We start from the raw sequence: 56,649 nt of genomic DNA, 5'->3' as shown, positions 1-56,649 counted from the left end.
GGATGAAGGCCGCCATGCTGAGCGCGGCGACGATGCCGATGACGAGGCCGTTGCGCGCGAAGGCGCCCGAAAGTGCATGCGGCCAGGCATAGGCTGCGTAGGACTCGGCGCGCACGACCGCCAGCGTCTTTGGGACGTTGACGTTGAACTCGTGCGGCGGCGAGAACTGGCAGTCGACATAGCAGGCGCCACAGGAATGGCATAGGTTTGCGAGATAGTTGAGGTCGCCGTCCGAGAACGCACGGCGCATCTCCATGGCGGGAAACACCGCGCAGAGCCCCTCGCAGTAGCGGCAGGAATTGCAGACCGTCATCAGACGGTCGGCCTCGTCCAAAATTCTAGTTCCGTGCATGTTTCGCCGCTTCCCGTCCTGCGATCCGTCCGAACACGCTGCCGATCGTCATGCCCATGCCGGCGGCATAACCCTTGCCGAGCACGTTGCCGGCCATGATCTCGCCAGCCGCGAACATGTTGGCCGACGGCTTGCCGTCCGCCATCAGCATCCGCGCCTCCTTGGTGACGCGGGTGCCGAGATAGGTGAAGGTGATGCCGGGCCGCACCGGATAGGCGAGATAAGGCGGCGTCTCGATTTTGCGCGCCCAATGCGTCTTTTGCGGCGAGATGCCCTCGGTGCGGCAGTCGTCGAGAATGGTGTGGTCGAAGGTGCCGGGCCGCACCGCCGCGTTGAACTCGGTGACGGTCTTTTCCAGCGCGGCTGGATCGAGCTGCAGCTTGCCGGCAAGCTCGGCCACCGTCTGCCCGGCGATCGGCGGGAACAGCGTCGGCATGAACGAGGTGACCACGGTCGAATCAAAAATGATGTAGGCGATCTGGTCGGGCTGCGCCGCGACCAGCCGGCCCCAGATCGCGTAGCGCTTCGGCCAGATGTCCTCGCCCTCGTCGTAGAACCGCTGCGAATGCTTGTTGACGACGATGCCGAACACGACCGAGTCGTGGCGCGTGATGATGCCGCCGTCGAATTTCGGCGCACGGGCATCGATCGCCACCGCGTGGCACTGGGTGGGATCGCCGACCTCCTGCACGCCCTTGTCGAGCAGCATCTTCAGGATCGAGCCGCGATTATAGGGCGTACCGCGGATCAGGAAATTGTCGGCAGCCTCGCCCCAATATTGCTTGAGCCATTCGATGTTGGCCTCGAAACCGCCGGCCGCGGCGACCAGTGACGTCGCGCGGATCTCGGTCTCGCCCTTGACGGGCCGCTCGAGGCGCGCGGCGAGGAACATGCCGTCCTCGATCACGAGCTCGGTGACTTCGGCATCATATTCGACGTCGACGCCCAGCCGCTGGGCGGTCAGATACAGCGCATTCAGCATCGCGCGCCCGCCACCGAGGAAGAACGAGTTGGTGCGGCCGAGACTCAGCGTGCCGCCGAGCGAGGGCTGCCAGCGCACGCCCTGCTCCACGATCCAGTTCAGGATATCCTTGGACTCGCGGATCATGTGGCGGGCGAGCATCTCGTCGGTCTGTCCGCCGGTGACACGCAGCAGATCCTCCCAGAATTCCTCCTCGGTATACGGACCTGTGAGAATTTCGGTCGCCGCGTCATGAGCGCAGCGCATGTTGCGGGTGTGGCGGGGGTTGCCGCCGCGATAGAACTTTGGCGCGCCTTCGAGCACGAGGACGGAGGCGCCGCCACGCCGCGCAGCGATCGCCGCGCACAGCGCCGCATTGCCACCGCCGATCACCAGCACGTCGTATTTGCTGCTCATGCCGTGTACCCGGAGCGACGAAGTTAGAGACATTCTGCCCGACGGCAGCCTCGCCCACTCCGGACCGCCATTGCGCACCTTTGTATACAAGGATATACAGTAAGGGAGCAAGCGGCATCTCTGCATGGGCAGGATGCGCCTCGAGGGACCATGGCCAGACGCCCGGCAAAGACAGGCGGCTCGATCGCGCGCGGCGGCGGCGTGGCGCTCGGCGAAGCCGTGTTCCGTTCGCTCTGCGAGGCGCTGCAAGCCGGTAGCTACCGCGCCGGCGATCGCCTGCGCGAGGAGGAGGTCGCCCAGCGACTGAAGGTCAGCCGCACGCCGGTGCGGGAGGCGCTCGGCCGGCTCGCCGCGCGTGGTTTCGTCGAGCCGGCCGGCGGCCGCGGCGTGATCGTGCGCAACCTCGACATTTCAGAAGTGGTCGAGCTTTACGCCATGCGCGAGATCATGGAAGGCGCGGCCGCGCGCCTGGCCGCCGAGCATGCCTCGACGACGGAGATCGATGCACTCAGGGATATCGAACAGTCTTTTGTTGAATCCTCCGCGACCGACGCGGCCGAGATGGCGCGGCTCAACCGCGCCTTCCACGAAGCCGTCTGCCGCGCCGCGCGCAACCGCTATCTCGACAACGCCTCCCACGAATTGCAGGACTGGATCGCGCTGCTCGGTCCCACCACCTTCACGGTGACGGGACGCCCATCGACCAGCCACAGCGAGCACCAAATCATCATCGAGGCCATCGCCGCGCGCGACGGCGACAAGGCCGAGCAGCTCGCGCGCGCGCATATCCGCGAGGCGTTACGCTGCCGGCTCAAGCTGTTGCAGAAGCAGTAGAACGCAACGCTCAGGCGATCAAGTCTGCGGCAACCGCGTTCGACACGTCCCGCACATCACCCGGCTTGAGCCGCACCTGCAGTCCGCGCTGACCGCCATTGACATACACATACTCGTGCGCGAGCGCGATCTGCTCGATCACGACGGGCACCGGTTTCCGCTGCCCGAACGGACTGATGCCGCCGACCTTGAAGCCGGTGAGGCGCTCGGCCTCCGGCGGCTTCATCATTTGCGCGGACTTGCCGCCGACAGCAGCGGCGAGCTTCTTCATCGACACTTCCTGGTCGGACGGAACGATGATGCAGACCGGCTTGCCGTCGACCAGGGCTATCAGCGTCTTCAACACGCGCGCGGGATCCTCAGCCAGGGCAGCCGCCGCCTGGAGGCCGATGCTCTCGGCGTCGGGATCGTAGTCGTAAGCGTGAACGGTGAAGGCGACACCGGCGGCTGTGAGCGCGCGTGTGGCGGGGGTGACTTTCGACATGGATTACGTTTACCACCGTCGTTGCGAGCGGCGAAGCCGGCGCTGTTGGTGATCATGCATTGATGCAGGTGTTTTGACCGACGCCGCAAGTCGTTTCGGCAAGACCGAAAATTCCTCAAGCCTTTCAACCCCTCGCCTACTGTGCATGGGGTTGTTTTTCGCGAATTGCTACTCCGCCGCGTCCCGCATCTCCGCGCGCTCGGCTCTCGCCGCGCAGAACTTGAACTCCGGGATCTTGCCGAACGGATCGAGCGCCGGATTGGTCAGCAGGTTCGCCGCCGCCTCCGCGTAGCAGAACGGCATGAACACCATGTTCTCGGGCACGTCGCGGTCGGAGCGGACCTTGACCTCGACCGCGCCACGGCGGGTCTCCAGGCGAATGAAATCGCCGGGCGCCAGCTTCTTCCTGTGCATGTCCTTTGGCGACATGAACGCAACCGCCTCGGGCTCGATCTGGTCGAGCACCTGGGCGCGGCGCGTCATCGAGCCGGTGTGCCAGTGCTCGAGCACGCGGCCGGTCGAGAGCACCATCGGATATTCGTCGTCGGGGATCTCGTCCGGCGGGATGACGTGAGCCGGCACGATCTTGCCGCGCCCGCTCGCGGTCGGGAATCCGGTCGTGAAGATGATCTCGTTGCCCGGCTTGTCCGGATCGTCCGCCGGATAGGTCACGGCACCTTCGCGCACCAGCCGTTCCCAGCTGATGTTCTTGAGCGACGGCATGAGCTCTGCCATCTCGGTGTAGACATCGCCGGGGCCGGCATAATTCCACGGCAGGCCCATGCGCTTGCCGATCTCCTGGATGATCCAGAGATCCTGCCGCGCATCGCCCGGTGGCTTGATCACCTGGCGCGCGAGCTGCACGCGGCGATCGGTGTTGGTGAAGGAGCCTTCCTTCTCGGCAAAGGCCGAGGCCGGCAGGATGACGTCGGCGTGGAATGCGGTCTCGGTGACGAAGAGGTCCTGCACCACGAGGTGATCGAGCATGGCGAGCGCCTGGCGCGCATGCTGCAGATCGGGGTCGGACATCGCCGGATTCTCACCCTCGATATACATGCCCTTGATCTCGCCGGCGTGGATCGCATTCATGATCTCGACCACGGTCAGGCCGCGGACGGGATCGAGGTCTTGGCCCCACAGCTTCTCGAAGGCCCCGCGCAAATCGTCGCGACCGACCGGCTGATAGTCCGGCAGGAACATCGGGATCAGGCCGGCGTCGGACGCGCCCTGCACGTTGTTCTGTCCGCGCAGCGGATGCAGGCCGGTGCCGGGACGGCCGACCTGGCCGGTGATCAGCGCCAGCGCGATCAGGCAGCGCGCATTGTCGGTGCCGTGAACGTGCTGGCTGATGCCCATGCCCCAGAAGATGATCGACGATTTTGCGCGCGCATAGGTACGCGCCACCTCGCGCAGGGTTTGCGCCGGGACGCCGCAGATCGGCTCCATCTTCTCCGGCGTGAACTCCTTGATCTTCTCCTTGAGATCCTCGAAGCCTTCGGTGTAGCCGGCGATGTACTGATCGTCCGTCAGGCCTTCTGTGATGATCGTGTTGATCATCGCGTTCAGCATGGCGACGTCGGAGCCGGGCTTGAATTGCAGATGCTTGGTGGCATGACGCGACAGCGTCTGCCGGCGCGGATCCATCACGAACAGCTTGGCGCCATTCTGCTTGACCGCGTTCTTGATGAAGGTCGCGGCGACCGGATGATTCACGGTCGGATTGGCGCCGATCACGATGATGACCTCGGCGTCCATCGCCGCCGAGAACGGCGCCGACACCGCACCGGAGCTCAGGCCCTCGAACAGCGCGGCGACCGACGAGGCGTGGCACAGACGGGTGCAATGGTCGACATTGTTCGAACCGAAGCCGGTGCGTACCAGCTTCTGGAACAGATAGGCCTCCTCGTTCGAGCCCTTGGCCGAGCCGAAGCCCGCCAGCGCCTTCACGCCGTTGGTGTCGCGGATCTTGACCAGGCCCTTGGCGGCGATGTCGAGCGCTTCCTCCCAGCTCGCTTCACGGAAATGCGTGAAAGGATTGGCCGGATCGACCTGGTCGTTGGAATCCTTCTTCGCATTCGGCAGCCGCACCAGCGGCTTGGTCAGGCGATGCGGATGGTGGATGTAGTCGAAGCCGAAACGGCCCTTCACACAGAGACGATTGTGATTGGCGGGGCCGTCGCGGCCCTCGGCGTAGATCACCTTCTCGTCCTTGACCTCGTAGGTCACCTGGCAGCCGACGCCGCAGAACGGGCAGAGCGAATCCACCTTCTTGTCGGCATAGGTGACGCGCGTCTGCGCCTCGTCCAGCATCACGGCCGGCATCAGCGCGCCGGTCGGACAGGCCTGCACGCATTCGCCGCAGGCAACGCAGGTGGATTCGCCCATGGGATCGTCGAAGTCGAACACGATCTTCGAGCCATGACTGCGATAGGCCATGCCGATGACGTCGTTGACCTGCACCTCGCGGCAGGCGCGCACGCAGAGGCCGCACTGGATGCAGGCATCGAGATTGACGCGCATCGCCGGATGGCTGGCATCGGTCGCCCAGCGCTCGGCGGCAGGGAAGCGGCTCTCGGTGACGCCAGTGGTCTCGGCCCAGTGCCAGAATTTGGATTCCGGATCATGCGAGGTCTCGCGCGCCGGCTGGTCGGCGACGAGCAGCTCCATCACCATCTTTTGCGCCGCGACCGCACGGTGGCTTTCGGACTTCACCTTCATGCCGACCGACGGCGTGCGCTTGCAGGAGGCCGCAAGCACGCGCTCGCCCTCGATCTCCACCATGCAGGCGCGGCAATTGCCGTCGGGGCGATAGTCCGGCGCCGGCGAATAGCACAGATGGGGAATCTCCCGGCCCTGGCGTTTTGCGACTTGCCAGATCGTCTCGCCGGGACTGGCCTCGACCTGCTTGCCGTCAAGCTCGAACGTAATCTTCGTCATTCGGCCGCTTCCTTGAACTCGTCAGGGAAATATTTGATCACGGTGGCAAGCGGATTCGATGCCGCCTGTCCGAGCCCGCAGATCGAGGCATCACGCATCGCCTGGCTCAATTCCTCCAGCAAGGCGCGGTTCCAGACCGGCTGCTGCATCAGCAGCGCCGCCTTCTGGGTTCCGACGCGGCATGGCGTGCACTGGCCGCAGCTTTCGTCCTCGAAGAACTTCATCAGGTTCAGCGCCGCCGCCCGCACGCTGTCCTTCTGCGACAGGATCACGATCGCGGCCGAGCCGATGAAGCAGCCGTATTTCTCCAGCGTGCCGAAATCGAGCGGGATGTCGTCCATCGACGCCGGCAGGATGCCGCCGGACGCGCCGCCCGGCAGATAAGCATAGAACTGATGGCCGTCGGCCATGCCGCCGCAATATTCGTCGATCAACTCGCGCACGGTGATGCCTGCGGGCGCGAGCTTCATGCCCGGCGTCTTGACGCGGCCTGACACCGAGAAGCTGCGCAGGCCTTGACGCTCGTGCCGCCCATGGCCCTTCCACCAGTCAGCGCCCTTCTCGACGATGTCGCGCACCCACCACAGCGTCTCGATGTTGTTGATCAACGTCGGCAGTCCGAACAGGCCGACCTGAAACGGGTAAGGCGGCTTGTGCCGGGGCAGGCCGCGCTTGCCCTCGATGCTTTCCAGCAGCGAAGATTCCTCGCCGCAGATATAGGCACCGGCGCCGCGGCGCATGTGCAACGTCGGGCCGCCCGCGGGCAGCTTCGCGAGCTCGCGCTCGAGGATTTCGCGCGATGCCGGATATTCATCGCGCAGGTAGATGTAGACGTCGGAGGCCTGCACCACATGCGCGCCGATCAGCATGCCCTCGAGAAAGCGATGCGGATCGCTTTCGAGATAGACGCGATCCTTGAACGTGCCGGGCTCGCCCTCGTCGCCGTTGATCGCCATCAACCGCGGCCCGGGCTCGCCCAGCACCGCGCGCCATTTGCGCCCCGTCGGGAAGCCGGCGCCGCCGAGCCCGCGCAGCGAGGCGTCGTCGAGCGCCTTCAGCAGATCATCCTTCGACAGTTCGCCGGAGCGCACGCGATCGAGCAGCTTGTAGCCGCCGCCGGCGACATAGGCGTCGTAGTCGATATATTTGGGCAGATGCGCGTGGGTGTCGCCGGCCTTCGCGGCGGCCATCACATTTGCGACCGTCGCATGATCGACGAAGTTGTGGCCGACCTCGGCCGCCGGCGCGGTATCGCAGCGCCCGACGCAGGGCGCGCGGACGACACGGATGCCGGGACCCGACGCGCTCTGCAGATCCTCGAGCAGCTTCTCGCCGCCGAGCATCGCGCAAGTCAGCGAATCGCAGACGCGGATCGTCAGCGGCGCGATATCGGGCTCGCCTTCCTTCACGATATCGAAATGCGCGTAGAACGTCGCGGTCTCGAACACCTCGGCGAAGGCGAGATTCATCTCGTCGGCAAGCGCGGCAAGATGCGCGGCCGAGATCTGGTGATATTTGTCCTGGATCAGATGGAGATATTCGATCAGGAGATCGCGCCGCCGCGACCGGTCGCCGAGCAGCTGCTCGATCTCGTGCGCGGCGGTGGGATCGACCTGCCGCCCCTTGGGCGTGGCCTTGGCTCGCTTCCGTCCCTCGCCCGGATGCTCGAACGAGCGGACCTCATGCACGTCGTGGTTCATCGATGAGTCTCGTAAACCTTCTTTAGAACATGTCCAAGTCTAGCTTTTGGCATACCAGATGCCAAGCGAATTCATCCGTTCCGATAAGCATTTAAGGGGCATGCGGCCCAACAAGCCTCACGCCCCCCTACGCAAACTGATCGTGGAACCGGCTCAGGTCTTGTTCATGCACTCTTCGATGTAGAACCAGCGATCGTCGCCGGCGAGGCCCTTGGCTTTCACGTCGGCACGGCAGGACTTGAGCTTTGGCTTGTTGGCCGCCCACTTCGCCTTCATGTCCTTCAGCTTCTGCATGGTGAGCTTGATCTTGCCAGGCTTGGCCTCGGTCGTCGCGGCTGGTGCGGTGGTCGCAGGTGCCGCCGCGGTTTGCGCGGACGCGGCATGAAGGCTTGCGGCCAGCAGCATGGCGGCAAGGCAGATACGGGTGCGAAGCATAGGAATCCCCCTAGGTCCCATTCTCATTGATCAGCAAGGCGAACACCGCGGGAAGCTGGCGTCAGCCTCCCGCGGGTGGTGGGTTTGCGGTCAGAGGATTTTAACCGCGCTCTCGAGCGTCTTATACACGCCCCACGCCATGGGAACGCCGACGACGAGCCAGAAAATCGCAGCCTTGGCGTCGAGGCCGCCAGTGCCGATTCCGAACGAACCCGTCTGGACAACATTGGCGCCGGCGTTCGCCGCCTGCAACTTCGCGACCTCCGCCTCGCTCATGTACCATTTCGAAGCGACCGGCTTGATCAGGTAGTTGCAGATGATGCCCGCAATCAGCATCGCGCAGAGAATGTACATAGTCGTATTGTATAGCTGGTCACGCGGCACACCCGCCGCGAGCTGGAACTCGCGGATGTAGTTGACCACAACGGGGCCGATGATGCCCGCGGTGGACCACGCCGTCAGCAGCCGGCCGTGGATGGCGCCGACGAACTGGGTCCCGAACATATCGGCGAGATAGGCCGGCACGGTCGCGAAGCCCCCGCCATACATCGACAGGATGACGCCGAAGCCGAGCACGAACAGCAGCTTCGAGCCCATCGCCGCAAAGGTCGGCGCCAGCGCGTAGAGCACGATGCCGAGGATGAAGAACGTATAGTAGGTGTTCTTGCGGCCGATATAGTCCGACAGCGACGCCCAGAAGAAGCGACCGCCGATGTTAAACAATGACAGCAGGCCCGCGAAGCCCGCCGCGATGCCGGCGATGACCGTCTTCTGATCGACCGAGAGCTGACTAAAGGTGAGCTCCGGATGGCCGATCAGCTTTCCGGCGAAGATTTCCTGCAACATCGGAGAGGCCATGCCGATCACACCGATGCCGGCAGACACGTTCAAGCACAGCACCCACCAGATCAGCCAGAACTGCGGCGTCTTGTGCGCGTTGTCCAGGTGAACGTGATGCTCGGAGATCATCGTTTTCTTCTCGCTCGGCGGCGTCCAGCCCTCGGGCTTCCAGCCCGCCGGCGTCACGCGGTAGGCGAACGCGCCGATGGTCATGAAGAAGAAATAGACCACGCCCATGACGACGAAGGCCTGCCACACGCCGACCTCGGTCGATGTCTTGAAGTAGTTGATCAGGAGATTGGCAAACGGTGCGCCGATCATAGCGCCGCCGCCGAAGCCCATGATCGCCATGCCGGTCGCCATGCCGCGGCGATCGGGGAACCATTTGATCAGCGTCGACACCGGCGAGATGTAACCGAGACCAAGGCCGATGCCGCCGATCACGCCGGAGCCGAGCCACATGATCCAGAGCTGATGCAGATAGATGCCGATGGCGCCGAGAATGAGACCGCCGCACCAGCAGATCGCCGCGACGAAGCCGGCCTTGCGCGGACCGACCCGCTCGAGCCAGCCGCCCCAAACAGCGGCCGCAACGCCGAGCACGACGAAGAATAGGGTGAACATCCAGCCGAGGCTCGCGACCTTCCAGTCGCAAGTGGTGGTGAAGAGCTCCTGCCACAGCGACATGTCCGGACAGGCCTTCGGCGCGGTGATGCCGATCGCGCGCGAGAGCGGCAACCAGAACACCGAGAAGCCGTAAGCCATGCCGATGCACAAATGGATGCATAGCGCCGCAGGCGGCACCAGCCAGCGATTGAAGCCGGCCCTCGCAATCGTCCGCTCACGATCAAGAAAGCCGGCGCCAGCGCCTGAAATCGTTCCAGCGCTCTCAATAGTAGCCATACAGTCCTCCCCTAAGCCGCCCTTCTGAGCAGCCTGCCACTAAGATCCTGATCCTCAGCCATCCGCGGTGCAGCCAGCTGTCCCTGCTGCCCCCGCACAATCATCCGACGCGCACCAGGATCGTCACGCGCCTCCGAAAAGTTAACCCCTCGAGCGGGGCTCTATGCCCGATACGACGTGCAAGCTTTGTGTACGGCCCATTGATCCGCGTATCGCAGACAAGACTCAACCTCCGCGCCCCCACGGAGAAAGTCAATTTGGGCAGAAGCCATGATCGATGTCGATAGACAAAAGGTCGGTATCAACGCGGTAACGCGCTCAAGAACGCAGCGCACCATTGGCGCTGCCTATCGGACCATTCGTCTTTTCTATCAAGAACACGATGCGCGCGTCGTTGCGCTCGGTGATCTCCACCGTGTCGCCGGTCTCCCGAATCAGGTTCGGAATGTCAATCACCGACAGGGGATCCGTGCAGTGCACCTCGAGCTGATCGCCCGGCTGCAATGGTTTGAGTGCCTTGCGTGTCTTCAGGGCGGGCAGCGGGCATTTCAGCCCGGTGAGATCGAGCGTGGTTCTGGTCATGGGCGCAACATGGCGGGGCCGGTCCGTGGCGTCAACGCAACCGGTCAGAGCAGATCGGCATAGGACAGGAAACCTACGCCCTGCCCCGGCTCGACCTTCGTGATCTCCTCGCCGAGTTCGACAAGACCGTCGGTCTCGACCAGCGACGACAACAGCCCGGCGCCTTCGCGCGGGAACTTGACCGCCTCCAGCGCGCCGTCCTCCGCGCGCCGCAGGGAGACGCGAACATATTCGCGGCGGCCGATCTTCTTCTTGTAGGAGAACGACGCGCGCACCGGGATCGACAACAGCGGTTCCGGCAAACCACCCATCAGCGCCAGCGCCGTTGGCCGCACCACATGGACGAAGGTGACGAAACTGGCCACGGGATTGCCGGGCAGGCCGATCAGCGGCGTGCCGCCGATGATACCCATCGCCACGGGACGGCCGGGCTTGATCGCCATCCGCCACAACACCAGCGAGCCGACGCTCTCGACCGCCGCCTTGACGTGATCCTCCTCCCCGGTCGAGACACCGCCGGTGGTGAGGATCAGGTCATGCTTGCTTGCAACCTGCTTCAAGCCATTGGCGAGCGAAGCACGCTCGTCGCGCAGGATGCCGAGGTCGCTAACCTCGCAGCCGAGCCGGCGCAGCATCGCCATCAGCATGAAGCGGTTGGAATCGAACAGCTGCGAGGTCGCGCGCGGCTCGCCCGGCGAAGCCAGCTCGTCGCCGGTCGAGAACACCGCAACGCGGATGCGCCTGACGACGTCGACCCGCATCAGGCCCAACGCCGCGGCGAGCGCGACATGCTGTGGCCGCAGCCGTTGGCCGGCGCGCAGCGCGACGTGCCCTTCGGGAATGTCCTCGCCGGCGGGGCGCACATTGGCACCCGGCTTCAGCCCTGGCGGCAGCACGACCTTGCCGGCCTCATCGATCCGGACATCCTCCTGCATGAAGACGGTCCCGGCCTCCGGTGGCATCGGCGCGCCCGTGAAGATGCGCGCGGTGTGGCCGGGCTTGATGGCGGCCTGTGCAAGGCCGCCGGCCTGGATGCGGCCATCGACCGGCAAGGCGTGTTCTCCGCTTTGCGGAAGGTCCGCATTGCGCACGGCGTACCCGTCAACTGCCGAGTTCGTGAAGGGCGGCAGCGGTAGCGGCGCAGCGACGTCGCGCGCCAGAACCCGCCCATCGGCATCCACGAGCGCCACGGTTTCGAGATCGGCAATCGCGTTGACGCGCGTCGTGATCAGACCAACGGCCTCGTCGACCGACATCATCGGTCCACCGAACGCAAAACAATCGTCCGACAATTGCGCCATGGTGCCTCGTCAGCGCAGCGCGGCGCTTTTCGCGACCGCTTCCTCGACCGGCATCGCCGCGGCCAGCAGCAATGCCGCGGCAGCCTCGATATCATCGAGATGGACGGTCGGCAGCCGCGATTCAATGGCGATGTCGGCCACGATCCCGAAAATTCCGGGATCGTCAGGAAACAGCAACGGCTTGCCATTTCCGGCGCGATGCACCTCGATCTTGCGATGCGGCTCGCGCTTGAAGCCTTCGACCACGACCAGATCGACCGCTGACAGCTTGCTCAACAGTTCCGGCAGCCGCGGCTCGGCTGCGCCGCGCAACTCGTGCATCAGCGCCCAACGGTTCGACGAGGCCACCAGCACCTCAGCCGCGCCGGCCTCGCGATGGCGCCAGGAATCCTTGCCGGGGACGTCGACGTCGAACTGGTGATGCGCATGCTTGATGACGGAGACGCGCAGGCCCTGCGCGCTGAAATGCGGGATCAGCCGCGTCAACAGCGTGGTCTTGCCCGCACCGCTCCAGCCTGCAAGGCCGATGACTTTCATAACCTCTCGATCTCCGCCAACGACGCACCTGCCGATGGAACCTCCGGCCTTTCCCCGTCATTGCGAGCGTAGCGAAGCAATCCCGACTGCCACCGCGGAAGACTCTGGATTGCTTCGCTGCGCTCGCAATGACGACAGGAGCCATTTCGCTTTCCGCCAGCATGCTTATATCGGCTTGACCCGAATGTCATGCTAACGTCGAGGCCATGATGAAGATCGACAAAGCCCCGATGCCCCTGATCCTCCCGAATCCCGGCGATCCGCGCTTGACCCAGAGCGTGACCGGCACGGACCAGTCCGGCGCCAGGGTCGAGATCAAGGTACCGATGGAGCGGCCGCTGACGCTCTACCTGAATTCGCAGGAGATCGTCACCATGATGACGATCGGCGACTATCCGGAATATCTGGCGCTGGGCTATTTGCTCAACCAGAACATGCTGAAATACAACGACGAGGTCACCGAGGTCGAATACGACGACGACCTCCAGGTGGTCGTGGTGCGCACCACACACCACACCAATTTCGAAGCCAAGCTGAAGAAGCGCACGCAGACCTCGGGCTGCGCGCAGGGCACCGCCTTCGGCGACCTGCTCGAAGCAGTCGAGAGCGTCGCGCTGCCGAAGGCCGAGCTGCGCACCTCCTGGCTCTACCAGATGACGCAGACTATCAACACCATGCCCTCGCTCTATCTGGAGGCCGGCGCGATCCATGGCTGCGTGCTGTGCAGGGAGGGCGAACCGCTCTGCTACACCGAGGACGTCGGCCGCCACAATGCCGTCGACAAGATCGCGGGCTGGATGTACCGCCACGGCGTCGATGCGTCCGACAAGATCCTCTACACAACGGGACGGCTCACCTCGGAGATGGTGATCAAGACGGTGCGAATGGGGATTCCGATCCTGGTGTCGCGCTCCGGCTTCACCGCCTGGGGCGTCGACCTCGCAAGACAAGTCGGGCTGACACTCGTCGGTCGCACCCGCGGCAAGCGCTTCATCGCGCTCGCGGGCGAGGAGCGCATCGTCTACGACCAGAACCTCGCTTACGTCGAGGAAGAATCCGCAAAGCACAAGCGCAAGGGTGAAGGTGGTGACGACTGATCTTCCTCCGACGCAAGGCGTCCTGCTCGCCGGTGGCTTGGCGCGGCGCATGGGCGGCGGCGACAAGCCGATGCGGACCATCGGCGGCCGTACCATCCTGGAGCGCGTGATTGCGCGCCTTGCCCCCCAATGCAGCGGACTGATCCTCAACGCCAATGGCGATCCCGCACGCTTCGTCGCGTTCGGCTTGCAGGTCGTCCCCGATGAGGTACCCGGCTTCCCGGGCCCGCTCGCCGGCATCCTCGCCGCGCTCGACTGGACCGCCACGAACCGGCCGGGGGTCGAATGGGTGCTGAGCGCCGCCGGCGACTGCCCCTTCCTGCCGCGCGATCTGGTTGCGCGCTTGCATGAAGAACGCATCGCGGCCAATGCCGAGCTCGCGGTCGCGGCATCAGGCGACCAGTCGCATCCCGTGATCGGGCTGTGGCGCGTCTCCTTGCGCAATGAGCTGCGCCATGCGCTGGTCGTCGAGGACCTCCGAAAGATCGACCGCTGGACCGCGCGCTATCCACTGGCGACGGTGACCTGGCCGGCCGAGCCGCTCGATCCGTTCTTCAATGCCAACACGGTCGAGGACATCGCCGACGCAGAGCGGCTGGCGGCGCTGGATGCGGCGTCCTAATCCAGCTCAGGCCGCCAGCGGCACGGTCCACGCATCGTAGCCATAGACCCAGCTCGTATCGGTCCGCTGCTTCAGCCAGATATTGGCGCGCGAGGTTTCCTGCACCCGCGTTGTCCGCTCCTTGCGGGTCGCCTCGAACCGACGGAAGGCATCTGCGACGCCGTCACGGTCGACGCCGTCGAGACAGCGCGACAGCACGGCGGCATCCTCGATCGCCATGGCCGCGCCCTGCGCCATGTAGGGCGTCATCGGATGGCAGGCATCGCCGAGCAGCGTCACCTTGCCGTCGACCCATCGCTCCAGTGCGTCGCGGTCCATGATCGCCCATTTGTGGACATCGGGACAGGCGGCCAGCACCTGTCCGACCTGCGGATGAAAGCCTTCGAACGAGGCGCGCAGATCGCGCACGTCGCCCTTCGCGGACCAGGACTCGATGCGGAAATCCGGTTCGGGCTGACTGGTGACGAGATAGACCTCGCTGCGATCGGGCTTGACGTAATAGATCACGATGTGGCGGTCCTCGCCCCACCATTTCGTGCAGTCGTCGATCTTTTCACCGCCAAGCAGCGTGGCGGGATAGGTGGTGCGATAAGCGATGCGGCCGGTGAATTTGACCGGCGCGGTGTCGAACAGGATGTCGCGCACGGCTGAATGCACGCCGTCAGCGCCGACCACGGCATCGGCGACTACGCTTGTGCTGTTTGCGAAAGTGAGCCGGACGCCTTCTCCTGTCTCGTCGAGACCGACGAGCTTGTGGCTGAGCTTGATGCACGCGTCCGGCACCACGCTCGCCAGCGCCGCATGCAAATCGGCGCGATGGGCCAGCAGATAGGGCGCGCCGAACTTCTCTTCCGCGCTCTCGCCAAAAATCATGTCGAACTTGATATCGCCGCTGCGCCAGTCGCGGTTGTTCCAGGAGCGCGGGTAGAAGCAGTGCTCGCGCATCCGCGCTTCCAGTCCGAGCGCGCGCAGGACCTTCATCGCGTTGCAGCCAATCTGGATGCCGGCGCCGATGCGCGCAAATTGGGAGGCCTGCTCGTAGACCGTCACGTCGATGCCGGCGCGCTGGAGCGCTGCGGCAGTTGCTAGCCCACCCATGCCGGCACCGACGATCGCAACCGAAAGCGGCCTCGCCATCGCGTCCCCCACCCTGTCGCGCGGCTTGAGTGCCGCATCGTCGTGACTCTAAGCCGGCCTGAAGCCAGCACGCTCCAGCGCCACGCGAGCCTCATTCGAGCCGAGTGCGTCCAGAAAGGCCTGCGCCGCCGGCCGCTGCCTGCGCGCCGTCACCAGCGCGAAGTCATAATGCTCCTCCGCGAGCGGGATGAAACCGAGGCGGGCCGCATGGGCGACCGGCGCAATGGTCATGCCCCAGTCGGCACGGTGCTGTACGACGGCCGCGGCAACGGCGTTGTGGGAGCGCGGCTGGTTCCAATAGCCTTCCGGGCGCGCGCCGCCGAGCAGCCGGTCGATCAGGATGCGCGTGCCGGCACCCTGGTTGCGGTTGACCATGATGCAGGCAGGGTCCGCGAGCGCGGCAGCGACGCCCTGCTTCGCGCTGAGGCCCTCGAAACGCTTGTCGCCTTTCCGGAACACGATGCCCTGCATCCGCCGCCAGCCCGGCACGAGCTCGAGCCCCTCGACCAGATAGGGCGTGTTGTAAGTCTCGCTCTTGTCGTCGAACAAATGGATCGGCGCGAGATCGCACTCGCCCCGTTTCGCCGCCGCAAGCCCGCCGAGGCTGCCGACCGCGATAGAGCGCACGGTCAGCCCGGCATGCGCAAGCTGTGCGGTGACGAGGTCGAGGCCGGTGCAATGGCTGCCGACGATGACGAGATCGGGCACCCGCACATGCGGCGTGAACAGCGTCACCTCGGCTTTGGTCCCGGCGGGCATCTGGTCGGCGAGCGCGTCGATGCGCAGAAAACCGTCGGCCTGCGCAAAGGACGTGATCGCACCGGACCCCTTGCCGGAGGGATAGGCGATCAAGCCGTCCTTGCCGTCCACCAGCGAGACCATGACGAATTCGGTGCGGCCGAGTTCGGAAGCGATGCGCACCGGCACAGTCGCGCTCACTTTCGCATCGGAGCGCGGCGGCAATCCGGCCATCCTGCGCAGCACCGGCACGATCATGTCGTGGAAGGTGAACATCGCCGAGGTCGGAAAGCCCGGCAGGATCACCACCGGCTTGCCGTCGCACACCGCAAGGCACAGCGGCTTGCCGGGCTTGAGCGCAACGCCATGCGCGATGATGCCGGGCTTGCCGAGCCGGCCGATGATGCGATGGGACAGATCGCCTGCGCCTTTCGAGGTGCCGCCGGAGAGCACCAGCATATCGGCGTCCGCCAGCGCGCGCCGCATCGCGGCTTCGAGCTTGGCTTCATCGTCCGGAATCGCGCCGAGGAAAATCGCCTCGCCGCCGTTCTCGTCGATCGCGGCCGCGACGATCGCGCCGTTGGTGTCGTAGATCGCAGCCGGCGCGAGCGCTTCGCCGGGTTGGACCAGTTCGTCACCGGTCGAGATCACAGCGACGCGCGGCTTGCGCGCGATGATCACCTCGGCAATGCCGCAGGCCGCCAGCATGCCGATCTCGCGCGAGCCGATGACGGTGCCGGCGCGCAGCAGCGCTTCGCCGCGCGCGATGTCGGATCCTGCATAGGAAACGAATTGCCCGGGAGACGCAGCACGACGGACCTCGATTGCGTCAAGGCCGGCCGGCTGGGTGTGCTCCACCATGACCACGGCATCGGCACCGCGCGGCAGCGGGCCACCGGTCGCGATCGGTGTTGCGGTTCCCGCCGCCACTTGCAGCACTGGCGCCGTGCCGCAGTGAATGGTCTCGCCGTTCAGCCCGAGGCGAACCGGTGCGCCTATGCCGGCCGCTGCAAGGTCCGCCGAGCGCACCGCAAAGCCGTCGACGTTGGAACGGTCGAACGGCGGCACGTCGATCGGCGCCGTGATGTCTTCAGCGAGCGCCGCGCCGAGCGCAGCATCGAGCTTGCGCGCTTCGCTCGGAAGCGCGCGTGGGAACAACGCCGCTTCGAAGCGCGCCAGGGCCTCCTCGCGGGAGAGGATCTTGAGGAACTGCTCCTGTTCGAGCGCGCCGTGGACCTGTGATTGCGGGATCATCGCCATGCCGGAATCCATATCACTCCCGCATCAGATAGGCATCGACCGGCGCGCTCGCCGCAAATCCTTCGTCGCTGGCGGGAATGAGCAGCCATGCATCCGCGCGGGCAATTGCCTGCAGCGGCCATTCGCCTACCGCAAGCGGCACCCAGGCATGATGTTCCTCGGCCAGCAGGGCGATTTCAGCGATGCCGACGCCGGATGCGATTTTTCGCGCGAGCGGCAAGGTCATCCGGCGGCGCGGCCTGCGCGCCGACAGACGATCGACGAGCGGAAGCGCGAGCGCGAGCCAGACCGCGAGCGCATGGTCAGGCGAGCCGGGCAAGGCGACGACAGGAACCTTTCCGAGCCGCCCGACCGCGGCGGTGCGTCCAGGCTGCAGGGCAAGGCCATGGGCAATCAAATCACCACGCCTGGCCAGCGCGGTGACCGCCGCATCCTTGCGGCCGACGCCGCTGCCACCGATCGTCAGCAGGAGATCGCAGGAGGAAGCATCGAGCGCCTCCGCAATCGACGCAGCATCACGGCCGCCGGCGGTATGCATCGTCACATCCAGGCCCACCGGGCGCGCGACCTCGGCGATCAAATACGCCGTTGCCATTGCATCGGGCACGTTGACGATGCGCAGCCGCGGCCGCCGCACGCTGAATTTTGTTAGACCCGCGACGCGCGCGACAAGCAGGTCGGCCGCACCGATCGGATCCCCTTCTGCGCCGGCGGGTGCGCTGTTCGCGATGTCACTGCCGGCACGCCTGACGCCCTGCCCCGGCACGCCCTCCGCCAGCACCTGGGCGAGCGGACCGGACATCTCGACGGCGTCGGCATCGAGCACACAGTCGCATCCCGCCGGCATCGCGTCGCCGGCATCGACCCAGGCGGGCGCCATCGGCAGGAGCAGCGGTGAATAGGAGGACGCGCCGACCAGATCGTTGGCGCATAATGCCCAGCCATCCGCAGTGGCAATGTCGCGCGGCGGATAGGCCGCAAGCAGCGGCGTCCCAGCCGCGACGCAGCCGGCGGCGTCGGTCAGCGGCAATTCGACCGGTGCGACGGGATCAAGCCCGTTCAGCAACGTGGCGAGCGCAGTGTCGAGCGGCGTCAGCGATGGCGGCAGGCGCTGGGTCATGCGGCATGATGGACCATGCATCGTCCGTTTTGGCAACCGAGGGCGATGCGGAGGTCAGCCGCCCGACTTGTCCGCATTGGGGAAGAACAGCTGCTGGCCGTCGACCTTGTAGCGGGCGATCGTGGCCTGCCCCTCCGGCGAGATCAGCCAGTCGACGAATGTCTGCCCCAGTTCCTTCTTCACGTTCGGAAATTTGTCCGGGTTCACCAGCATCACGCCGTATTGGTTGAGCAGACGCTTGTCGCCTTCGACGACGACGTCGAGATCGCCGCGCTCCCTGAACGCGATCCAGCTGCCGCGGTCGGACAGCACATAGGCGTTCGCCGTGCGCGCGGCCTCGAGGGCGGCAGTCATGCCCTGCCTGGCTTCGCGATACCAGGCGCCCTTGGTGCTCGCGATGTCGATGCCGGCGACGATCCAGAGCGCGAGCTCGGCGGCATGGGTGCCGGAGCGATCGCCGCGCGTCACGAACGGCGCGCCCTTGGCCTCGATAGCCTTCAGCGCGGTCGCGATATCCTTGCCTTTCACGCCGGCGGGGTCGCTCTTCGGCCCGATCAGCAGATAGTCGTTGTACATCACGTCGAAGCGCTTTGCGCCAAAACCGTCGGCGACGAATTTCTCCTCCTGCGGCCGCGCATGCATCAGCACGACATCAACCTCCCCCCTTCGCGGTCCGTCGAGCACCTCATCGGCACGCCGTGCGATTACGGTCACCTCGATGCCGGTCTTGTCGTGGAAGATCGGCAGCAGGTAGTCGAGCAGGCCGGATTCCTGCGTCGATGTCGTCGTGGCCAGGACGATCGCGCGGTCCTCGGCGGATGACGCCGCCACGCCCGCGACGAGGCCGCAGAGAAGTGCGAAGGCAACGGACAGTCGAACGGCCATGAGCGGGTTCCATTGGAGACGGCGCGATCATGATGAGCGATTGCGCCGCGCTCATGACGCATCTGCCCATCGGCGGAAGCAACAAAAGATAGAGCGCAAATCGGATTACCACCGGCAACAGGCTTTTTACCGTGCACCCGATCGCGATGTGGCGGGGTGCCGGGAAATCTCGGCAACCAATCAACCGGCACGTTGGTTGCGAGGAAAAGCGCGACGTCCGCAAGGCCCGCACCATTCGAGCGCTGCAGATTGTAAACCCAATGCGAAATCACTGATCAGCATCTGTTGCAAAGCAGCGAGATGATCGGGCATGGTTCGCGCGGACCGAAATAGAACTGCAGAATTCCACCTGCGACGAATGTCCAAAAAGAAGCAAGAATTTGCATAGGAATGCAGGATGGAATTCCTGACGACCAGCGAAGCCGCCGACTATCTTCGGCTCGGCGAACGCAAGCTTTACGAACTCGTCACCACCGGCGCGATCCCTTGCACCAAGGTGACCGGAAAGTGGCTCTTCCCGCGGCATGAGCTCGACCTCTGGGTGCTGTCGGGCCTTGCGCGTCCGGCCGGCATGCTGACCGCGGAGCCGCCGCCGGTCGTGGGCGGCAGCCAGGACGAGCTCCTGGACTGGAGCCTGCGCGAATCCGGCTCGGGCCTGGGGTCGATGAGCGAGGGCAGCGCGCGCGGGCTCGAGCGGCTGCAGCGCGACGAGGTGATGGCCGTGGCGGTGCACTTCCACAGCCTGGATGCGGCCGAGAATCTCGCCCGCGATGCCAGCGTCGAAGCGCTGCGGGCCGCTCCTGACCTGCATGATGCATTGCTGGTCGCGTTCGTGCGCCGCGAGCAGGGCCTCGTGCTGCCGCCGGGCAATCCCAAGCGGCTGCGCGGCCTGTCTGACGTGCTCGCGCTCGGTGCCAGGATGGCGATGCGGCAGCAAGGCACGGGCGCGCAGATGCTGCTCGACGTGCTGCTCAAGCGCACCGGCGCCTCGACGCGGGATTTGCGACGGATCGAGACGCCCGCCCTGACCGGGCCGGATCTCGCCGAAGTGGTCCGCGCGGGCCAAGCCGATTGCGGAATCGCGACGCGCGCGGCGGCGCGCTCGGCCGGTCTCGATTTCGTGCCGCTGGTCTGGGAGAACCTCGATCTTGCGATGCGGCAGCGCAGCTATTTCCGCCCCGCCATGCAGGCCCTGATCCGGTTCCTCGGCGAAAAACGATTGCGCCAGCGCGCCGAGGAGCTGACCGGCTACGACCCCTCGCCCGCCGGGCAAATCCGCTTCGCGGCCTGACGTTGACGCCCGCCCCAAAATAGTTGCAAAAGAAACCAATTCAGCCGGGCCATACCCGGCCAGCAACACCGGCCAACGCGCCGGACCAGGGGAGGACAAACGTGAAGCCAACGAGATTTGGACTGCCGGTCGCGGCCGCCTTCGCAGCGCTGTTGCCGGGTGCCGCAATGGCGCAGGTTTCCGACGACATCGTCAAGATCGGCGTGCTCACCGACATGAACGGTCCGGCCTCGGCGCCGACCGGCCAGGGCTCGGTGACGGCGGCGCAGATGGCGATCGACGATTTCGGCGGCAAGGTTCTCGGCAAGCCGATCAGCATCGTAATCGGCGACCACCAGCTCAAGGCCGACATCGGCGGCGGCATCGCGCGGCGCTGGTACGACGTCGACCAGGTCGATCTGATCGTCGACGTCCCGGTCTCCGCGGTCGGGCTCGCGGTGCAGAACGTCGCCACCGAGAAGAAGCGACTGTTCATCACCCACTCCACCGGTACCGCCGATTTCCACGGCAAGTTCTGCTCGCCCTATGCGATCCAGTGGGTGTTCGACACCCGCGCGCTCGCGGTCGGCACCGCGGACGCGGTGGTCAAACGCGGCGGCGACAGCTGGTTCTTCATCACCGACGACTATGCCTTCGGCCATTCGCTGGAGCGCGACGCCTCCAGCGTCGTCACCGCCAGTGGCGGCAAGGTGCTGGGCTCGGTGCGGCCGCCGCTGGCAACGCCGGATCTGTCATCGTTCGTGCTCCAGGCGCAGGCTTCCAAGGCCAAGATCATCGGCATTGCGGCAGGCCCCCCAAACAACATGAACGAGATCAAGACCGGCTCGGAGTTCGGCGTGTTCAAGGGCGGCCAGCAGATGGCGGCACTGCTCGCGCTGATCACCGACATCCACGGCCTCGGTTTGCAGGCAGCCCAGGGCCTGCTGCTGACGACCTCGTTCTACTGGGACATGGACGACAAGACCCGCGAATGGTCGAAGCGCTATTTCGCCAAGATGAACAAGATGCCGACGATGTGGCAGGCCGGCGTCTATTCCAGCGTGATGCACTATCTCAACGCCATCAAGGAGACCGGCACCGACGATCCGCTCAAGGTCGCCGCCAAGATGCGCGAAAAGCCGATCGAGGATTTCTTCGCCCGCAACGGCAGACTGCGCGAGGACAATCTGATGGTGCACGATCTCAGGCTGGTGCAGGTGAAGACGCCGGAGGAGAGCAAATATCCGTGGGACTATTACAAGATCCTCGCGACGATCCCCGGTGACAAGGCGTTCGGTCCGCCGGACCCGGCGTGCGCGATGGTGAAGAAGTGACGGCGTAGCCGCGCTGACGGTGCACCCTCTCCCCTTGCGGGAGAGGGTGGATTCGCGAAGCGAAGCCGGGTGAGGCGTTGTCTCCGCGAGCGCCCCTCTCGCAGCTGAATTGCCGGAGAGGTACCCCTCATCCGGCGCTTCGCGCCACCTTCTCCCAGAAGGGGCGAAGGGAAGTAAGCGCAGGCGCGGTGTCCTACTTCACCACGCCGATCTCGCGAAAATATTTCATCACGCCGGGATGGATCAGCTCCGGCTTCGGCGCCGCGGCGACGGTGTTTGCCGCGGTGGTCTCGCAGGCCTGCGCGAGCTTCTTGCAGAAATTCGCCTCGATACCGTGCAGCGTCTTGGCGAGGCGATAGGCGACATCGTCCGGCAGATCCTCCCGCGTCAGCACAAAGCTCCAGGAACCGAGCGAGCCGATCGGCTCGGCCTGCTTCGGGTAGGAGCCGGCCGGCACGGTCAGCGGCTTGAGGAACGCATGCTTGGCGCGGATGCGCGTGATCTCGTCCGCGCTGGGCGCGATGAAGCGCGCGCCGGATGGGCTCGAGGCCACCGCGGCAAAGCCGGGCCAGCCGATGCCGGCGCCCCAGAGCGCTGCGACACGCCCATCCTCGACCATCGCGGGGCCGTCGCCGGCGCGGTCGAGATAGACAGCCTTGAAATCCTCGTCCTGCTTCAACCCGAGGCCATCGAGCACATAGCGCGCCAGGATCGGCAGGCCGGAGCCCTTGGCGCCGAACGCCACCGGTTGTCCGACGAGATCGGCAATCGTCTTGTAGGGGCTGTCCGCGCGCACCACGAACATGCCGGGGTTGGAATAGATCGCGGTGAGAATCCTCAGCCGTACCGGCGCACGCCCGATGCCGGCGAAGGCTTCATAGGCCGGCTCGCCCGCGACCAGAGCGAGATCGAGCTCGCCTTTCTCCAGCAGCGGAATGTTCTCGTTGCTGCCCCTGGTGTTGCGCGGCGCGATGGTGGTTTGCGGATCGGCCGCGTTCATCATGTCCGCGAAGGCGTTGCCATAGAGCGGAAAGCCGCCGCCGGGCGTCGCGGTGCCCAGGCTTATCTTGAGGCCGGATGTCGTGGTCGGAATGGCGCTGCCTCCGGTTTGAGCGGCGGCGGGGCTCAACAGCAGCGCCGCGCCGAGAAGGAAAACAAAAGCGAATCTCATGGTCGTTCCCCGCCGCCCCGCGTCAACATCGACGTCCGACGATGTAGGCAGGAAGCGGTTTTTGTGAAAGCATGTCACCCAACGACAATAGAACAACGGGAGGCTTCATGTTGCGAATTTTGCGTAACGGTTTTTTCGGGCTGGTTTTCCTTATCTCGCTTTTCAGCGCCCCCCTTCCCGCCTACGCCGGCTATCCCGACCGTCCCGTGCACTGGATGATCGGCTTCGCCGCCGGCGGTCCGGTCGACATCGTCGCGCGGATCATGGCGCAATGGCTGTCGGACCGCCTCGGCCAGCAATTCATCGTCGAGAATCGCACCGGCTCCGGCGGCAACATCGCGGCAGCTGCTGCGATCGCTTCGCCGGCCGACGGCTATACGCTGCTGTTCGTCGCGCCCAACAACGCGATCTCGACCTCGCTCTACAAGAAGCTGCCGTTCGACTTTTTGCGCGATACCGCCCCGGTCGCCAGCATCATGCAGCTCACCAACATGCTGGTCGTCTCCAACGCGTTTCCCGCGAAGACGGTTCGGGAGTTCATCGACTATTGCAAGGCCAACCCCGGCAAGATCTCCTTTGCCTCGTCCGGCAACGGCACCTCGGTGCACATGTCGGCGGAGCTGTTCAAGGCGATGACCAAGTGCGACATGGTGCACGTGCCCTATCGCGGCTCGGCGATCGCGTTTCCCGACATCATCTCCAACAAGGTGCAGCTGATCTTCGACAATCTGCCCTCCGCGCTCGAGCAATCGAAGGGCGGCAATGTCCGCGCGCTGGGCGTGACCTCGCCGCAGCGCTGGCCGACCGTGCCGGACGTGCCCACGATCGCCGAGACCGTGCCGGGATTCGAATCGGTCGGCTTCTACGGCATCTCCGCGCCGAAGGGCACGCCACCCGAAATCGTCGAGATCCTCAACAAGGCGGTCAACGAGGCCCTGAAGGACCCGAAGCTGGTGGCGCGCCTGGCCGAGACCGGCGGCATCCCCAAGCCGATGACGCCGGCCGAGTTCGGCAAGCTGGTCAGCGACGAGACCGAGAAGTGGCGCAAGGTCGTGGCGTTCGCCGGGGTGTCGGTGGACTAGCACCGGCGATCTGCCGCGAGCCTGCAGCTCGCCAACGAGACATCGGAGGGGACGAAAGGCCCCCTCCCATCAAAAACATCGAAAACAACCCCATGCACAGTAGACGAAGCTAGCGGTTACAAGGGGTTACAGGGTGAGACGAACGAACCCCGGTGAAGGCGATTTGACCCGTCGGGCAAAACAGGACTATAAGTGCATCATCGCCAATTTCGGGTATTCGAAAATCTCGGGCATTGCTGCGCCGGCGTCCCCATCCGCCAGAGCCAGCATTGCACCCCCGCCTCCATCCCTGTAAACGAACCGCGCACCGTTGCCGGCCGCGCAGTCCCGCGGCCGTCTCGCGGCGGGGCCTGTAGCTCAATGGTTAGAGCCGGCCGCTCATAACGGTCTGGTTGCAGGTTCGAGTCCTGCCGGGCCCACCAATAATATCAATGACTTATATGGTAGGAAAATTTTCTCTAGAGTTTGGGGCACAGCTTTTGTTCATGAAATATATACCACCCTCTTAAGTCGATTTATTTCGTTTTTGCACCTTATGCTCTAGCCTTGCTGCGCGGCTCTTTTCTCGCGTTATTCTTATGAGCCGTTGTAGGCCGGACTCGCTCTCCTCATCTCGGCAATCCGGCAAAACATGGCGCTGCGAGCAAACCTCGTTGGATCGTAAGTTCTTTGGCACCACCTTGCACAACTCACGCATCCGCTCGATAGCAGCCAACGTTGTGAAGTGCTTGTTAGCGATCAATTCGACCTCTAATCGCCCTCTCTCAATTTCCTTCCGAAGTCCCTTGACCGTTAAGCCTCCCGCCGGAAAAGCCAATTTCAATGCCACGTCCAATCTCAACGGGGCGTCGCGAGAGATCTTCGCAATCTTCTCATCCATTACAACCCCTCCAGAACGGCCGCATCGAGTTGTAGTGAGGGTTCAAGAGTGTTCATCGGACACCGGCACACGTTAGAACGTCCGCTCTGCGTCGAACGTCTCGAATACTATAGTCTGTAGCCCTTTAGTATTCGAGGCAAGATTATTAAGGGTGTGAAAGACCCAAATTTTGCTTTCGGGAAAATTGTCTCTAACCTGAGACGCACTGCCAAGCTCTCCCAGGAAGAGTTGGCAGAGCGCGCATCCATTCACCGTACCTACGTCAGTCAGATCGAACGTGGGTTGAAATCGCCAACCATCGTTATGCTGTTGAAGTTGGCGAAAGGACTTAATACGTCGCCTAGCAAGCTGATAAAGCAGCTCGAAATGGATATCGGTGGCAACTAGCACACCAACTGAATCTGAGAATTGCCGGCAAGGTATCCTCTTCGCCAAGTCAAACCTGCCTGGACTTGCGGAAGCACTTTACTTCCAGCGTCATCCATATTGAAATAGTTCAACCCATGCGGGTCTCGCTTGTCTGACTACCTCGGACCATGCGTCACCAGCTGTGGGCAGATTGCGAGGCGAAATGTTAAGTTTCGGCGTTTCTAATTTGAGAAGATTGAAGCTCGTGCCACCCATCGAGCTAAAGCCGATCACAATTCTCGTAGGCCGCAATAGCAGCGGGAAGAGCACGTTCCTCCGAGCATTTCCGCTACTCCGACAATCCCTGATGACCCGCACTAGCTCGCCAGTACTTTGGTACGGTGACTTGGTAGACTTTGGATCCTTCGACATCTCAGTAACCGACAATGCGTCCAACGAGCCCATCAGCTTCTCATTTGTGATGGACGAACTGAACGTTGAAGGACCGAGAACTCGATACCGTCGTCAGTCCAATGAGCCCCCGCCATATAAGGGGCTTCACTTTGACGTCAGCATCACTGGCTCCGGCGACCGTACACGAATTTCGAGACTATACATTCGATGCGCCGCGCCGAAAGTGACCTACGAGATTATTGTCGGCGAAGGGTCGACCGTTGCTTCGCTCAAACTGAATGGGATCGACAAGCTTGATCTTGTTAAGCCTCTCAAGCTTCGAATTACCGCCGGAACTCTGCTGCCAGAGATTTCTGTGGTTCCTGTTGAAGGGAAAAAGCCGAGCGAGGTACTTCAGGCTCCTTATCACTACTACTATCCAGGACAGCCCAGCGAATTTATCGAGTCAATCAAGCAACTCTTAGCACCTTACGTGAAAAGGCTAAGCCTCGACTGGCAAAATCGATTTGCCTATGAGCTAACAATACTCGGTCCCTCGACCAAAAAAGCGTTTCGAGAACAATTGGGGTCCGTTGGTCCAAAGATATGGCGGACCTTTGCCGCCGAGATTGCAAGCACCGATCGCCGTGAAATATTTCCTAAGCTTCAAGACCTTCTGTCGATCGCGACGTTACCGCACGTCTTGTCGAGTATCCGCGCGCATCTGAGATCAATCATAACCTCCACTCTTTATATCGGCCCAGCTCGAGCACGTAGTGAGCGCTATTACCGCTACCAAGACCTGGCTGTTTCAGAGATCGATCCGGACGGCAAAAACTTTCCCATGTTTCTTAATTCGCTAACTCACACTCAGATTACTCAGCTGTCCCGTTGGATCGATGAGCTTTTTGGATATGGCTTGAGTGTCTCCCGGCAGAGTGGCGGCGGGCACATGAGTATAGATCTCGTAGCTAAAGGAGTAAATTCTAACATCGTTGACAACGGGTACGGTGTTTCTCAGATACTTCCAGTTCTTGGGCAAATTTGGTGGGCGAGGAATCGATTGGCATCTGTCAATGTGGGGCCCATCGCTCCAGCGTTCCTTTCACAAGCCCCTTCGCTGTCCCTACTGGCAATTGAGCAACCAGAACTACACTTACATCCAGCGCATCAAGCTTTGTTAGCCGACGCGCTGGTGGGCGAACTGAATAGCAACCCGTCGAAAGTTAGCACGGCTCCAAATCGAATTCACTTTTTGGTTGAAACTCACAGCGAAACACTTTTGAATCGGTTAGGCGAACTGATTGCGAAAGGTCGAATTTTGCATAGCGACATTCAAGTCATTCTATTCGAAGCAACAGATGACGAAACAAGAATTACAGACGTACACACGTCCTCATTCGGGGAATCCGGGGAATTGAAAGACTGGCCTTACGGTTTTTTTCAACCCTCGGTGAAATGAATGCTTTTTCATTTAGATTTGGTGGAACAACTCGCTGCTGTTGATCGGGGAGTGTTGGGCGCGGCGATCGCCGACCTCATTCGCGCACACCGGCTCGGGGATCATCTCGTGGTCGTCAGTCGCGATAGCGCCTCCTGGCTACAAGCTCACGTAGATCTGTCAGCCCGCGATACGGCTATGCTATCCCGCATTTCGCAAGGCTATGCACAGACCGGGGACTTGCGGCGTCGAGCAAAAATCTACGTCGATATCGTCGCCGGTGCGCCGCGAAGAATATCGCAAGCTGGCAATTCAATTCAGGTTTCCATTGAATTGCTGGTGAGATACAGGCTCCTGGAGAGACCACTTTTGTTAGTTGAGAACATGGATTCCGATGGAGACCTTTACGAATTCTTGTTTGAGAATCATTGTGATTTGCATCATGGCAGCAGCGTCTCATTCGACCGCCAGCACGGTGGTGGCGCGGATCTAGCAATGGTCTTTGAGCGTTTGGCGCGCAATACGAAGATCGTTTGCGCTATAGTCGATTCGGACAGGGCAAGCCCTGATGCGCCGAATCTAAAGCTCGCCCAGCTTGAAAGGCTAAAACAACAACTCAATTGGCCGCTGTGCTTTCCGACATCCCCACCTGCTCATGAAGCAGAGAATTTAGTTCCGCTTCCGATAGTAATGAACTTGCCCTCGGGGGTACGAAATCCAACAAACACGATCTTGCTCAGGGTTAGCCAGGAAGAAATCTCAAATGGCCATCCTCTAGCAGAACAGTTTTGGCTGTTCTTTGACGTCAAGGAAGGATCGACCCCGCAAAAGTTTGGACGAATGACCGAGAATGACCAGGCTTGGATTATCTCCAAGGCTAAACTCGCCAATATTGATCCGTCGGAACACTCGGTTGCTGGTTACGGAGACCGAGTCATAGGTCAGGTGTTTGCTGAAAACAAATTCAAGAGCGAGCTTAGAAAGGAAACCCGCCACCCAAATTGGCGGGATGTTTTCGCCGGCTTTTTAGACGAAATCATTTGGGTATTTCTAGCAGGTCGGAAAATCATCACTTAAAGGTTGGTGGACAATCCGCCTACTTGAGTGTGATGCCCGGACTCGGCAATTCCGGCCGCTTTGGGGATTGTGGAACTTCACGACGACATTCCTGCTATCTTGCGAGAGAGATGGAGGATCGTATTAGAGGCGCTTTGGTAAGAATCGTTATTGACGGAATAGATATAAGAGCCATCCAGGATGTGCGCTCTCCTAACTTCTTTTGCGCCTAAGAAAGTCGCGAGATTCACTATCGTCTCTTCCAGCTTGTCACGCTGCCGTACGCGCGTATTTTCATTGGTGGCCCCGTAGACCTCCTGCTTAACGTCAACGATCTTAGCTCTTCTCATTGCACCCACTTACTCGCTTCCAATCGAAGCTATCGCACTCGCGCGGCTACATGCTCATTGGGTGTCGACTACTGATCGAGAATTTGCAAGGCAATCGAGACCTTAGGAGGAGTAGGCTCTAGCATCGGCTGATTTCGGCAAAAGTTCCGGAGAGACACTTCGCGGCGATCGCAAACGGAGTACCGTCGTCAGTCCATGGGCCGCAGCAGCCACAACCGCATGGGAGACGACCTCGCCAAGTCAGTACGGAGTCGCTGCAACGAGTGAACGCATCGTCGGACGCTTAAGGACATCTGCACGGACGAAAGCAAACAGGAATGAAAAGGAACGAAAGCAAACAAACGATGGTAGTTTGCATTTTTGCCACAAAATGCAAACTTATAACTATCTGATTTAACTATTATTTTTCGACTACGCGTCAGACCGCTCATAACGGTCTGGTTGCAGGTTCGAGTCCTGCCGGGCCCACCAAAGAAAGTGCCGCACTTCGTTGTCCGTGGTCCGTTGCCATACTTCAGCAGTCCGCAAACGACCGCTCCACACTTGCTCCGGCTATGGACTCTCCGCCTGCATCATAGATTCGGAGACTTGGCCAAACGGCCGCTTCGCGCCAAAAGCGGTCAACCTCTTCCACCCGACCGGCAAAGACCGCAGCCGGGGAAGTACCGGTCTCGACAACCGGTCATCCCTCAGGAAGGCCCGCCTTACGCAACCCATCAAGATAGTGAAGAACACCTTCGGCAGACTGGAGATAGCGCTGGCCGGATAGTTTCTTCAGCGTGCAATCCGGTTCGATCCTGAGCAGCGCCGCTATGTGCGGCCCTGCTTCGTTTGTTTTTCCCAAATGCCCGTAGGCCGCCGCCAAAAGCATGCGACCGTTCCGAAAGTTCGGCGCGCGATCGACCATTTCGCGAAACGGCGCCAATGCCTCCTCGTACCGCCGCTGAACGAAATGCGCGAGTCCCTCGGTCATCAATGCCTGCGGCGGAAAGAAAGGATCCAGCCGCATGTAGCGTCGAAGAGCGGCAAGCCCCTCTTCCGGTTTGCCAAACAACACCAGGCATTGGCCGTATCGCCAGTCGCAATAGTTTGGATTTAGTGCAAAAACCCGATCCCAAGCCGCCAGACATGCCGCGCGATCACGCTGGAACATGGCTGCATTGGCGAGAACTCCGTATCCGAACGGTTCGTTCGGACCGAGTTCGACGGCCTTCCGGGCAAGTTCAAGCGCCCGCTGCAGGGTTTCCTCGCTTTGGTGTTCATGGTTGACGGGATTAATCCAGGCCAAGGTGTAGGTCGTCGAGAGCGCCGCATACGGACGAGCGAACGCGGGGTCCAGTTCGATGGAGCGTTCGAGCAGCTTTCGCGCCTCATAGAGTTCCTCGACCGGCCCTGTAAGCAGGCGCTTCATCATATGGTTGCCGCGCAGGAAGTAGTCGTATGCGTCCCAATTGGCAGTCGGCTTGGCCAGCGGACGATGTGCCTCGGCATCATCGATATGGATGGCCAGTTTGACGGAAATCATCCGCGCGATTTCGTCCTGGATCGAGAATGTATCGCCCAGCTTCCGGTCAAATCGATCCGCCCACAGATGCGCCCCCCGTGCAGCGTCGATCAATTGCGCCGTGATACGAACAGTGCCGTCGTTGCTTTGAATGCTTCCTTCGAGAATATATCGCGCGCCGAGTTCGTTGCCGATTTGTCGAACATCGACGCTTCGGCCTTTGTATTGAAACGACGAATTCCTCGCGATCACGAGCAATCCGGAAAATCGCGAAAGCTCGGTGATGATGTCCTCGATGATCCCTTCACAGAAATAATCCTGACTTGAATCCTGCGAGAGGTTGGCGAAGGCCAGGACAGCGATCGCGGGGAAGTCGGCAGACGATCGAGGCAATGGGCCGGCCCCCTTGCCATCACGCGAGACCGGCCCCTCGAGCAGATAGCCGCGCTTGGGCAGCGTCTTGATGATGCGTTGCGCGTCGTCACCGATCGCGAGGCGGATATCGCTTATGCAACGGGTCAGCGACTCCTCGCTGACGGTGACATCAGGCCAAATGGCCGCGATCAATTCATCCTTGGTGAGCGCCCGTCCGGCGTGCTCGGCAAGATAGCGCAGCACTTCAAAGCTTTTCGGCCGCAGCCTAATTTGACCGGCGGGCCCATGCAGGCAAAGCCGCTCCAGATCAAGCGTCAAAGAGCTGAAGATCAGTTTCATTTTCCTGATCTTACCCGAAACTGCGCGCCGGCGGCAGCGAGAAGTTTCAGGTTAATTTCACGACAGTTTCAGGACGGAGATCCCACATCCGTGGTCTGCTGGTATCGCGGCCGGAATTGTCATCGCCGCCCCATCCACATGGGTGGCAACATTGCGTTTCAGGACGCTTATTGATGCTTGTCGTCTTGCCCACGGTTGGTCAACGGAGAAAAGCGATGAGGTTGCCGCAGATTCGAAATGTCATCGCATTCACGATGCTGCTTGCCGGGGTCTATGCAGATACCCTGTCCACATGTCTTGCAGGCGAAGATTGGCCAAATCGTGCCGTGAAAATCATCGTTCCATTTGCCGCCGGGTCAGCCAACGACCTCAGTGCGCGTCTCTATGCCGAAGGGCTGGCCGGGCGATGGGGCAAGCCGGTCATCGTCGAGAACAGGCCCGGTGCGGACGCCATCGTCGGTGGCGGCGCGTTTGCGAATGCAAAAGACGACCACACCCTGCTTTACGGGACCGCCTCGATGATCACCGTGAACCCGCGGCTGCAGGAAGTGTTGCCCTACGATCCGTCCCGCGACATGGTGCCGATCTCCTCGACGGCGAGCGCCATTTTCGTCATCGCGGTTTACGATCGAATGCCGGTGCGTTCGCTGCCGGAATTGGCTCAACTGACGCGATCGAAGCCCGGCGAACTATCGTGGAGTTCAGGCCCGAGCCTGCCGCATTTCCTGTATGCCGCGATGCTGGCACGGCAGTCGCTCAAGCAGGTCTACGTTCCTTACCGGGACGGAACGACCCAGCAAGCGGATTTCAGTGAGGGGCGCGTTCAAATCCTTTCCCATGCCCTGCTGGCCGTCGGAGGTCCGGTGGCCGCCGGCAAGGCGCGGATACTTGCCGTCGCAAGTTCCGAGCGTGAGCCGAGCCTGCCTGGCATTCCGACGGTCGCAGAGGCCGGCTTTCCGGAGATGGAGATCGAGGGGCTGGCGGGTCTGTTCGGCTGGCGCGGTATGTCGCCCACGTTGCGGGACAAGATCTCCGCTGACGTGCGCGCGATATCCGCGGATCCCTCGATTCGCTCCCGCATCGAAGCGGCCGGGCAGCACGTTCTCGGCGGCACGCCCGACGAATTTTCCGCGGCGATCGAACAGCAACGATCGCGCATTCGCGAAATGGCCCGCATCGTCGATCTGAGAAATGCGGCAAATTAGCAGGACGTCCAGGGAAACGCGCGATTGCCGCGACAGTGCACTCAATGAGTCGCAACCTTGCTACGAGCTTGAGACAACTGTACTTCGATCGCAGATATTTCAACGGATGCAGGGACGTTCGAGTGAACACTCCAACGGGACCATCCTGGACGCGCTCTTTCTTGCCTTAATATGGCTAAGCACCTTATTTGCCATAAGCCCATGGCCAGCCTTTGGCTGCGGCGAGACTTCGCAGAACGGCTTGCAAATTCATGCGTTCTGCAAGCCGGGATTGGGCTGACGGTGTGCTCAAGGATTCTGGCCGTCTCGGTGGGTCCGAAGCTGGCTACTTGGCGGTGGCACGGCCTTGATGCTCTACGCCACCATCGATTCGCCGGGACATCGATGCATTCATCGGGATTACGGCGACAGTGCGCTCAATGACCCGGGCTGCCTTCGCAGGCTCGAAGGTTCATGAATTAGGCAGCACTGTCATCGCAATGTCCGTTCCACTCGACAGAGTGCCTGTTCGCTATGCCGTCCGGCAGTCTGCCACGATGCCGGCGCGCTAAATCTAGGCTGGCCTGCGATATTCTACGCCTGTACAACGCTCGACTTGGGTGGGAGGCAGTCGACTCGCACCATGCACACACTGAAGGCCGTCAGGTCTCAGAGCATATTGGTGTCCCACAGGTCGGTTGATGCGATCGCCCAGTTGCATCAATCGTGGTCAGTCGAACGAGCGGTGTCGGGAATGGTCGATCCGGAACTTTTGTCGCTGCTGATCGGCAATATCTACGACGCAGCACTCGACTCCAGCTTGTGGGCAGGCGTTCTCGAGCAGGCGACGCAATTCATCGGCGGAACTGCGGCTGGAATTTACTGGAAGGACATCACCGTTCAGGGTGAGCTTCACTACGTCTACAATGTTGAACCTTCCAGCGTGGACGAATATTTCAGCAAATATATCCGTTTCGATCCGAGTTTGACGGCTCAATTCTTTTTCAAGATCGGGGAGATCTACAACACGACCAACGTCTTGCCTTACAGCGAGTTCGTCGAGACGACTTTCTACAAGGAGTGGGTCAAGCCGAACGGGTGGGCCGATCATCTGGCTGCCACGCTCGACAAGACCGCAACGAGCTTCGCCCAGTTCGGAGTATTCCGAAGCGAGCGCCAAGGGCTTGCCGACGACGATATGCGGCAGCGCATGCAGCTGCTGGTTCCCCACGTGCGCCGCGCGGTATTGATCGGCAATGTCATCGACCTTCAAAAGGAGAAGGCCGGAAGTCTGTCAGATGCGCTCAACGGGCTCGACGCCGGCGTTTTTCTGCTGGATAGTCAATGTCACGTTGCATTCTCCAACATGGCCGCGCAAGCGCTGCTCGATGATGCGACGATCCTGCGGGCCGTCAACCACACATTGATCGCCGTGGACCCAGATGCGGCGCAGGTATTGCGCGATGTCATCGCCGCCGCAAGCGGTGGCGACGGCGCTGTCGGCGCGGATGGTGTTGCCATTCCGCTGTCCGGCAAGCCTGGCCAGAATTGGGTCGCCGATATCCTGCCGCTGACGTCGGGGGCGCGCCGCCAAGCCGGGGCCCACCACTCTGCAGTCGCCGCCGTCTTCGTCCGAAAGGTGTCAATGGCGGCGCGTTACCCGACCGAAGTGGCGGCGCGACAATTTCGGCTCACGCCGAGCGAGGTGCGGGTGCTTGATGCGTTGCTGAAAGTCAGCGGAGTACCCAGGATAGCGGAGGCGCTTGGCATCAGCGAGGCCACCGTGAAAACGCATCTCCAGAATATCTTTGGAAAGACCGGCGTGCGCCGTCAGGCTGACTTGATCAAGCTCGTTGCGGCACATGCCAGGCCGTTTCCCGGGTAAGAGAGGACGAAACTTGTTGCTGCCACTCGTCGCGCTTTCCGAAGACGACGGCAGCATGAAGCCGGTGGGATCGCATACCGGCATGAGGCGTGATGCCGGCGAAGACCATGGCGAAGCGGTCACCGCCTTCAAGACGCGCGGCGAAGGTGTTGGCGTCGAAGCTTGCATGCAGACGATCGATGCCGGATAACCCCCATGCCTCCAGGAAAGGCCCGGAGACGACATTGACTGAAAATGGCAACATCGTCGGCGTCCGTCTGGATTATCGACTACCGCTCTCGCCGAGCCCAGCCTATACCGAGCAGCGGTTCACCGCTCTCTCGCGGCAGGAGACTTCCATGGCCAGTGAAAAAGGCCCGAACATCAAGAAGAAGCAGAAGTGCAAGAACTGCGAAGGCAAAGGCCTGCTCAAGAAGGGCGACAAGGTGGTGAAGTGCCAGCGCTGCAAAGGCACGGGCGTGCGCTGATGACGAGGTGATGACCGCTCCGCCACGCTATTTCGCGCGGGCCGCGCCCCCGGCAGAGTGGCCGTTTGCCGACCTTGAGGACGCGCGGGCCGGATTGCAGTGACGGTGCGCTTCATGACTCCGGCCGCTTTCGCCGGTTCGACGGCCTCGGAGTCCAGCGCCGCATCACCCCAACAGCTCCTTCCTCGTCGCCCGAAGAATATCATCCGACAGCTTGGGATCGTTCACGGCGCGGGCGAGCACGAGGGCGCCGACCAGCGATGCGGTTGCCGCGAGCGCCTTGTCCTCGCGCTGCCGCGGCTTCAGTGCGGAGGGCATCCGGCTGCTCACCAGGGCGATCGCGCCGCGCACGCCGGCGGTGAAGCGCTCCCTCACGCCGCTGCTCTGGCGTGACACCTCACAAGCGAGAGCTGCGAAGGGGCAGCCGCCGGCGGGATCGTCGCGATGCGCGGGCGAGAGGTACTCCGAAACATAGTCGTCGAGCGCAAAAACCGCGGGCAGTTCGCGGCCCTTGGCGCTGATCGCATGGGCGATCGCCTCCTCGACCAGCCGCTCCTTGGAGCCGAACTGACTGTACAGGCTGCCGTGAGTCATGCCGGCGGCCTCGGCGAGTGCATCGACCCCGACGCCGGCGATGCCGCGCTCCCGCATCAGGCGGGAGGCGGCCTGAAGGATGTGCTCGCGGTTTTTGGCGGCCTGTTCTTTTGAAACGCGCATGTGGCGGGTGCCCCGGGCTTGACAATTATAGTTACGGTCGTCATGTATATCTTTAATTACGATCGTAATCAAATCAATTCACGGTCCATGACAGCACTGGAGAAGCTCATGAACAGGATCACGCCAAAGGTCGCGCTCGTGACCGGCGCCTCGTCCGGGATCGGCGAAGCCACGGCGAAGCGGCTCGCCGACGCCGGCTACAAGGTCTACGGCACCAGCCGGCGAGGCGCGCAGGCCGGCAGACAACCGTTCGAGATGCTGTCCCTCGACGTCACCAGCGATGCATCGGTGGAAGCCGCCGTCAGCGAGGCGATAAGGCGAGAGGGCCACGTCGATCTGCTCGTGAACAATGCCGGCTTCGGTGTTGCCCCCGCGGCAGCGGAAGAGAGCTCGATGGATCAGGCCCGAGCGATCTTTGAGACGAACTTCTTCGGGCTGATCCGGATGACACGGGCCGTCTTGCCGCACATGCGGCGCCAGGGGAGCGGCCGCATCATCAACATCGGCTCCGTGCTCGGCTTTCTGCCGATGCCCTATGGGGCGCTCTATGCCGCAACCAAGCACGCGGTGGCCGGCTATTCGGAATCGCTCGACCATGAACTGCGCACGCGAGGCATCCGGGTCTCGGTGATCGAGCCCGCCTATACCAGGACGCCGTTCGACGCCAACTTCCTGGAGCCCGATGCCAAGCTCGATGAATATCGCGAGGCGCGCGCCGGCGTGACCAGGCGGGTGAACGAGGTGATGGCGACGGCCGAACAGCCCCGCGTGGTGGCCGAGACCGTGCTGAAGGCGGCGAGCGCGGCGCGCCCGCAGCTCAAGTACACGGCCGGCAGCCTCGCAAAGCGCCTGCGATTTCTGCGCCGGTTTGCGCCAGCCGTCCTGGTGGATGCCGGAATTCGAAAGGACCTGCGGCTAGATGCACCGGCGGCATCGCAGTCCGCGCGCACCGCCCGGGCCTTCTGACGGCGCGCAATCGGCGCACGCGCGGCCTGCTGCCGCCATTTGCGAAGAACCTTCGGACCGAGAGGAAAAATGAAAGCTCTTGTCTTCAAGCGCTACGGCAAGCCGGATCAGGTCGCGTTGGCCGACATTCCCCGGCCGGCGCCCGCGCCGAACGAAATCCTGGTCCAGGTTCACGCCGCGGGCTTGAACCCGGTCGACAACATGATTCCGAAAGGAATGTTCAAGCCGATCCTCAAGTTTCAACTGCCGGCCACGCTGGGCAGCGATCTTGCGGGCTTCGTCGTCGAGGTTGGAAGCCGCGTGACCCGCTTCAAGCCGGGCGATGCCGTCTTCGCCAGCATCTTCGATCTCGGAACCGGCGCGCTTGCCGAATTCGCGCGCGTGCCGGAGGACGCTGCCGCGCTCAAGCCGGCCAACCTGGACTTCGTGCAGGCGGCCTCGATCCCGATGGCCGGCCTGACGTCGTTGCAGGCCCTCAGAGAGCGCATACGTCTCAGGCCCGGTCAGAAGGTGTTCATCCCCGCCGGCGCCGGCGGGATCGGCACCTTCGCGATCCAGCTCGCGAAAGTTTTGGGCGCCCGGGTGGGGACGACGACCAGCACCGGCAATATCGATCTGGTGCGCAGCCTCGGGGCTGACGAGGTGATCGACTACACGACACAGAAATTCGAGGAGGTGCTGCGGGACTACGACGCCGTGCTGGGCACGCTCAGGGGCGATGCGCTCGAAAAATCGCTTCGGATCCTGAAGCCGGGAAGCACGATTGCTTCGCTGATCGGGCCCCCGGACGCGGCGTTCGCGCGTGCCCGGGGGATGAATGTCCTCATGGTGTTGCTGTTCGGATTGCTGAGCCGCAAGATCATTCGCCATGCCAGCAAGAATGGCGCCGCCTATTCGTTCCTGTTCGTGCATCCCGACGGCAAGCAACTCGCCGAGATCGGCGAGCTTCTCGAGGCCGAGCGCATCCGGCCGGTGATCGACAGGGTCTTTCCGTTCGAACAGGCCAAAGAGGCGCTTGCCTATCTCGAAAAGGGGCGGGCCAGGGGCAAAGTCGTCGTCCAGATGAGGTGACGGCGTGGTGGCAGCGGTCGCGCCTGCCTTGACGCTCAAGCGCCGATAGCGGAGGCGCCGGACCGGAACGCGGGCCGGCCCGCGCTCACCCCTCCACGCGGTACAGCCGCCATCGCTCCGGAACGCCCTTGAGCTGGTGCATGCCGTGATCGGCGAAGCGGATCTGGGACTGCGCCTTCATCAGCTCCTTGACCGCGCTCGACACCAGAACCTCGCCGGCGCGGGCCTTGGCGGCAACGCGGGTGCCGATGTGAAAGGCGAGGCCGACCGCCTCGGTGCCGCTGACCGTGTACTCGCCGGCATGCAGGCCCACCCTGATGTCGAGGCCCAGCGTGCGCACCGCCTTCCGGATCGCGGTTGCGCAGGCAATGCCGGCGGCCGGCGCCTTGAACGTCGCCAGCACCCCGTCGCCTGTCGTCACCACTTCCTTGCCGCGCGAGCTCTTCAGCTCTTTACGAACCGCCGCGTAATAGTGGCCCATGATCTTGGTCCAGCGCGCATCGCCGAGCTTGGCAGCTTTGGCGGTGGAGCCGACGATGTCGACGATCAGGATGGTCGCGAGGGCCTGCTTGAGCTCGGTGCCAGCGCCGGCCGATCGGCGCCGGTTCGCAATGGGCCCGGTCAGCGGTTCGTAACGATGGTTGCGGCGCCGCGCGATCGCGGCCTTTGCATAATCCTGGGCGCGCTGCGCGCTGCCACAGCGAACTGTCTTCTCCTGCGGCAGGCGCGTCCAATAGACCTTGCGCCCGTCGCCGGCGCCATGAACCTCAACGGCGCCCCATTTCAGGAAAACCGCCGAGCCGACACGCCTGACACACCATGCCTTCGACGTGTATCCGGAGACGTTGGACTGATGGACTCCGATGCGAAGAAATCTTGGCATGAACGCGCGGCCAATCGTGAGAACGTTCGGGCTACCGGGTACAAAGCGTAGTGCTACACCCTCGCGTTGGCAATACGATCCGGCGCGAAGCAGCGCGCGGAGGGCTCGGCGCTTGACGCGTGCGGCGGGGACCGGCAAATCTTGCTGCATTGTCGGCGCGACGTGTTCCGGTCGGGCCGGACCTGTTCATTTGAAACCAGTGCAATTGAGACCCATGCAATATGCAAAACCAGTTTCGATATTGTCTTGAAGCCGCGCTGTTGTCGGCCGCGCTGGCCGTGGCCGCGTTGCCGGACATGGCGCGTGCGCAATCGGGGAGCGCCGGCGGCAGCATCGGCAATGACGAAAAGTCACTGTCCGGTTCGCGCCAGACACCGCGGGCAGCCGAGCCTTCAAAGCCGGCACGACGCAGCAGGCCGGAGGCCGACGCGCCGGGCCGCGCGCCGCAAAGGAGCGGCGGGGGCGGCAATCTCGACGGCGCATGGGTTCTGACCAGTGTCGGCACGCCCTGCGGCACCTCCACCGACGCGGTGGTCATCACCGGCGGCAAGCTGGTGGGACAGTACGGCACCGCTCAAGTCAGTCCGAACGGCGCCACGTCCGGCGTCGGAGCTGCGGGGAGCCTGACCTGGACCATGTCGGGCCGGTTTTCGGGCCGCAGCGGCTCCGGCACATTCCGGCGATCCGATGGATGCGCCGGAAGCTGGACCGGATCGAAACAGTAGTCTGGACCATCCGCTTCCTGCGATCGGGCAGGCGGCGCAGCCGCGAGCATCCCGCCCTCAGCCGTGATAGGCGAACAGCTCGATCGGATCGCTGAAGCCGCGCACCTCGTGCCTGCCGACCCGCTCCAGGTCGAACTCGCGGTCGACCAGCTCGGCAAAATCCCGCGACAACAGCACCGTTCGTCCCAGCTGCTTGGTCAGGGCTTCGAGGCGCGAGGCCATGTTGACGGCGGGGCCGATCACGGTGAAGTCGAGCCGGGTGCTCGATCCGATATTGCCGTACATGACGTCGCCGACATGGACGCCGATGCCGTAGTTCAAGGGCGCGCGGCCGGTGCCGTTGTTGCGCTCGTTCAGCGCGGCCATGGCCTGGCGGGCCTCGGTCACGGCGCGCAGCAGCTTTGCGCAGGCGCCGGGCTCGCTGAGCGGGAAGATCGCGAGCAGGCCGTCGCCGATGAATTTCAGGATCTCGCCGCCGTGCCGCGCGATCGGCTCCGACATCGCGTCAAAATAATCGTTGAGCAGGTCGATGACGTCGTCGCGCGGCCAGTTGTCGGAGATCTTGGTGAAATCCCTGAGGTCGCAGATCATGATCGCGGCGCGCACCGTCGTGCCGGTGCCGCGCCGGGTGGCGCCGGCCAGGATCAGCTCGCCGGCATGGGCGCCGACATAGGTCTCGAGCAGCGTCCGCGCCAGCCGGTTCTTGATGCGGATCTCGCTGACCAGCGCCAACACCGGCAAGAGCTTCCTGAGTGCGGCGACATGCGCATCGTCGAAACCGCCGGGCCGGTCGGTCGCGAAGGTGACGAGATGGCGCTTGCCCAGCGTGTGATAGAGCGGCCAGGCCACATAGTCGGTGAGGCCCTTCTCGCGCATCTCGTCGTAAAGGGCGTGCTTGCGGCCGAGCGAGGGGTCGCGCTCGAGATCTTCGCGCACCTCGGTCGCGCCGTCGAACATTTCGTTGGCGGGACTGCCGATGAATTCCGACCGCTCGCGAACGTCGTAGTCGACCCGCGCGATCTCCGCCTCGCGCATGCCGTCGGACCACATGAAGCGGGCCCCCAGCCATTGCGGATGGTGGATCAGGACATGAAGCGTCGACCGCTTGAGCGGAATCCCCGCCTGCTGGAGCCGGATGCACATCTGCGCAAAGATATTGTCGATGAAGCGCTCGTCACGCGTGCCGTTGGTCAGCCAGTCGACGACGCCGTCGGCCTGGGTGGCGGGGGCCTGGTTGTCTTGCGGCACGCTCATATCCTGCCCCTTCGCGGCGATCTTCACGTGGGGAGATATCGTGCTCCGGCTCCGCGGCGTCAACCTGGCCAGTTGCATGGATTGTACGCATCGGCGGGCGGTTGCCGTCTAGCCGGCGAGGCGGATCGATCCCAGCACCGCCAGCCCCGAAACGAGCGCGAGCCGCGATTCCTCGGTCAGCTCGACCTTCAGCGTGCATTCGTGCGAAATCGCAAAATCCTCGCCGTCGAGGCGGATGCGGCATTCGCCGCGCGCCGCGTAAACCAGATGCGTGCCGGCGGACAATGGCCGATCGCCGGGTTCCCCGAGCGCTTCGAGCTCGATCTCCGCCGCACCGCGCCGGGCCATCAGGTTGACGACCTCGACCGGCCCCGCCTCGAGCTCGGTCACGATCTCGAGCTCGCCGGTGAAGCGCACGGTGGTGAACGGCTCGCGCTCGTCGAATTGCAGCCCCGGAGCCTTCAGCACCAGCCCGCGTCCATCGATGACCATCTGCAGGCGGTCGATGCCGGGCATAAAGGAGAAAGGACCGGGCGCGACGATCGGCGTCGAGGCAAAGCGCCAGAGCAGGCTGTCCCAATCCTTCACCGGCGCGCCATCGCGATGGGCGTCCGCGATATCGGTGAAAATGCCGCCGCCGTTCTTCCAGGGCGAGCGGGTGTAGTCTTCGGATTTGAGCAGCGTGGTTTTCATGTGTTGAAGCCGTCCGGCAGACAGGTGGGCGAATCTCAGTTGCGTATCAAGCACGCAGGATCGTAGCCCGGATCGCGCGAAGTGCAATCCGGGCTACGAGCTACCGATCGCTTACTCGCCTTTGCCACCCTTCAGCTTCGGCAAGGTCTCGACGATCTTCTGCTTGCCGTCGACGATCTCGGCGAGGAAACTGGCGCGGTCGATGTCGCCGTTCTGGTCCCAGCTTGTTTCCATCAGCATGCCGGGCGCCTTGTCGGGCGTCAGCGTCAGCCCCTTCATGGCCGCGCCGAAAGCCTTGCTGTCGAACTTACCGATCCTTTCGGTGACGTATTTGACGAGATAGACGGCGGTGTAGCCCTTGATGCCGTTGTGGTCGGGCCGGTACTTGTAGCGCGCGGTGAACTTGTTCGTGAATTCCTCGATCGCCGGCACCGGCGCATCGGCGGACAGGCCGACATGGCCACGCACGCCGTTGGCGGCGGGGCCGGCGAGCTCGACCACCTTCTGGCTGAGCAGCGTGGTCTCGCCGAACAGCGGCGTCGACAGGCCTTGCCGCTTCGCCTCGATCAGGAAGCGGGCGCTTTCCTCCTCGTTGGTGTAGACGAACACGGCGTCGGCCTTGGCGCCCTTCAGCTTGATCACGTCGGAGCCGAAATCGACCTGGCCCTGCTCGGTGGAGATATCGGCCGCGATCTCGACGTTGCGCGCCTTCATCTCCTTGACGAAATTGTCGTGGCCACCCTTGCCGAAATCATTGTTGACCCAGACCAGCGCGACCGTCTTCACCTTGAGCTTGTCGTGGAGATAGTTGGCGATCTTCGGCATCGAGAATTGCTGGCCGAAGGCGGTGCGGAAGATCCAGGGATTGCCCTGCGTGGTGATGTCGGCGGCCTCGGCGCCGACGATCTGCGGGATCTCGGCGGCCTGCGTCAGCGCCATGTTGACCTTGACCGAACCGGAATAGATCGGCCCGAGCACGACATAGGGATCCCTGTCCAGAACCTTCTGCACCTGTGCGCGCGAGACGCCGGGATTGCTCTGGGTGTCGAGATGCTCGGTCTGGATCTTCCGGCCGAGAATGCCGCCGGCAGCATTGATCTCGTCGACGGCGAGCGCGACGCCGTCGCGCCAATTGGTGCCGGAGACGGCACCGGGGCCGGAGAGCTCGATAACGTCGGGGATGTAGACTGTGCTCTGCGCCTGCGCGCCACCTGCAGATAGCGCAGCTGCAATCGCCACGACGACCGGCGCTGCAAGATTCCTCATGACGTCCTCCTCCCCTTTGCTTGCTTTTTATGATCGATCTGTCGTGTCGCCGAAGCCGAGCAGCCGTGCCGGCGTTCGCCACAGCAGGCGGTGCTGGTCGCTCGCGTCCGGAAACAGTTTCGTCAGCAGCGCGAGCAGCGGCCCGTAGTCGAGCCGTTCCGCCGCGCGCAGGAACGGATAGTCCGAGCCCCAGACGCAGCGATCGAGCGTGAAGGCCTCAACGAGCGCGGCGATGAACGGCCAGGTGTCCGCATAGGGGTGCGGCTGCCGCGAGAATTTGTAAGTGCCGGACAGTTTTACGTGCGCGTCACGCTCGCGGCCGATCGCCAGCAGCGCCTGAAAGGCTTTTCCGTTCAGGCCCTGCGCGACCGAGGGCCGGCCGCAATGGTCGATCACGAGGCGCACCGACGATGCCTCGATCAGCGGCAGCAGCGCGAGCAATTGGTCCTGCTCGACCTGGACCTGGAGAAACAGGCCGAGGCTTGCCAGCTTCGCCAGCAGCGGTGCCGTATGGCGATAATGGTCGGCACCGTGGAACGGCACGTTGAAGGCAACGCCGACGACGCCCGCGGCTTTCAATCGTTCGAGCTCCTCGATGCCGACGTCGTTCTCGACCACGGCCACACCCCTGAACCGGCCGCCACCCTGCTTCAGCGTGTCGAGCAGGATGCGGCTGTCGCTGCCGTAACCGGTGTTGGTCGCGACGACGAGCGCGTGCCTGACGTCGAAGGCGTCGAACACGCGGATGAGCTGCGCCGCCGGTGCGATCTCCTGCCCGCTCGGACGGTACGGCGTGTCATCGGAATAGGGAAAGCGAACGGGATCGATGGCGTGGATGTGGCAGTCGATTTTGGGGGACGCCGGCAGTGTCATGGCGCGAAACTCCCCGGCGTCCGGATCAGAATGTCGCCTCGATGGCCTTGATCAGCTCTGGCGTCACGTCGGGCAAGACACCGAACCAGGCCTTGAAGGCGAGCCGGGCCTGGTTGAGCAGGAGGCCGAGCCCATTCACCGTGGTGCAGCCGCGGGCGCGGGCCTCGGCCAGGAACGGCGTCTCCAGCGGCGTGTAGATGAGATCCGCGGCGAGCGTTTCAGGCTTGAGCCGCGACAGGTCGATCTCGAGCGCACCCTTGCCGACCATGCCGCGATCGGTGCAATTGACGAGCAGTGCGACGTCGCCGAGCGCGGCGCCGCGGTCGTCCCAGGCAACGGTGCTGACGGCGGAGCCGAAATCGTTTGCAAGCGCCTGCGCCTTCTCCGCCGTGCGGTTGGCGATGCGAATCTCGCGCGCGCCGTTCTCCAGCAGCGCCACGACCACCGCGCGCGATGCGCCGCCCGCACCCAGCAGCAGGATCGGCCCGGCGTCGCCGCGCCAACCGGCCCTGGCGTCGCGCAGGCTCTGAACGAAGCCGTTGCCGTCATTGTTGAAGCCGGAGAGCGTGCCGTCCTCCTCGACGACGATGGTGTTGACGGCGCCGATGCGGGTCGCCGTCTCGTTGACGCGGTCGAGCAGCTTCATCGCCGTCTGCTTGTGCGGCATGGTGACGTTGCAGCCGCGAAAGCCGAGCGCGCCAAGTCCGCGGAGCGCGTCCTCGAGCCGCTCCGGCTCGACCGCGAGCGGCACGTAGGTTCCGCGGATGCCGTGCGCCTTCAGCCAGTAATTATGAATGACGGGCGAACGCGAATGCGCGACCGGCATGCCGATGACACCCGCCAGGCCAAATGCGTTCGTATGCGACATGCTGCGCTACCATCCTTGGCCACCCTCGCGCGCTGCACGCCCAGGGCACCGTTCCTCCATGGCCCACCTTTCGGTATTCGACCATGCTATTTGTTCATTTGTCCAATTGTATTAGGCGGATTGGCTATGACGTGCAATCTGAATCTCGTGGTGGCCAAGGATGCTCAACCCTGAACGGGATTGCGGAGCCCCGCCGACCACCCACGTCGTGCGGCAACCTGTTCCGGATATTCCGACTACTTCGTCGTCAGCGCCGCGACCGGACGCCATGACGCATCGGGCGCGTCGGCGAGGAACTGCCGACAGCGCTCGCGCATGAGTTCGGCCGGTCGATCATGGCCGCGTTCGCTGAGCACGGCTTCGAAATCGGCGAGTGCTGCGGCAAATCGGCGTGCGCGATAGTTGGCAAGGCCCTGTTCGTAGCGGACGATCCAATCGAGCGTCTCACCGCCGCTCTCACCGGCAAGTCCGATCAATTCATAGACCGGAAAACCCTCCTCACGTCCATACACGGCGATGCTGTCGATCTCGCGCGCGATGATGGCGCCGCGCGCGAGACGTTCGGTCGCTTCGCCAATGAGGATTTGCGTGCCGTAGGATTTGTTGGCGCCCTCGAGGCGGCTCGCGACGTTCACGGCATCGCCGATCACGGTGTAGTTCAGGCGCAGCTCCGAGCCGATATTGCCGACCAGCATGCGGCCGGAGTTGATCCCGATCCGGATCTGGAGCGGCTGGCCGAGATCGTCGGCAAGGCCCGACGCCGCGATCGCGCTGCGGCAGCCGAGCGCCGCGCGGCAGCAGCGCAGCGCGTGGTCGGCCTGCGGCTGCGGCGCGCCCCAGAACGCCATCACGGCGTCGCCGATGAATTTGTCGATGGTGCCGCCATTGGCGACCACGGCCTCGGAGGCGAGGTCGAGATAGCGCGAAAGCAGCGGTACCACGCGATCGCCGAGCCGCTCGGACAGCCCGGTGAAGCCGGCGATGTCGACGAACATCACGCTGAGCTCCTGGATGCTGCCGCCGGGCCGGGCCTCGACGCCCTGGCGCAGCAGGGCGCGGACGAGATCGGCCGGGATGAATTTGCGGAACGCGGACAGGCCGGCCGCCATCTCGGCGATCGCGCCCGACAGGCTCGCGATCTCCTTGAGCCGCGACGGATGGCGCCGGACCTGCTCCAGCGCGAAGGCCTCGACATGGCGAAGCTCGCCGACGACGCGCGACAGCGGCGCCGCGATGACGGAGCGTGCCAGCCACGCCGAGGCCAATGCTGCGAGCACGGCGCCGACGGCAAGGCCGAGGATCAGGCGGTGCAATGTCGTCTCGACCGGACCGAGGAACTCGGCCTCGGGGATCACGGTCGCCAGCGACCAGCCGGGAAACGGCAACGGCGTGAGCGCGACTTCGTAGGCCCCGCCGGCCGACGTCAGCCGACTTCGCCAGGCTTCCTTGCGGCCGTCCTCGCCCGCCTTCGCGTGCGTCATCTGCGCCAGCGGCAGCAATCTGGTATCGCTCTTCGCGGCATGCAGCTCGTCGGCGTCCCTGTCGGGGGCTGCGACCAACTCGCCGCTGCTATCGATGATGAAAGCCGTTCCCGTGCGTCCGACCTCGAGCTGCGCCAGGAAGCGTGCGAGCCTGGTGTACTCGATGACGATGGCCAGGACGCCCTGCCGCTCCTGGTAGACATCGATCGGGCCGGCGAAGGCGATCGACGGCCGCTCGCCGGTCGGATGGTCCATGACCTTGAACCATTGCGGTTCCTCGGCCGCCAGCCCGGTCTTGAACCAGGCGCGCTCGGCGACACGGAAATCGGTCGGCTCGAAGCGGCGATTGGCGAATTCGATGTCGCCGGGCACCACGTCGTATTCGTCGACGCGGCGCTGGCCGGCATGATCGGTCAGCGAGATCTCCATCATCTCCAGGCGGCGGTCGCCGAGCTTGTGCGCGGCGAAGAAGGAGCCGTCGGGCCAACCGAAGGCGACCCATGAGATCGTCGCCTGCGACTGCAATTGCGACAGGAACACGAATTCGCGCTTGTCGGCCTCGCGGGTGTCGAGCACGTTCTGCAGGAACAGGGTACGGATCGCAGTGTGCGCGGCGCGCGCCTCGTCCACGATGGCAGAGACCTCCTTGCGCACCGCAGCCACGATCTGCTCGTTGATGGTCGAGGCGAGCTGGCGGCTGGCCGCTTCCGCCGTGCGCCACCATAGCAGGCTCGAAAGCGCCGCCGTCAGCAGGATCGCGGTCAGCACCAGCGCCGAAACGGCAAGGCGGATGCTGACCGTCAACCTGGCGATCGCGCGAAGTCGGCGTCCGGGATCGACATTCATGGCTGTTTCCGCTCTTGGCCGGGCGCGGCTCCTGTCATCGCTTTACGCAGGCTTCCGCCGTTCGTTACCTCTGGCAGGCGCGACCAACCGCCACCAATGCTCTCCCGCTAATGAGTCGATAGCGCCACGGCATTGGATTTGAACGGCCGCTTGCCCGCAAATCCCGGCCCAAGCGCACCTGTGGTGCGCCGATCCAAGCGGTCTCACGGCTTCGTGAGCAGCTTCGCGGTAACGCGGGCTGTGCGCGGAGCGAACGGAACCATGCGCCTTCGCCTGCCAGGCGATGCCATCTCGAACAGGAGAAACTCCAATGTCTGCCAAGCATGTCGTCACGACGTTCGTTCTCGCCGGCGCGATGTCGACCGCCCTTGCCACCCTCGCCGCTGCCGGCCCGCTCACCAAGGCCGAGGCCGATGCGGCCATCGCCGCCAAGAAGGAAAAATGCTTCGGCGTCGCCCTGAAGGGCCAGAACGATTGCGCGGCCGGACCGGGCACGACCTGCCAGGGCACCTCGACCACCGACTTCCAGGGCAACGCCTGGAAATTCGTCCAGGGCGGCACCTGCGCCAGCATCGAGCTGCCGGGCGGCAAGAAGGGCTCGCTCAAGCCGGTCTGACGCGCTGCGCGTCGCGACCACCACGACAACAGGGAAGAGCGGAGAGAAACCATGACGACGGCAATCGCGCCTGACATGTCTGCGGTGCCCCTCCGCTATTCCGCGCCAATCGGCGGCGTCGCCGGGACGAGCTTCAAGCCCGAACATCTTCAGGCGATCCTGGGCGCGGAACGGCAACGCGGCTTCTTCGAGGTCCACGCCGAGAACTACATGGGCGCGGGCGGTCCGCCCCACCGCGCGCTGGAGGCGATCCGTCGCGATCATCCGCTGTCACTGCACGGCGTCTGCATGTCGATCGGCGGACCCCAGCCGCTCGACAAGGCGCATCTGGCCCGCTTTCGCGGACTGGTGGCGCGCTACCAGCCCGCGCTGGTGTCCGAACATCTCGCCTGGTCGACGCATGAGACCAGCTTCTTCAACGATCTGTTGCCGCTGCCCTACACCGCAGCAACGCTCCGGAACGTCTGCGATCACATCGATCAGGTGCAGGACGCGATCCGCCGCCCGCTGCTGCTGGAAAACCCCTCCACCTATGTCGCCTTCCGCGAATCCTCGATGAGCGAGACCGACTTCATCCGCGCCGTTGCCGAACGCACCGGCTGCGGCCTGCTGCTCGACGTCAACAACGTGTTCGTCTCCGCGACCAATCATGGATTCTCGGCCCTCGACTATCTCGCCGATTTTCCGCTGTCCTTCGTCGGGGAAATCCACCTCGCCGGCCACGCCGGGCAGGCTGACGACGAAGGCGATCTGCTGCTGATCGACAGCCATGACGGCCCGGTCGCGGACGCCGTGTGGAAGCTCTACGAGATCGTCGTCCGGCGCCGCGGCGCCGTGCCGACGCTGATCGAGTGGGACAGCAACATCCCGGACTGGCCGATCCTGCGGGCGGAAGCCGCCGCCGCGCAGGCGATCCTCGACCGCTGCAATCAACCCGCGCCAACCGGAGATCGTCATGCCGCCTGAGCAGGATCTGTCCTTTGCCGCGACCTTCGCGCCGGCGCTGCTCGATCCGGCGCGCGGTGTGCCTGCGGCGGTGACCGGCCCGAACGGCAAGGCGGGCGGCAAACGCTACGACGTCTACCGCAACAACGTCACGGTCAGCCTGATCGACGCTGTCGCCGCGATCTATCCGGCGGTGCAGCGCATCACCGGCCCCGACTTCTTCCGCGCCATGGCGCGCTTCCATGTTCGCCAGACGCCGCCGACCTCGCCGCTGCTGTTCGACTATGGCCGCGACTTTCCGGCTTTCATCGAGGCCTACGAACATGCGCAGACGATGCCGTGGCTCGCCGACGTCGCCCGCATCGAGCGGGCCTGGCTCGACGCATATCACGCGCGCGACGCCGCGCCGCTCGCGCCGGCACAGCTTTCCGCTGTCGCGCCCGACCAGTTGGCCGATCTCGTCCTAGCGCCTCACCCGGCGGCGCACATCGTGCGGTCGCGATTCTCGGCGGTGACCATCTTTGCTGCCAACCGCGATACGGCGCCCTTCGAACACATCGACGCATCGACGCCGGAGGACGCGTTGATCACGCGCGCAGAATTCGACGTCACCGTCCGGCACCTTCCGCCGGGCGGCGCGGTCTTCGCGACCGGTCTGATGTCGGGCCAGCCGCTCGGCGAGGCCGCGGTGTCGGCGCTGGAGGCATCGCCCGGTTTCGACATCGCCTCGAACATCGCCGGCCTGATCGAAGCCGGCGCATTCAGCTCAATTGCCTCTGGAGACCCACGATGATCGCGGATCAACGCCTGTCTGCAGGCGGCAACCCACCGGCTATCAGGCTGCTCATCGAGAGGGCCAATGATCTGGTGAAGACCATCGCATCGCCGTCGATCGTCCAGCTCGTGCTGCGCGTCGCACTGGCGGTGCCGTTCTGGCGCTCCGGCATTCTCAAATGGGGCGGCTTCCTGCAGCTCAACGACACCGCAGTGACGCTGTTCACCGACGAATTCATGCTGCATCTGCCGGGCGGCCCCTATCATTATCCGGCGCCGACGGTGATGGCCTTCCTGTCAGGGTGCGGCGAGATCATGTTCCCGATCCTGCTGATCCTCGGACTCGGCACTCGGTTCGCCGCCCTTGGACTGCTATTCATGACTGTCATCGTCGAACTCACCGTGCCCGACGGCTGGCCGGTGCACATCACCTGGGCCGCAATGGCCCTCGGCATCATGGCCTACGGGCCGGGGCGGGTCTCGCTCGACCATCTGCTCGGCCGGGCGCTGTCGCCCGAGCGATAGGATGCCGCCTCACATCCCGCTCAGCCCGCTATCGACCGCGAGTGTCTGCGCAGTGACATAGACGCTTTCATCCGAGAGAAAGAACAGCACGGCGTAGGCGATCTCCCATGCGGTGGCCTGGCGGCCGAAGGGGACGTGGCCCTTGCCGCGATTGGGGCGGCCGGCGCCGGCCTCGCGGCCGTTGGGGGTGTCGACGAGGCCGGGATAGACGAGATTGGCACGGATGCCGCGGCGCGCTCCGAGATGGGCGATGTTGCGCATGAGGCCGCCGAGTGCGGCCTTGGAGGAATCGTATACCGCCATCTGCGAGCCGGCCTTCAGCGCGGCGATCGAGGAGATGAAGACGATGGCGCCGCCGTTGTCGAATCTCGGCATGGCCGCGCGGCAGCACAGCATGGGACCGCGGACGTTGACGTCGTAAATCCCATTCCACTCCTCGGGGCTGACGGCATCGAGCCCGACCTTGCCGAAGGTGCCGATGTTCAGCACCATGCCGTCGAGGCCGCCCATAGCCCGGTGAGCTTCCTCGATCATGCGCTGAACGTCAGCCTCGCTCGTGACGTCCGCCGCGATGGCAAAACCCTCACCGCCTTCATCGATGATGTGCTTGACTGTCTGCTGGGCGGAGGTGCGGTTGAGATCGGCGACGGCGACCTTCGCGCCTTCGCGAGCGCAAAGAATGCTCATGGCGCGGCCGTTGCCGATCGGATCGGTGGCGGCGTCGAACACGCGCTGGCCGCCGCCGACGATCAGGATGCGGCGGCCTTTGAGGCGTCCCCTGCCCGGCGCCTCGCCCAGTGACTCCGCGCTCGGCGGTCGGCGTAGCGGTCCGGCTTGCTCTCGGTTTCCGCCATCTCAGCCGCCCGGCTTCTTGCCGGCGTCATAGACCTTCATGCCGGCTGCGGGATCGAGATCGGTCTCGGTGGCTTCGGTGAGACGCGCCATCATCATGTAGAAGCCGAGCGTGACGATGGCTTCGACGATCTCCTGGTCGCTGAAGTGCCTGCGAGCGGCGGCGAAGGTCGCTTCGCCCACGCGGACATTCTCGACGACGTCGTGGCCGAATTTGAGCAGCGCACGCTCGGCTTCGTTCAATGCGTTGGCGTCATAGTCAGCGCGCTCGACCGCATCGATCTGTGCCTGCGTGCAGCCGACGCCAAGCGCGATAGGCACGTGCTGGCGCCATTCATAGGCGCCGCCTTCCAGCTGGGCGGCCTGGAGGATCAACAGCTCGCGGTTGACCGCGCCGAGCTTCTGCTTGTGCAGGATCGAATTGCCGAGCCGCATCGCCGGGATCATGTTGGCCTCGGCATGGGCCATCATGCGAAAGATGTTGAGCTTGACCGGCATGCGGTCGAACGAGGCGCGGATATCGCCGCTGGTCGTCTCCGGATCAATCAGGGGCAGCCTTGCCACGCGTCTCTCCCTTGGCTTTTCGTTTCTTGTTGACGTGCGTCCCGCCATCCGCCGCGATCAGCGACAGGAAGAAGGCGAGATACCGGTCGATCGCCTCGATCACCTTCGGCCGCGGCGACGGCGCCGCCCCCATCACGTAATGCTCGAGGCGGATGTAGATGAGGCCGGCCGCGAACAGCCGCGCGGTCTCGCGCGGATCGGACGTCGAGACCAGGCCGGCAAGTGCGAAGCCGCGAAAATAATCCGTCATCATGCTCTGCTCGCGCGCGTAAAAATGATCGGCGAACTTGGCGCGGATGCCGGGCACGCGGTTTCGCTCGGCGGTGATGACTTTCTGGAACTGGTGTTCGCGGGGATCGGACCATTGCTCGACCAGGTCAAATGCAAACTGCCGGCAGAACGCAGCAGGCTGGCGCGCGAGCTGCCTGTAGCGCGCTTGTTCCAGCCGGCTCGCCGAACTCGCCGGGCCGTGCTCGGCAACGATCGCTTCCAGGATCGCGGCCTTGCCGGCGAAATGATTGTAGAGGCTGCTCTCGCGGACGCCGACGCGGCGCGCGAGCTCGCGCATCGAGGCGCCGCCATAGCCGCTCTGCGCGAACAGATTGAGCGCCTCGGAGAGGATGCGCTCGCGGGTCGTCGGCGCAACCGCTTGCGCCGCACTGAGGGTGGGGACAGCCATACAAGGTTGACTAACGAACGATCGTTCGCTAGTCAACCACATGCGCTGTCATTCGTTTCGCCACGCGTTTCAACTCTGCTCCCGGAAGAAGCGGAGAGCAATTTTGATCGCGAAAAAACGGTCGGCGGCCCTGAAGGACGCGTTCGACGATGCCGAGGTAATGGACAAGCTGCTTGCGCTCGGCATCACGCCGCAATTCGTTTCCGGCGAGGAGCAGCGCAACATTAACGCACGCGATATCGCGGCCTGGAAGCAGGTTGCCAAGGACGCAGGCATCGAAGTCAGGTGAACGAGGCGACGAGAGGAGCGCGAGCATGAGCCGCATCTTCGGCGCGGTGCGCCAGAACGGATATGTCGTGCGGGACATTCACGCCGCGATGAAGCACTGGAACGAGGTGATGGGCGTCGGTCCCTGGTACTACATGGACCGCGTCAAGACCGACTGGTTCCGCCATCGCGGCCGGGATTCCGCGGTCGAGATGAGCATCGCGCTGGCCAATTCCGGCGACCTCCAGATCGAGCTGATCCAGCAGCGCAACGACGCACCCTCGCTGTACAAGGAGTTTTTGGACGCCGGTCACGAAGGCCTCCAGCACATGTCCTACTGGAGCCACGACTACCAGGCGCTCTACGACAGGGCGATCGGGCTCGGCTACAGGATCGGCCATGAAGGCCAGATCGGCGGCGAGAAGGGGCGCTTTGCCTATTTCGACACGCAGGCCCATCCGGGGACCGTGATCGAGATATCCGACGTCAGCGGCAGCAAGGGACCGTTCTTCGAAAAAGTCCGGCAGGCGGCGATGAACTGGGACGGCACACGGCCGATCCGTGAGGTCGGTGGGGCGAAATCCTAGAACCGATCACCGGTTGGGAGCGCCGGACGAAATCAAATAGAAATTGTATTGCGGCCCCGGTCGGATATTCTCATTGACGTTTTGAATATCCCGGCTTGGGGGCCGTGATGAAGTTTTTTTATCTCTTTGTTCTCAGCGCTGTTCTCAGCATCTTGGCGCTTGTCTTTCAGCCGATTGTGGCATTCGCCGACCAGCGCATGGCGCTGGTGATGGGCAATTCGGCCATCGCTTCGGCGACGACGGCTACGTCAGCTACACGCCCGAAGGCTGCTATGCCGGGTCAAATGGCGTCGAAGCCGGCTCAGCATCTTCAACGGCAGCCGCTACGAGCCGATGTCGCTCGAAGCGCGCAAGGCGATGCAGGAGCCGGCGGGGTTCACGGCGCTGCTGGCGCGGTAGACGGCAATCCATGGTAATACGAGCTTCGTGTCCGAACCTTCAGCGAGGCAAGCATGTCCAGCACTGACAAGGTTTTTGCCGGCTCGATCCCGAAGCTCTACGACGAATATCTCGTCCCGATGATCTTCGCCGTCTACGCCGAGGACCTTGCAAGACGTATCGCCGCCCGCTCTCCTTCCGTGCTGCTCGAAATCGCAGCCGGCACCGGTGCGGTGACGCGCGCCGTGGCGGCGGCGTTGCCGCGCGGCATCCGTTATGTCGCCACCGATCTGAACGAGCCGATGCTTGCGGTCGCGGCGCATCGTCAGGCGGATGATGATCGAATCACCTGGCGCCAGGCGGATGCAATGGCCCTGCCATTTGGCGACGCCGAATTCGACGTCGTCTGCTGCCAGTTCGGCGCCATGTTCTTTCCGGACCGGATCAAGGCCTACGGGGACGTGAAGCGCGTCCTGAAGGGCGATGGCACCTTCGTGTTCAACGTCTGGGATCGCATCGAGGACAATTCGCTCACGCACGACGCCACGGTCGCGCTCGGAAAAATGTTTCCCGAAGATCCACCCCGCTTCATGGTCCGGACCCCGCACGGCTATTACGACAAGGACGTCATCAGATCCGACCTCGAAGGCGCGGGCTTCCGTGACATATCGATCGAAACGCGATCCGAGCTGGCCCACGCGCCGTCGCCAGACTACGCCGCGATCGCGCTCTGCCAGGGCACGCCGCTGCGCAGCGAGATCGAGGCACGAGACGGCAGCAAGCTCCAGGCTGCAACGGACCTCGTTGCCGAGGCGATCCGAGCCCGCCATGGGTCCGGACCGATCGAGGGCAAGATTCAGGCTATCGTGATCGAGGCGCGCATCTAGCTGCGGATTTCGGCACGGCGCACCAAGCCGCGGATCCTACCACCAGCTCCGTTGCATCGGCTGCGTCGATTGATAGTACTGATACTGGCCACGCCGGCGCGGATTGACGGGTTGCGGGTTCGGGTCGCGCTGCTGGAAGAAGAAGCCAAAACCGTTGCCGCCATTGCCCCAGCCGTCGTCGTCCGCAACATCCATTGGAGGCGCGGTCGGCTTGCGGGTGATGAAGCCACCCTGCGGCTGGTTGCTCAGCACCGCCACAAACTCGGTCCGATAGTTGGTTTCGGCACTCAACGGCTCGTCCGAGATGACGATCGACGAGCGCGGCAACGCGGTCGGCCCGATGCGATCCCACACGTCCTGGGGGATGGTGATGCGATCGAGTGCATCCTTGGCGTCGTCGCCGTTCTCGATCGTGACGACGCTCCAGCGCAGGCCGGTATCGTTCTTCGCCATTGCCGTGAAGACATGCGTGCCGAGCGGCTGGTCGGGATTGCGGATCGTGACGGGAACCTCGATGCTGGTGTCGAACACCTCGCCGCCGCCGTCCGGCGCCGGCTTGTGCGTGTTCCGCCGCACATAGAGCTTCTGTGTCGCGCGGCTGATGAAGACCGAGACCGGCTCGAGCGCGAGCTTTGCGTCGGTCGCAGCCTTGACGGCTTCGCTCTTCTTGGTCGCCGCGAGCTTGGCAGCTTCCTTGGTGGCGGCGACGGCATCGCGCTTCGGCTGCGCGGCGGCCTTGGCGGCATCGAGCTGGCTTGCCGCATCGGCGGCCTTGGCGGCGACCTTCTGCTTGAGCTCCTCGGCCTTGGCGCGAGCCGGATCGGTCTTTGCGGCGGCGAGCTGTTTGTCGGCGAAAGCGAGCTCGGCGTCGGCGCGCGATTTTTGCTGTTCCAGCTTGCGCAGCGAGGCGGGAAGCGCTGCGGCCTCCTTCGCCGCGACCGCGGCGGCCTTCTTGGTCTCGTCGGCGGCGCGGATCGCCTCCTCGGCCTCGCCGGACAGCTTGTCGATGCGGCGCGGCGCCGCCTCAATGGCCTCCCGCTTCGGCACGAACAGCGAGGGATGGGTGAAATCGATCGGGGCCGCGTCGTTAGGCGAGATGATCACCCGCATGCCGATATTGGTCTTGTCGAACAGGCCCTCGGCGAAGCCGAAGGGCATCCGCACGCAACCATGCGAGGCGGCATAGCCGGGCAGCGGCCCGCCATGCAGCGCGATGCCGTTCCAGGTGATGCGCTGCATGTTCGGCATCCAGGCATCGTCATACATGGTCGAGTGGTGGTCCTTGTCCTTCTCGACGACGGCGAAGACGCCGGCCGGCGTCTCGCGCCCGGTCGTGCCGGTCGAGACAGGAGCCCGCAGGATCCAGCCGTCGGCGTCGTAGAAGGTGACCTGCTGGCTCTTGATCGACACGATCGCCATGATCGGCTCACCGGCCTCGCGCGGGGCGACCGCCTCGGCCGGCTGGCGCGCCTGCTTGGCCGCGGTGGCCGGGGCCGCCGCCGCCAATGCGACCAACGCCAATGTCACAATTCCGGGAGGACCCCAACGCCGCATCGTCATGGTGGATTGCGCCGTTGTCAGTCGGTTTTTCATGCCATCCTCGGTCGAAATGCCGGTCTGCCTGTGCCGATCACGTGTCAGATTGCGATCTTTGCATTAAGAAATCACAGCCGCCCTTCCAAGCCGCTTGCGGGAACATCCGGCGCGTCGGGGCGACAAATCTCTCATATACGACAGCCCGCAAGGGAGAAAGGGTGGCCACGGTTAAAGCTGGCCCGGAGCTTGCGGCTGGACGCTGCGGCAGAATGTCCGCCTTGGAGATGGCGCAATCCCGGATGTCCGCGCCGTGGCGGAACCGAGCGCGCTACAGGTCACAATGGATCACAGGCGCCGCATACGCCGCCATGGCGACCGACCGTCGGCTGCGGGCGCAACTACGGGGCGCCCACATTCGCGACGTTTCAGCCAGGACGCCGCCGCGGCTCAGACGAGGCCAACGCCGGCGAGGCGGTTGAGGTCAGAGCTGCCTCTCCAAAGGAGATGAGTTGCAACCGCTCCTCATCCCACAAGGTCAGCCGCACGGTCCGCAAACTCTGGAGCAGCGTAATCCGTCCGACGCCGGCGAGCTGCGGATGGTCGCGCAACACGTCCGGCAAGCGATAGCAGGGAATTCGGCTGCAAAGATGATGGATGTGGTGGACACCGATATTTGCCGTGAACCAGCGCAGGACAGCCGGCAATTGGTAGTGGGAGCTGCCGTGCAGCGCAGCGTCGTGAAAATTCCAGCTCTCGTCGTGGGACCAGTAGGTGTGCTCGAACTGATGCTGGACGTAGAACAGCCAGACGCCGATCGACGCCGCCAGAACGATGATCGGCAGGTGTATCAGCAGGAATGGCCCCCAACCGACCAGCAGGATCATCGCGGTGACGAGGACTGCAATCGCGACGTTCGTGCCCATTGTACTCAACCAGGGCTTCCAGCCGCCACGCATCAGCCCTACCGGCAATCGATGCTTCAAGATGAACAGATACGTGGGACCCACGCCAAACATCACGATCGGATGTCGATACAGGCGATATAGCATCCGACCCCATCGCGACTGCCCACGAAACTCGCGCACCGTCAACGTGTCGATGTCGCCCAAGCCCCTGTGATCGAGATTGCCGGAATTCGCATGATGGCGTGCATGGTTATGCCGCCAGTAGTGGTATGGCGTCAGTGTCACCACACCGATGGCTCGGCCGACCCAATCGTTCGCAACGCGGCCGCGGAAGAAAGAGCCGTGTCCGCAATCGTGCTGGATCATGAAGAGGCGGACCAGCAAACCCGCCGCGGGCACCTCGAGCAGCAGGGCAAACCAATAGCCGTGGTCAAGCGCGGCCCAGATCAAAGCCCAGATGATAAGGAGCGGTCCCGCCGTGATCGCCAGTTCGAGGCCACCGCGCGCGCTGTCGGGCTCGCGATAACGGGCGAGCAACTGCGCCGATGCGCGGATGTCCGGCGTCCTTTGAGTCATATCTGGTCCGCTCCCGAACATGTCCGCCGAAGAAGCACGAACGCCGACGCGACGTCTCCGGCAGCAGCTCCGAGGTGGTGCCCGCACGCTTTCATATTGAACCCTGCCCGGTTGTGCCGCTGAGCAATATTGCTCACGCCGGGAGCCGGCGTTACCGCGGAATCTGCCTGCCCCCTTTGGCACACTGCGAGTGAGATCGGAAGGGGCGCGCGGACGCATTCGCCGACCGGCCGGAGATTTTCCGAAAGCGTGAGCAATATTGAACAGAGGCTGAGGCGCGGGCGCGGCATGCTCACGGCGTCTCAGCCGGCGAATCGGTTGTCATCGGCGACGGCTTCGGGTGCAGCATACCCCACCATATGGTGCAGGAGCTTCATATGTCCGAGATTTATGCTCGTCCAGAACCGTCGTTGATTCCGATACCCCGGCCACTCTGCCCGGCGTGCCAGAGCCGCATGATGCTGACCCACGTCGGGGCAGGCGGCGACGGTCGCAATCTGCGAATCTTCGAATGCTCCAAGTGCGGGCACGTCCACAGAATATCCATTGAAGATCCGATGAGATCAGCCAATTGACAGCCGAACCCGAGAGAAAGCGGCCCCAGCACGGGGGTGCGAACCGGGGCCGCCAATCATCGGATATGATGAGTGGGCATCAAATCCGGTCGCTATCACCAAGTAGCCCCGGCGACGTT

Annotated in this window: 53 protein-coding genes, 1 tRNA gene and 2 pseudogenes (1 of these 56 only partly in view); 26 read left to right on the top strand and 30 right to left on the bottom strand. The window is 63.6% G+C overall.

The window, feature by feature from the left end:
- Positions 1-352, bottom strand: the 5' portion of a protein-coding gene (gene tcuB / locus OC450_RS28515) for a tricarballylate utilization 4Fe-4S protein TcuB (protein ID WP_262049096.1). The gene continues 755 nt to the left of window position 1, outside the view; only the first 352 of its 1,107 coding nucleotides appear in the window; it begins with the start codon at positions 350-352; the stop codon falls past the left edge of the window.
- On the bottom strand, positions 339-1,730 hold the full coding sequence (gene tcuA, locus OC450_RS28510; protein WP_262049095.1) for an FAD-dependent tricarballylate dehydrogenase TcuA: 1,392 nt from the start codon (positions 1,728-1,730) through the stop codon (positions 339-341). The genes tcuB and tcuA overlap by 14 nt, the downstream gene beginning before the upstream one ends.
- Before the next feature lie 150 nt (positions 1,731-1,880).
- On the opposite strand from tcuA, the gene OC450_RS28505 reads away from it, so the two are divergent.
- Positions 1,881-2,564, top strand: coding sequence for a GntR family transcriptional regulator (locus OC450_RS28505; protein WP_262049094.1), 684 nt, complete (start codon positions 1,881-1,883; stop codon positions 2,562-2,564).
- A 10-nt stretch (positions 2,565-2,574) separates the two neighbouring features.
- Here the strand turns inward: OC450_RS28505 and ybaK are convergent, their stop codons facing one another.
- From ybaK to mobB, 8 genes are all read right to left on the bottom strand, one after another.
- Positions 2,575-3,048, bottom strand: coding sequence for a Cys-tRNA(Pro) deacylase (gene ybaK / locus OC450_RS28500; RefSeq protein WP_211381820.1), 474 nt, complete (start codon positions 3,046-3,048; stop codon positions 2,575-2,577).
- 168 nt (positions 3,049-3,216) lie between these two features.
- Complete coding sequence (gene fdhF, locus OC450_RS28495) at positions 3,217-5,985, bottom strand: formate dehydrogenase subunit alpha (RefSeq protein WP_262049093.1); 2,769 nt, start codon at positions 5,983-5,985, stop codon at positions 3,217-3,219.
- Positions 5,982-7,685 (bottom strand): NADH-ubiquinone oxidoreductase-F iron-sulfur binding region domain-containing protein, encoded by a 1,704-nt coding sequence (locus tag OC450_RS28490; RefSeq protein ID WP_262049092.1) that lies wholly within the window; start codon positions 7,683-7,685, stop codon positions 5,982-5,984. Before OC450_RS28490 ends, fdhF begins: the two co-directional genes overlap by 4 nt.
- Before the next feature lie 153 nt (positions 7,686-7,838).
- On the bottom strand, positions 7,839-8,120 hold the full coding sequence (locus tag OC450_RS28485; RefSeq protein WP_262049091.1) for a hypothetical protein: 282 nt from the start codon (positions 8,118-8,120) through the stop codon (positions 7,839-7,841).
- 90 nt (positions 8,121-8,210) lie between these two features.
- On the bottom strand, positions 8,211-9,863 hold the full coding sequence (locus tag OC450_RS28480; RefSeq protein ID WP_211381816.1) for an OFA family MFS transporter: 1,653 nt from the start codon (positions 9,861-9,863) through the stop codon (positions 8,211-8,213).
- A 318-nt stretch (positions 9,864-10,181) separates the two neighbouring features.
- Positions 10,182-10,445 carry a sulfurtransferase TusA family protein gene (locus tag OC450_RS28475; protein ID WP_211381815.1) on the bottom strand — a complete coding sequence of 88 codons (264 nt, stop codon included), beginning with the start codon at positions 10,443-10,445 and terminating at the stop codon, positions 10,182-10,184.
- A 44-nt stretch (positions 10,446-10,489) separates the two neighbouring features.
- Positions 10,490-11,746 (bottom strand): gephyrin-like molybdotransferase Glp, encoded by a 1,257-nt coding sequence (gene glp, locus OC450_RS28470; RefSeq protein WP_211381814.1) that lies wholly within the window; start codon positions 11,744-11,746, stop codon positions 10,490-10,492.
- 9 nt (positions 11,747-11,755) lie between these two features.
- A complete protein-coding gene (gene mobB / locus OC450_RS28465; protein ID WP_262049090.1) occupies positions 11,756-12,283 on the bottom strand; it encodes a molybdopterin-guanine dinucleotide biosynthesis protein B in 528 nt (175 codons plus the stop codon).
- Between the two features lie 206 nt (positions 12,284-12,489).
- Here mobB and fdhD point away from each other — a divergent pair, with 206 nt between their 5' ends.
- Both fdhD and mobA read left to right on the top strand, forming a co-directional pair.
- The gene (gene fdhD / locus OC450_RS28460) at positions 12,490-13,380 is read left to right on the top strand and encodes a formate dehydrogenase accessory sulfurtransferase FdhD (RefSeq protein ID WP_262049089.1); all 891 of its coding nucleotides are present in this window, start codon (positions 12,490-12,492) and stop codon (positions 13,378-13,380) included.
- Positions 13,361-14,002 carry a molybdenum cofactor guanylyltransferase MobA gene (gene mobA, locus OC450_RS28455; RefSeq protein WP_211381811.1) on the top strand — a complete coding sequence of 214 codons (642 nt, stop codon included), beginning with the start codon at positions 13,361-13,363 and terminating at the stop codon, positions 14,000-14,002. The genes fdhD and mobA overlap by 20 nt, the downstream gene beginning before the upstream one ends.
- Before the next feature lie 6 nt (positions 14,003-14,008).
- On the opposite strand, the gene OC450_RS28450 is transcribed toward mobA, so the two are convergent.
- From OC450_RS28450 to OC450_RS28435, 4 genes are read right to left on the bottom strand one after another with little or no spacing between them, the layout of a single operon-like run.
- On the bottom strand, positions 14,009-15,139 hold the full coding sequence (locus OC450_RS28450) for an FAD-dependent monooxygenase (protein WP_262049088.1): 1,131 nt from the start codon (positions 15,137-15,139) through the stop codon (positions 14,009-14,011).
- Between the two features lie 48 nt (positions 15,140-15,187).
- Complete coding sequence (locus tag OC450_RS28445; RefSeq protein ID WP_410050527.1) at positions 15,188-17,137, bottom strand: molybdopterin biosynthesis protein; 1,950 nt, start codon at positions 17,135-17,137, stop codon at positions 15,188-15,190.
- A 13-nt stretch (positions 17,138-17,150) separates the two neighbouring features.
- A complete protein-coding gene (locus tag OC450_RS28440; RefSeq protein WP_262049086.1) occupies positions 17,151-18,257 on the bottom strand; it encodes a molybdopterin-binding protein in 1,107 nt (368 codons plus the stop codon).
- A gap of 54 nt (positions 18,258-18,311) precedes the next feature.
- Complete coding sequence (locus OC450_RS28435) at positions 18,312-19,142, bottom strand: substrate-binding domain-containing protein (RefSeq protein WP_211381807.1); 831 nt, start codon at positions 19,140-19,142, stop codon at positions 18,312-18,314.
- Between the two features lie 397 nt (positions 19,143-19,539).
- On the opposite strand from OC450_RS28435, the gene OC450_RS28430 reads away from it, so the two are divergent.
- Positions 19,540-20,433, top strand: coding sequence for a helix-turn-helix transcriptional regulator (locus OC450_RS28430; RefSeq protein ID WP_262049085.1), 894 nt, complete (start codon positions 19,540-19,542; stop codon positions 20,431-20,433).
- Between the two features lie 101 nt (positions 20,434-20,534).
- Positions 20,535-21,746 (top strand): ABC transporter substrate-binding protein, encoded by a 1,212-nt coding sequence (locus OC450_RS28425; protein WP_262049084.1) that lies wholly within the window; start codon positions 20,535-20,537, stop codon positions 21,744-21,746.
- A 193-nt stretch (positions 21,747-21,939) separates the two neighbouring features.
- Here the strand turns inward: OC450_RS28425 and OC450_RS28420 are convergent, their stop codons facing one another.
- Positions 21,940-22,917: a TAXI family TRAP transporter solute-binding subunit gene (locus OC450_RS28420; protein ID WP_262049083.1), complete on the bottom strand. Its 978-nt coding sequence runs from the start codon at positions 22,915-22,917 to the stop codon at positions 21,940-21,942.
- A 107-nt stretch (positions 22,918-23,024) separates the two neighbouring features.
- On the opposite strand from OC450_RS28420, the gene OC450_RS28415 reads away from it, so the two are divergent.
- Positions 23,025-23,999 carry a Bug family tripartite tricarboxylate transporter substrate binding protein gene (locus OC450_RS28415; RefSeq protein ID WP_256809037.1) on the top strand — a complete coding sequence of 325 codons (975 nt, stop codon included), beginning with the start codon at positions 23,025-23,027 and terminating at the stop codon, positions 23,997-23,999.
- Positions 24,000-24,345: 346 nt separating this feature from the next.
- Positions 24,346-24,421 (top strand) — tRNA-Ile (locus OC450_RS28410).
- Positions 24,422-24,504: 83 nt separating this feature from the next.
- Here the strand turns inward: OC450_RS28410 and OC450_RS28405 are convergent.
- Positions 24,505-24,879 carry an excisionase gene (locus OC450_RS28405; protein WP_262049082.1) on the bottom strand — a complete coding sequence of 125 codons (375 nt, stop codon included), beginning with the start codon at positions 24,877-24,879 and terminating at the stop codon, positions 24,505-24,507.
- 153 nt (positions 24,880-25,032) lie between these two features.
- Between OC450_RS28405 and OC450_RS28400 the strand changes: the two genes are divergently transcribed.
- The 4 genes and pseudogenes from OC450_RS28400 (at position 25,033) to OC450_RS28390 (ending at position 28,138) form a co-directional block, all read left to right on the top strand.
- Positions 25,033-25,266, top strand: coding sequence for a helix-turn-helix domain-containing protein (locus tag OC450_RS28400; RefSeq protein WP_262049081.1), 234 nt, complete (start codon positions 25,033-25,035; stop codon positions 25,264-25,266).
- Positions 25,267-25,450: 184 nt separating this feature from the next.
- Positions 25,451-25,690 (top strand): annotated as a pseudogene (locus OC450_RS34455) (AAA family ATPase); the annotation flags it as partial.
- 174 nt (positions 25,691-25,864) lie between these two features.
- Entirely contained in the window at positions 25,865-27,082 is a 1,218-nt protein-coding gene (locus OC450_RS28395) for an AAA family ATPase (protein WP_262049080.1), read from the top strand.
- Positions 27,083-28,138 carry a hypothetical protein gene (locus OC450_RS28390; RefSeq protein ID WP_262049079.1) on the top strand — a complete coding sequence of 352 codons (1,056 nt, stop codon included), beginning with the start codon at positions 27,083-27,085 and terminating at the stop codon, positions 28,136-28,138.
- A gap of 1,011 nt (positions 28,139-29,149) precedes the next feature.
- Here OC450_RS28390 and OC450_RS28385 read toward each other — a convergent pair.
- On the bottom strand, positions 29,150-30,685 hold the full coding sequence (locus OC450_RS28385; protein ID WP_262049078.1) for a winged helix-turn-helix domain-containing protein: 1,536 nt from the start codon (positions 30,683-30,685) through the stop codon (positions 29,150-29,152).
- A gap of 215 nt (positions 30,686-30,900) precedes the next feature.
- Between OC450_RS28385 and OC450_RS28380 the strand changes: the two genes are divergently transcribed.
- The 4 genes from OC450_RS28380 (at position 30,901) to OC450_RS28365 (ending at position 34,221) form a co-directional block, all read left to right on the top strand.
- Positions 30,901-31,890 carry a Bug family tripartite tricarboxylate transporter substrate binding protein gene (locus OC450_RS28380; RefSeq protein ID WP_211381796.1) on the top strand — a complete coding sequence of 330 codons (990 nt, stop codon included), beginning with the start codon at positions 30,901-30,903 and terminating at the stop codon, positions 31,888-31,890.
- Between the two features lie 733 nt (positions 31,891-32,623).
- A complete protein-coding gene (locus tag OC450_RS28375) occupies positions 32,624-33,754 on the top strand; it encodes a helix-turn-helix transcriptional regulator (protein WP_262049077.1) in 1,131 nt (376 codons plus the stop codon).
- 13 nt (positions 33,755-33,767) lie between these two features.
- Positions 33,768-33,944 (top strand): hypothetical protein, encoded by a 177-nt coding sequence (locus tag OC450_RS28370; RefSeq protein ID WP_211381794.1) that lies wholly within the window; start codon positions 33,768-33,770, stop codon positions 33,942-33,944.
- Positions 33,934-34,221, top strand: coding sequence for a hypothetical protein (locus tag OC450_RS28365; protein ID WP_211382441.1), 288 nt, complete (start codon positions 33,934-33,936; stop codon positions 34,219-34,221). Before OC450_RS28370 ends, OC450_RS28365 begins: the two co-directional genes overlap by 11 nt.
- Positions 34,222-34,386: 165 nt before the next feature.
- Here the strand turns inward: OC450_RS28365 and OC450_RS28360 are convergent, their stop codons facing one another.
- Entirely contained in the window at positions 34,387-34,938 is a 552-nt protein-coding gene (locus tag OC450_RS28360; protein ID WP_211381793.1) for a TetR/AcrR family transcriptional regulator, read from the bottom strand.
- Positions 34,939-35,046: 108 nt separating this feature from the next.
- Between OC450_RS28360 and OC450_RS28355 the strand changes: the two genes are divergently transcribed.
- Together OC450_RS28355 and OC450_RS28350 are read left to right on the top strand one after the other, a co-directional pair.
- Positions 35,047-35,904: an oxidoreductase gene (locus tag OC450_RS28355; RefSeq protein WP_262049076.1), complete on the top strand. Its 858-nt coding sequence runs from the start codon at positions 35,047-35,049 to the stop codon at positions 35,902-35,904.
- Positions 35,905-35,973: 69 nt separating this feature from the next.
- Complete coding sequence (locus OC450_RS28350; protein ID WP_211381791.1) at positions 35,974-36,975, top strand: NADP-dependent oxidoreductase; 1,002 nt, start codon at positions 35,974-35,976, stop codon at positions 36,973-36,975.
- An 85-nt stretch (positions 36,976-37,060) separates the two neighbouring features.
- Here OC450_RS28350 and OC450_RS28345 read toward each other — a convergent pair whose 3' ends face one another.
- Positions 37,061-37,858 carry an adenylate/guanylate cyclase domain-containing protein gene (locus tag OC450_RS28345; protein ID WP_262049075.1) on the bottom strand — a complete coding sequence of 266 codons (798 nt, stop codon included), beginning with the start codon at positions 37,856-37,858 and terminating at the stop codon, positions 37,061-37,063.
- Between the two features lie 221 nt (positions 37,859-38,079).
- On the opposite strand from OC450_RS28345, the gene OC450_RS28340 reads away from it, so the two are divergent.
- Positions 38,080-38,583 carry a hypothetical protein gene (locus OC450_RS28340; RefSeq protein WP_262049074.1) on the top strand — a complete coding sequence of 168 codons (504 nt, stop codon included), beginning with the start codon at positions 38,080-38,082 and terminating at the stop codon, positions 38,581-38,583.
- 57 nt (positions 38,584-38,640) lie between these two features.
- Here OC450_RS28340 and OC450_RS28335 read toward each other — a convergent pair whose 3' ends face one another.
- The 6 genes from OC450_RS28335 to OC450_RS28310 all read right to left on the bottom strand — a co-directional run bounded on the left by OC450_RS28335 (position 38,641) and on the right by OC450_RS28310 (position 45,864).
- Positions 38,641-39,837, bottom strand: coding sequence for an adenylate/guanylate cyclase domain-containing protein (locus OC450_RS28335; protein WP_256809147.1), 1,197 nt, complete (start codon positions 39,835-39,837; stop codon positions 38,641-38,643).
- Positions 39,838-39,945: 108 nt separating this feature from the next.
- Positions 39,946-40,530, bottom strand: a complete 585-nt coding sequence (locus tag OC450_RS28330) for a HutD family protein (RefSeq protein WP_256809145.1) — start codon at positions 40,528-40,530, stop codon at positions 39,946-39,948.
- Between the two features lie 111 nt (positions 40,531-40,641).
- Positions 40,642-41,796 (bottom strand): ABC transporter substrate-binding protein, encoded by a 1,155-nt coding sequence (locus OC450_RS28325; protein WP_211381786.1) that lies wholly within the window; start codon positions 41,794-41,796, stop codon positions 40,642-40,644.
- Between the two features lie 27 nt (positions 41,797-41,823).
- Positions 41,824-42,669, bottom strand: coding sequence for an amidohydrolase family protein (locus OC450_RS28320; protein WP_262049073.1), 846 nt, complete (start codon positions 42,667-42,669; stop codon positions 41,824-41,826).
- Positions 42,670-42,694: 25 nt separating this feature from the next.
- Positions 42,695-43,537, bottom strand: coding sequence for a shikimate dehydrogenase (locus tag OC450_RS28315; RefSeq protein ID WP_262049072.1), 843 nt, complete (start codon positions 43,535-43,537; stop codon positions 42,695-42,697).
- Positions 43,538-43,773: 236 nt separating this feature from the next.
- Complete coding sequence (locus tag OC450_RS28310) at positions 43,774-45,864, bottom strand: adenylate/guanylate cyclase domain-containing protein (protein ID WP_262049071.1); 2,091 nt, start codon at positions 45,862-45,864, stop codon at positions 43,774-43,776.
- Positions 45,865-46,174: 310 nt separating this feature from the next.
- Between OC450_RS28310 and OC450_RS28305 the strand changes: the two genes are divergently transcribed.
- The 4 genes from OC450_RS28305 to OC450_RS28290 are packed head-to-tail and all read left to right on the top strand — an operon-like array spanning position 46,175 to position 48,724.
- Positions 46,175-46,480: a DUF2282 domain-containing protein gene (locus OC450_RS28305; protein WP_211381782.1), complete on the top strand. Its 306-nt coding sequence runs from the start codon at positions 46,175-46,177 to the stop codon at positions 46,478-46,480.
- Between the two features lie 51 nt (positions 46,481-46,531).
- Positions 46,532-47,446 carry a DUF692 domain-containing protein gene (locus tag OC450_RS28300; RefSeq protein WP_211381781.1) on the top strand — a complete coding sequence of 305 codons (915 nt, stop codon included), beginning with the start codon at positions 46,532-46,534 and terminating at the stop codon, positions 47,444-47,446.
- Entirely contained in the window at positions 47,436-48,218 is a 783-nt protein-coding gene (locus tag OC450_RS28295; RefSeq protein WP_262049070.1) for a DNA-binding domain-containing protein, read from the top strand. Before OC450_RS28300 ends, OC450_RS28295 begins: the two co-directional genes overlap by 11 nt.
- Positions 48,215-48,724 (top strand): DoxX family protein, encoded by a 510-nt coding sequence (locus OC450_RS28290; protein WP_211381779.1) that lies wholly within the window; start codon positions 48,215-48,217, stop codon positions 48,722-48,724. Before OC450_RS28295 ends, OC450_RS28290 begins: the two co-directional genes overlap by 4 nt.
- 9 nt (positions 48,725-48,733) lie before the next feature.
- Here the strand turns inward: OC450_RS28290 and OC450_RS28285 are convergent.
- The 3 genes and pseudogenes from OC450_RS28285 to OC450_RS28275 all read right to left on the bottom strand — a co-directional run bounded on the left by OC450_RS28285 (position 48,734) and on the right by OC450_RS28275 (position 50,819).
- Positions 48,734-49,578 (bottom strand): annotated as a pseudogene (locus tag OC450_RS28285) (SDR family NAD(P)-dependent oxidoreductase).
- Position 49,579: 1 nt separating this feature from the next.
- On the bottom strand, positions 49,580-50,140 hold the full coding sequence (locus tag OC450_RS28280) for a carboxymuconolactone decarboxylase family protein (protein WP_262049068.1): 561 nt from the start codon (positions 50,138-50,140) through the stop codon (positions 49,580-49,582).
- A complete protein-coding gene (locus OC450_RS28275) occupies positions 50,118-50,819 on the bottom strand; it encodes a TetR/AcrR family transcriptional regulator (protein WP_256809137.1) in 702 nt (233 codons plus the stop codon). Before OC450_RS28275 ends, OC450_RS28280 begins: the two co-directional genes overlap by 23 nt.
- Positions 50,820-50,922: 103 nt before the next feature.
- On the opposite strand from OC450_RS28275, the gene OC450_RS28270 reads away from it, so the two are divergent.
- From OC450_RS28270 to OC450_RS28255, 4 genes are all read left to right on the top strand, one after another.
- Complete coding sequence (locus OC450_RS28270) at positions 50,923-51,108, top strand: hypothetical protein (protein WP_262049067.1); 186 nt, start codon at positions 50,923-50,925, stop codon at positions 51,106-51,108.
- A gap of 25 nt (positions 51,109-51,133) precedes the next feature.
- Entirely contained in the window at positions 51,134-51,673 is a 540-nt protein-coding gene (locus OC450_RS28265; protein ID WP_211381775.1) for a VOC family protein, read from the top strand.
- 107 nt (positions 51,674-51,780) lie between these two features.
- Entirely contained in the window at positions 51,781-52,089 is a 309-nt protein-coding gene (locus OC450_RS28260; RefSeq protein ID WP_256809132.1) for a hypothetical protein, read from the top strand.
- Between the two features lie 36 nt (positions 52,090-52,125).
- On the top strand, positions 52,126-52,938 hold the full coding sequence (locus tag OC450_RS28255; protein WP_211381774.1) for a class I SAM-dependent methyltransferase: 813 nt from the start codon (positions 52,126-52,128) through the stop codon (positions 52,936-52,938).
- 36 nt (positions 52,939-52,974) lie between these two features.
- Here the strand turns inward: OC450_RS28255 and OC450_RS28250 are convergent, their stop codons facing one another.
- Positions 52,975-54,531: a L,D-transpeptidase gene (locus OC450_RS28250; RefSeq protein WP_262049066.1), complete on the bottom strand. Its 1,557-nt coding sequence runs from the start codon at positions 54,529-54,531 to the stop codon at positions 52,975-52,977.
- Positions 54,532-54,899: 368 nt separating this feature from the next.
- Positions 54,900-55,955: a fatty acid desaturase gene (locus OC450_RS28245; RefSeq protein ID WP_256809129.1), complete on the bottom strand. Its 1,056-nt coding sequence runs from the start codon at positions 55,953-55,955 to the stop codon at positions 54,900-54,902.
- Between the last annotated feature and the right edge of the window lie 694 nt (positions 55,956-56,649).

It is taken from the genome of Bradyrhizobium sp. Bra78 (assembly GCF_024519855.1).
In the GTDB taxonomy this organism is placed as follows: domain Bacteria; phylum Pseudomonadota; class Alphaproteobacteria; order Rhizobiales; family Xanthobacteraceae; genus Bradyrhizobium; species Bradyrhizobium japonicum_G.
This window is presented reverse-complemented; position numbering and strand designations above follow the sequence as displayed.

Bases quoted from the DNA above. Each gene is read 5' to 3' on its own strand.
- OC450_RS28420 (WP_262049083.1), bottom strand. From the start codon at position 22,917: ATGAGATTCGCTTTTGTTTTCCTTCTCGGCGCGGCGCTGCTGTTGAGC.
- OC450_RS28435 (WP_211381807.1), bottom strand. From the start codon at position 19,142: ATGGCCGTTCGACTGTCCGTTGCCTTCGCACTTCTCTGCGGCCTCGTC.
- OC450_RS28365 (WP_211382441.1), top strand. From the start codon at position 33,934: ATGCCGGATAACCCCCATGCCTCCAGGAAAGGCCCGGAGACGACATTG.
- OC450_RS28445 (WP_410050527.1), bottom strand. From the start codon at position 17,137: ATGGCGATGATCCCGCAATCACAGGTCCACGGCGCGCTCGAACAGGAG.
- OC450_RS28405 (WP_262049082.1), bottom strand. From the start codon at position 24,879: ATGGATGAGAAGATTGCGAAGATCTCTCGCGACGCCCCGTTGAGATTG.
- fdhD (WP_262049089.1), top strand. From the start codon at position 12,490: ATGATGAAGATCGACAAAGCCCCGATGCCCCTGATCCTCCCGAATCCC.
- OC450_RS28360 (WP_211381793.1), bottom strand. From the start codon at position 34,938: ATGCGCGTTTCAAAAGAACAGGCCGCCAAAAACCGCGAGCACATCCTT.
- OC450_RS28430 (WP_262049085.1), top strand. From the start codon at position 19,540: ATGGAATTCCTGACGACCAGCGAAGCCGCCGACTATCTTCGGCTCGGC.
- OC450_RS28380 (WP_211381796.1), top strand. From the start codon at position 30,901: ATGAGGTTGCCGCAGATTCGAAATGTCATCGCATTCACGATGCTGCTT.
- glp (WP_211381814.1), bottom strand. From the start codon at position 11,746: ATGGCGCAATTGTCGGACGATTGTTTTGCGTTCGGTGGACCGATGATG.
- OC450_RS28320 (WP_262049073.1), bottom strand. From the start codon at position 42,669: ATGACACTGCCGGCGTCCCCCAAAATCGACTGCCACATCCACGCCATC.
- OC450_RS28290 (WP_211381779.1), top strand. From the start codon at position 48,215: ATGATCGCGGATCAACGCCTGTCTGCAGGCGGCAACCCACCGGCTATC.
- OC450_RS28255 (WP_211381774.1), top strand. From the start codon at position 52,126: ATGTCCAGCACTGACAAGGTTTTTGCCGGCTCGATCCCGAAGCTCTAC.
- tcuA (WP_262049095.1), bottom strand. From the start codon at position 1,730: ATGAGCAGCAAATACGACGTGCTGGTGATCGGCGGTGGCAATGCGGCG.
- OC450_RS28505 (WP_262049094.1), top strand. From the start codon at position 1,881: ATGGCCAGACGCCCGGCAAAGACAGGCGGCTCGATCGCGCGCGGCGGC.
- OC450_RS28375 (WP_262049077.1), top strand. From the start codon at position 32,624: ATGGTCGATCCGGAACTTTTGTCGCTGCTGATCGGCAATATCTACGAC.
- ybaK (WP_211381820.1), bottom strand. From the start codon at position 3,048: ATGTCGAAAGTCACCCCCGCCACACGCGCGCTCACAGCCGCCGGTGTC.
- OC450_RS28355 (WP_262049076.1), top strand. From the start codon at position 35,047: ATGAACAGGATCACGCCAAAGGTCGCGCTCGTGACCGGCGCCTCGTCC.
- OC450_RS28310 (WP_262049071.1), bottom strand. From the start codon at position 45,864: ATGAATGTCGATCCCGGACGCCGACTTCGCGCGATCGCCAGGTTGACG.
- OC450_RS28490 (WP_262049092.1), bottom strand. From the start codon at position 7,685: ATGAACCACGACGTGCATGAGGTCCGCTCGTTCGAGCATCCGGGCGAG.
- OC450_RS28350 (WP_211381791.1), top strand. From the start codon at position 35,974: ATGAAAGCTCTTGTCTTCAAGCGCTACGGCAAGCCGGATCAGGTCGCG.
- OC450_RS28345 (WP_262049075.1), bottom strand. From the start codon at position 37,858: ATGCCAAGATTTCTTCGCATCGGAGTCCATCAGTCCAACGTCTCCGGA.
- OC450_RS28330 (WP_256809145.1), bottom strand. From the start codon at position 40,530: ATGAAAACCACGCTGCTCAAATCCGAAGACTACACCCGCTCGCCCTGG.
- OC450_RS28415 (WP_256809037.1), top strand. From the start codon at position 23,025: ATGTTGCGAATTTTGCGTAACGGTTTTTTCGGGCTGGTTTTCCTTATC.
- OC450_RS28335 (WP_256809147.1), bottom strand. From the start codon at position 39,837: ATGAGCGTGCCGCAAGACAACCAGGCCCCCGCCACCCAGGCCGACGGC.
- OC450_RS28305 (WP_211381782.1), top strand. From the start codon at position 46,175: ATGTCTGCCAAGCATGTCGTCACGACGTTCGTTCTCGCCGGCGCGATG.
- OC450_RS28450 (WP_262049088.1), bottom strand. From the start codon at position 15,139: ATGGCGAGGCCGCTTTCGGTTGCGATCGTCGGTGCCGGCATGGGTGGG.
- OC450_RS28295 (WP_262049070.1), top strand. From the start codon at position 47,436: ATGCCGCCTGAGCAGGATCTGTCCTTTGCCGCGACCTTCGCGCCGGCG.
- OC450_RS28250 (WP_262049066.1), bottom strand. From the start codon at position 54,531: ATGAAAAACCGACTGACAACGGCGCAATCCACCATGACGATGCGGCGT.
- OC450_RS28275 (WP_256809137.1), bottom strand. From the start codon at position 50,819: ATGGCTGTCCCCACCCTCAGTGCGGCGCAAGCGGTTGCGCCGACGACC.
- OC450_RS28245 (WP_256809129.1), bottom strand. From the start codon at position 55,955: ATGACTCAAAGGACGCCGGACATCCGCGCATCGGCGCAGTTGCTCGCC.
- OC450_RS28340 (WP_262049074.1), top strand. From the start codon at position 38,080: ATGCAAAACCAGTTTCGATATTGTCTTGAAGCCGCGCTGTTGTCGGCC.
- OC450_RS28300 (WP_211381781.1), top strand. From the start codon at position 46,532: ATGACGACGGCAATCGCGCCTGACATGTCTGCGGTGCCCCTCCGCTAT.
- OC450_RS28315 (WP_262049072.1), bottom strand. From the start codon at position 43,537: ATGTCGCATACGAACGCATTTGGCCTGGCGGGTGTCATCGGCATGCCG.
- OC450_RS28325 (WP_211381786.1), bottom strand. From the start codon at position 41,796: ATGAGGAATCTTGCAGCGCCGGTCGTCGTGGCGATTGCAGCTGCGCTA.
- OC450_RS28385 (WP_262049078.1), bottom strand. From the start codon at position 30,685: ATGAAACTGATCTTCAGCTCTTTGACGCTTGATCTGGAGCGGCTTTGC.
- OC450_RS28390 (WP_262049079.1), top strand. From the start codon at position 27,083: ATGCTTTTTCATTTAGATTTGGTGGAACAACTCGCTGCTGTTGATCGG.
- fdhF (WP_262049093.1), bottom strand. From the start codon at position 5,985: ATGACGAAGATTACGTTCGAGCTTGACGGCAAGCAGGTCGAGGCCAGT.
- OC450_RS28265 (WP_211381775.1), top strand. From the start codon at position 51,134: ATGAGCCGCATCTTCGGCGCGGTGCGCCAGAACGGATATGTCGTGCGG.
- OC450_RS28260 (WP_256809132.1), top strand. From the start codon at position 51,781: ATGAAGTTTTTTTATCTCTTTGTTCTCAGCGCTGTTCTCAGCATCTTG.
- mobB (WP_262049090.1), bottom strand. From the start codon at position 12,283: ATGAAAGTCATCGGCCTTGCAGGCTGGAGCGGTGCGGGCAAGACCACG.
- OC450_RS28475 (WP_211381815.1), bottom strand. From the start codon at position 10,445: ATGACCAGAACCACGCTCGATCTCACCGGGCTGAAATGCCCGCTGCCC.
- OC450_RS28440 (WP_262049086.1), bottom strand. From the start codon at position 18,257: ATGACCCAGCGCCTGCCGCCATCGCTGACGCCGCTCGACACTGCGCTC.
- OC450_RS28480 (WP_211381816.1), bottom strand. From the start codon at position 9,863: ATGGCTACTATTGAGAGCGCTGGAACGATTTCAGGCGCTGGCGCCGGC.
- OC450_RS28485 (WP_262049091.1), bottom strand. From the start codon at position 8,120: ATGCTTCGCACCCGTATCTGCCTTGCCGCCATGCTGCTGGCCGCAAGC.